The organism is Arthrobacter sp. JUb115 (assembly GCF_004365035.1).
Lineage (GTDB): Bacteria > Actinomycetota > Actinomycetes > Actinomycetales > Micrococcaceae > Glutamicibacter.
Window position 1 is genome coordinate 115,095 of the sequence record NZ_SOBS01000007.1, and the last position, 56,139, is coordinate 171,233.

Sequence of the window (56,139 nt, forward strand, 5' to 3'; positions counted from 1 at the left end):
CCGCCCAGGTCCAGGAAATTACCCAGGCCTTGGAGTCCGGCATTCCCGGGCAATTGCCGGTCTGGGTGGCCACCGATCAGGAAGGGGGCTTTGTCCGGGTGCTCCAGGGCCCCGGTTTCACCGAACTGCCGACTGCGTTGACGCAGGGAGGGTGGCCTGTATCGAAGCTGGAGCGTGAAGTGGGCGCCGCCGGGAAAGAACTGGCTGAAGCCGGCATCAACGTGAATTTGGCTCCGGTGGCGGACGTTGTTCCTGCCAGTATCGGCACCGGCAACGCACCCATCGGCTACTTTGGCCGCGAATACGCGCATGACGCCTCGGGGGTCTCCAAGGCCATTTCGACGGTGAACGAAGCGCTGCGCTCCGAAGGCGTGCAACCGGTAGTCAAGCACTTCCCTGGATTGGGCCGCGTCGCTGGGAACACCGATACCAGTACCAAAGTGACCGATACGAAGATCGATGCGGACTCCAGCGATCTGCAGCCATTCGAGCAGGCTATCGAGCAGGGCAAGTCCTGGGTCATGGTCTCCAACGCCCGCTACTCCCGGCTCGATGGAAAGAACGATGCACCGTTCTCTTCGAAGATCATCACCGGATTGCTGCGTGAGCAAATGGGGTATGGGGGAATCGTGATTTCCGATGATCTCTGTGAAGCCAAGCAGGTCGGCTACCTGCCGGTGGGCGAGCGCGCAGTGAAGTTCGTGGCCGCCGGCGGAACTGTTCCGCTATGCGTTAAATCGGCTCCGGCCATCACCATGGCGAAGGCCCTGGCCGCCGAGGCCAAGGCCGATGGGAAATTCGCGGCCAAGGTCAGAGAAGGCGCAGTACTGGTTCTCGAAGAGAAGCTGCGCATGCAATAAGCTGCACGGCTGGATCTTAAAGGTGTAGGCCCGGGGCTCTTCCTTACTCGCTAGGAAGTGCCCCGGGCCTGCTCTTGGGAGGTGGAAGGCCTACTTCTTGCCCTTCTTCTTTCCGTCAGTTACTTCCAGAACCTGTGCACGGTCATCATTGCCGTTGTGCAGGTGAAGCAACAGTGCCTTCGATGCCTTGGTGCTGTCTGCAACGGTCACCGGGATCTGGGTACCGGACAGATCGGTGAACAAGGTGCCTTCTGCACCGAAATCAACCTGTGGCGCTGCCACGTTGAAGTCGATCCAGTCGGTCTGGTCAACCGGGATCATCGAGCCGTTCTCATCGGTGTTGTACCAGGAGTAGCCCAGCACACGGTAGGAGATCTCCGACGAATCCTCATCGAGCCCCAGGGCTGACAGGGAGATCGGGAAGACCGCTGCATTGGTGTCGAAGGTGTTGGTATCGACATCGCCGAGCATGCCGTTCACCGGCTGCAGATCAACTTGCTCGCCGGTGGCGAGGTTGAAGGTTGCTGCCAGGTCAAGGTCAACTTCGTCGAATGCGGCGTTGAAGGTAACGAAGTCGGCTTCGCCGTCGCCATTGGTATCGATCTCGACATCCAGCTCGGTGCCGCCAGCCAGGTGGGCCCAGTTGGCCCAGGTGGAGATGCCGACGTTCAGCAGGCCGTCAGCCACACCGGTGCGGGCAGCGGTGCTCGATGCGCCAACGTGCTGCAGGTCCACGGAACGGGCCGCCGGGATGCTGTCCAGCGAATCGTCGCCGCGTTCACTCGAAGCACCCAGTTCGAAGGCGCCGAGCAGGGAGGTGACCGAAGTAGCGCCCTCGCCAGCAGTGATGTCCTTGCCCTTCAGGCTCAGGGTGGTGGTATCCGCGCCCTTCTTCATCTTCTTGAGCTTGCCCTCCATGTCAGCAGCCAGCTTGGGTGCTGCCTGGACTGGAATGCGCAGGGTCGGAGCATTGCTGGCAGTCAGCTCGACGCGACCGCTGGCATCGGCAACCCAGGCACGAGCCAGACCGGACTGGCTGGTAGCCATGGTTGGATCGATGGTCTTGGCCCACTGCTGCGGGTCAACGCTCAGGGTGACGTTCAGCTTGGCGCTGCCGCCGGCCGGCACGGTGACACTGCTGCGATCCAAGGTGAAGCTTGCGCCTGGGATCTCGGTAGCGGCCACGTAGTTGGCGTCGTAGCTCTGCGCCTTGCCGCTGGTGTTCTCAATGGTGATTTCGCGCTGCGCGCTGAACGGCTTCTTGCCTCCCAGCTCGATAACGCCGAAGACCACGCTGGTCAGATCCGCTGCCTCGGAATCGTAGGCGAAAGCAGGGCTCTGGAGTGCTGCATCGGCCATCACGCGACCGGAACCAACACGGTTCGGACCGTAGGCTTCGCCATTGGCGGCCTTGATGTCGGTGGCCGCGGTGTTCATGATGATGCTCTTGGCTTCATATGGGGTGTAGTCGCTGTCTTCCAGAACCAGCGCGGCGATACCAGCAACCAATGGAGTGGCCATCGAGGTACCGGTCATCACGGCGGTGCCGGTACCGGTGCCCACGCCAACCGAGCCGATCTGGGTACCTGGGGCAGCCACATCCGGCTTGACCACGCCGTTGGAACCGTGGACGCCACGCGATGAAGAGGAATTCAGCGTGTCTGCAACGCCGGACTCGCTGGAGGAACCGCCAACGAATTCGGGGGACAGGGTAACCTGCAGCGTGCCAGCTTCAGCTGCTGGGCGCAGCTTGTTCGACTCGTCCAAGGTGAACTGCGCACCTGGGATGGTCGCGTTGCCGGCGATGCCTGCATCGAACAGGTTGCTTTCTGCATCCAAGAGGACACCGGTGGCACCGGCGGCTTCAGCGTTGTTGAAGCGGGCGCCGGAACCGCAAGGGAACTCGCCGTTCTCGCTCCACTGCAGCCAAACCCACTTGCCTTCCAGTGAACCTTCTTCGAATGCGTCGCAACCGAATGCGTTATCGGCCGGAGCCATCACTGCTTCTCCGGACAGGGCGGCCGGATCAGCATTGGTGTAGTTGAAGTTCGCCGAGTACTGGCCCGAGGCCGAACCGGCGACATTGTCGGGACCATCGACCTGGATCTTGTCCAGGGTGACGTGCGAGCCAACGGAGTTGGCTACGGTCAGCGAGGAACGCGAGTTGCCCGGCGAACCGCCCACGTCGGTGACATCGCCGGCATTGCCGGAAGCGACAACCGAGAGGATGCCGGCTGCGCTCAGGGCGTCGACAATGTCATTTTCAGGGTCGTTGGCCGGGGAATGATCCGAACCAAGGGACATGTTGACCACGTCGGCGCGGTCCGAGAAGTCGCCGTCGCCGTTCGGATCAAGTACGTAGTCCAGTGCTTGGCCAACCACGGAGGAGGAGCCGCCGCAACCGAAGACGCGGATGCCGATGAGCTGTGCGTCAGGGGCCGAGCCCGGGCCGACCTTCATCTGCGCCAGCGCGTCGGCGTCCAGCGAGGAATAGTCCCCGGTGAAGGTCGAGCCATCGGCGTTGACGCCATAGCCTGCGGTGGTTCCGGCAACGTGGGAGCCGTGTCCGGCAGCTTGGCAGTCAAGCGGGTTAGGGTCCGGATGCGGAATTGGCTGGTAGGTGGGATCGTCGGAGTCGGCGTTGTAGTCATCGCCAACCAAGTCCCAACCGCCAATGAACTTGTTGGTGTCGATCAGGCCCGAATCTGCACCGGGCAGCTCATCGGAGGCCTGGGCTTCCTTGTAGCCTTCCAAGGTGCCCGGGCCGCCGAAGCTGGCATGGGTGTAGTCCACGCCGGTATCCAGTACAGCCACCTTGACGCCGTCACCGGTCTTGTCCAGGGACTTCCACGATTCCAGGGCGCCGGTGTCAACTACCGAGCTGCGGTTGGAGGGCTTCTTGGGAACGATGGAGCTGATCTTGGCAACGTCGCTACGCTGTGCAAGCTTGCGCAGATCAGCGGCATCACCGGTCAGTGCGACACCCTGCAGTGCGTTGTGCGTGGTGTAGATGACCTTCGAGTTGGCCTCGGCTGCCAGCTGCTTGCCCTTGGCCTTGACCTCCTTGCCGATCTTCTTGACCTTGGCAGTGTCCTTCTTCTTGCCGGACTTCTTCACCGTCTCGAAGGCGCCATCACCCTGGAACTGAACGAAAACAGACACTTCACCAGTTGATTTGGCAAGAGGTCCGGAGACTTTCAGGTTGGACAGCGCTGATGAACTGGTGATTGGCAGGGACGCGGCATTTTCGCCGTCGCCTGGTTGGGGGATTCCTGCTGCGCTTGCCGGTCCTGACAAGGTAACAGCCAGTGCAAGCGCAGTGGCTGATCCCAAAATCAGGCGCGGCACTCTCTGCGTGCGGCGAGTGACCATGATTCTCCTAGCTGGGCTGGATAGCGGTGCTGCTCCCGTCATGGGCGGGCGACATAAAAGCGGTGCGAGCCTTGATGATCGTCCGGGGTAAACGTCCGCTAGTGCGTATACCCATAGCTGGAATCTTAGGTGACGTAGCTCATATATCAAGGGGTTATTGAATAGTAACCTTTGGCTGGATATTGTGCTGGCTTGGGAATTTCACAATAAAATCCGCGAACCACTGCGACAAACCCGCCCAGCAAGGCCTGATGGGCCCGTCCATTTTTGAGAAAATTTGGACGCTTTGTTACTCATCAGTTCACTACTTGCTGGGCGGGCGGCGCCGGAATTGGCTTGAAGGCTGCGGTTGCCTAGAGGCGGTTCAGGAAGCTATGCACGCGCTCGTCGAGCAGCTGGATGCGCTCGGCAACGACAACCATTGGGTCCGGGTAGATCGGATTCTTCGGAGGCGGGATCCGCACATTGCGGGAGCACTCGAAGTTCAGGCAGATCAATGTCCCCAAGGTATTGCCGTCACGTCCAGCCTGGCCAGCGCGCTTGGTCGTCCACATGCCTACCGCGCAGGGGATGTTCACATCGCGGCACATCTCGCACATCGTGGCGTTGGTCGGCTTGCGGCCACCGTCGGTGGGGCGCAAGAGGATGCCGCGGGTCTGCCCCGCTTCATCGGTGTGGAGCAGGTAGCCGCGCTGCATCATTTTCGGGTCGCGCCAACCCAGGTACTCCAGCGAATCCCACTCGAGGGAGGCAAAGTTTTCGGGCAGGGTCAATTTCTTCGCTTCTTGGCGGCTGGCGTTGATGAAGGAAGAGCGGATGGTTTTTTCGGTCAATGGCTGCATGGGAAATCCTCAAATAGTCCGCACGCGCTTCATGGGCGCACGGAATCACGAATCGTCAAGGTGTTGAGGTCTGCAAGGGAACGAAAAATTGGGGGCACTGGAACATTGCCTAAGGCAGGAGCCTTAAGCGGAAAATGTGTTGCCAACCCCGTTCGATACGCAGACGAACGGGCAGAGCGTCAAAGTGGCTTGCATAGCCGACCGCTCCTTCCTGTGGTTCTCCACGCATTGATTCTGAGCACTTCCGGAATAACCATAACAAGTGCGGTTGGCTTAGGCCAATGACTGGGATCACGGTTAAAGCAGTTTGCTGGCCACCGCCGTGAACGGCAGTGGCCAGCAAACACTCCAGCAGCCAGGGCCTAGCGGCGGCCGCCCTGCCAGAGTGCGTCAAACGGGGTGTTGCCAGAAACGCGGTTGCGGATGCCTTCGGTGACAAACGCCTTGGCTGTGCGGGCTGCCTCCAGCGGGGTAGCGCCCTTGGCCAGCTCTGCAGTTACGGCTGCGGCCAGCGAGCAGCCCGCGCCGGAGACCGCAACTTCGCCGATCTTCTTCTCGCGCAAGACCTCGAGGGTCGTGCCATCGTAGAAAACGTCCACGGCGTCTTCGCCAGCGATGCGGACTCCACCCTTGGCCAGGACCGCCGCGCCGGAGACCTCGTGGATCTTCTTGGCAGCTTCGATCAGATCATCTTCGGTGGTGATCTTGATTCCCGAGAGCTGTTCAGCCTCGAAGTGGTTCGGGGTGACGAACGTAGCCAAGGGCAGCAAGGCAGCCTTGAGGGCTTCGTCGGTGTCCAGTGCGTGGCCTGGTTCCTGGCCCTTGCAAATCAGCACCGGGTCCAGCAGTACGTTGTCCCACTGCTGGGACTTCAACGCGGTGGCAACGGTGTTGATCGTTGCTGGCGAGCCCATCATGCCCAGCTTGACCGTGCTGAGCTTGTCCTCGTAGCAGGCCTGGATGGCTTCGAGCTGATCGGCAATTACCTGCTGGTCAACGGGAACGAAGCGGTGGTTCCAGGAGTCCTTGGGATCGAAGGAGACGATGCAGGTCAAAGCCACGATGCCGAAGGTTCCCAGTTCCTGGAAGGTCTTCAAATCGGCCTGGGCGCCTGCGCCGCCAGTGGCTTCGGAACCAGCGATGGTCAGGGTCATGGCTGGAGAGGCAGTGTTTGTATTAGTCATAGTCTCAATTGCGGGTAGTGCGGGTAGGGAATGGGATTAGCCGTGCTGCCAGAAGCTGAGCGTGGTCGCTTTGGACCAGCCCTCGGGAAGCTGCTGGGCGTGTTCTGCGGTGGCTACCAGCAGCAGCCAGGGCAGCCCGTGGCCGAAAGCTGCGCCTGCAAAGTTAGCCAGTACCGCGCGGCGAGCCGCATCGGGATCAGCGGGGGAGAAAAGGTCCGGGTCGGTAAGCAGGCCGTAGTTTTCGCCGTAGCGCATGCGTCCTCGGGCGACCGGACGGTCGAAGTCGGTCACCTCAACGACGTCATAGTTATCCATTGGAGCCTCGAAAAGCCCGGACGTATCGGCGAGCTTGACTACCTGCTCGACGTCGTCGGGCTTGCCGGCCAGCAGATGCATGGTCGTGCTTGGCTGCCAACCCGAAGTGGCGAGTTCTGCAGCGGTGCTGTCGTTGGGAGTGCCCAAGAGGATCAAGCGCTGCGCGTCCTTTGGCGCGGACCAGGAAGCATCAGGCCAGTAGCGGAGGATTTCCACGTCTTCACCGTCTTGATTCACCGAACGAATCTCGTGCTGGTTCGGGAAGGAAGCAATGCGATCACGCAGCGTGGCGTAGTCGTGGGTCCAGCTTGGCAGTGCTCGTGCCATTGCGCTCATAGTGCTGCATTCTCCTTTGGTTCGCTAGGGATCACCTATCGGCATGTTTGACTTTACGCCTTAAGACGCGGTGATACGGAACTCTGTGTCAGGGTGTTTGCCGACGCGCGCAATCCGCGGCTTTTCAGGAGGCTTTCGGCCGTCTCAGCGGTGAAGGATCTGCCATGGACACCTCGGCAATCCCTGCTGGCCCTGGATCCATCAGTGCCAGCACATCTTCAAAGAGCGAGCGCACCACAGGCAAGCGGCAGAGCACCGCGAACTTGGCGGCAACCGGTGCCATGTTCTTCATCAGAAGTCTGGATCGGCGCTGCTGCGCCGACTGGTCGAAAGCCCACGCCGAGAAGATCTGGCGGGAAACCAGCAGTAAGAACTTCGGCAGATCGCGTCGTATGCCCAATGGGGGCAACGGGCGGGATCCGGAAACGACCTTCTCCCATATCTCCAATTCAATGCTGGAAATCTCGTCGTTGCCCATATCGCGCGCGAGCATCAGACGCAGGAACGCAGGCCCGAAATCGTGATAGGGAGCCAACGCTTCGACGCCCGTGTCGAGTACTGCGCGGATGTTGGCTTCGAGGGTATTTCCCTCTGCGAGCATCCCCGCGCAAAGATCATATTGCTCCCTGCGCAGGTTCAGCAGGAGCTGGGCAACGATCTCCTCTTTGGACTTGAAGTAGTAGTACGCATGCGACAGGGAAACCCCTGCGTTCGAAGCAATGGCACGCATGCTCGAGGCTTTATATCCGTCCGTGGCAAAGCACTCCAAGGCAGTTGCCAAGAGCTTGGCTTGGGTCTGCTGGCCTTTTTCGGTGCGTGGTTGCGTTGTCATGGAGCCTTTGGATGGAAGTAGGTGGATCCGATTCTACCAATTATTTGAACGCGTTCAAAAAAGGAAAATTTTCATGCTGATGTACGGGAGGACGGTCACTGCACTATTTGTTTCCTCGAATTTATAGTTCGAAGACATTCAAGTGAGATATGAATTTTGGAATTCTTTGATTTCTGAAACATGGTTGGTCTTCGACAGGTGAGAACGTGGCCGCAGTTATGCATGGGATACTTGTTGCGTAAGTGCTAATACAGCGGGACAGCGCGCAGGCATGGAACCTTCACCCTTTTGATTCGTGGGCAGGGCCGTGCCTTTTAGCGATGTTCTGGCGAACCACTTTGACAAGGAAAATTTCATGGGCGATTCCAACGCCAGCAACAATCTGATTCGAACCAAGAACGCGGTTTTCGCTTCTTCGGGTTCTCCCTACTTCTCCACGGTGCTCACCTTGATGGGCGCGGTCGTGATTCTTTCGAATATCGGCGCCTCCAAAGGTGTCAGCTTCGGTCCGCTGGTCACCGATGGCGGTTTCTTCCTCTTCCCGCTGGCCTACATTCTGGGCGATGTCATTGCGGAAGTCTACGGATTGAAGGCGGCTCGCCGTTCAATCCTGGTGACTTTCGCCTTAGCCTTCTTCGCAGTGTTCTGCTTCTGGGTCATGATCCAATTGCCATCAGCCGAGTTCTACGACGGGCAAGACGCATTTGAGCGCACCCTTGGCCCGATCTGGCAGATCGTCGTTGCCTCCGCCTGCGGCTTCCTGGTGGGGCAGCTGGCCAACTCATGGGTGCTGGTCAAGCTCAAGGAACGCACCGGCGAGCGTGGGCTGATTCTCCGCTTGATCGGCTCCAGCGGTGTTGGGGAGTTCCTGGATACCCTGATCTTCTGTGCCATTGCAGCGCCAGTTATCGGCATCGCCGATGCGCCGACATTCATCAACTACGTGGTGGTGGGCTTCATCTACAAGACTGCCGTGGAGGTCCTGTTTGTTCCGGTGACCTCGATGGTCATCAAATGGTTCAAGAAGCGCGAACCTGGCTACAGCCAAGCGGCCGTCGCAAGCTAGTGATCCTGTGGGCATCATCCGTGAGGGCGATGCCCACAGCTGTATCCGGACACTAGAATCGATGGCATGCAGACAGGTCAAAGCACTGAAGTTCAGCTAGAAGCACGCGACTTGACCATTGGCTATCCCAATCGCGTGATCTGCGGGCCGATCAACCTGCAGCTGGCTCCCGGTGCTGGCTTAGGAATTATCGGTGCCAATGGCAGCGGAAAATCAACACTGATCCGCACGATCCTGGGACATCTCATTCCGGTGGAAGGCACCGTCGAGTTCCAAAGCCTTCCCGTGAATGAAAGCTCGGAGCATTTTCGCCGTACCGTCGCAGTACAGGTCACCGATGGCGCCTTCTTCGAAGAACTCACCGTGCGCGAACATCTGGAAATGGTCGCTCGTGGACACGGACTGGATGATTGGGTCCAGTTAGTCCAAGCAGAACTCGACTTCTTCGAAATCACTGCTGCTGCCGATCACCTTCCCGGCGAGCTGTCTTCTGGCCAACGCCGTAAGCTGCTGCTCGCCGCGGCCTTGATCCGTCCGGCAGAACTGCTGATTCTTGACGAACCGGAACAACGCCTGGACCTTCGTATCAGGCAGAAGCTGTACCAGCGGCTTGCCGGGGTACGCGCCAAGGGAACAACTTTGCTAGCGGTGACCCATGATCCGCTGATGCTGCGAAGCTGCGTGGACCAAGTGCTGCTTCTGGATGAAGACGAGGGCGAACTGCTTGATCCGCAGGCAGGGGCGCAGTGGCTTGAGCGCTAGCCGGGTTGCAAGCCATGCCGTTGATTTCAATCCTCGAGAAGTGGTCAATCGAGCGAAGAAGCGGCGGAATTTCTCCGAGAAATTCGACAGCTTTTCCGATGCCTATGTCTGGGTGCTGGCCGCGCTGGTGGCGTTGGCCTACCTCTTCAGCGCACTCTTTGGCATGCTGTTTGTGCTCTTGGGCGAGGGCGTAGCGCACCAAGAGCTGCCCAGCGCCGTCTGGCGCTTGCAGGACCTCTCTTTCGTGCTATTGGCCTTGGCCGGCTTGGCAACCTTTCGGCTCATGCTCTATCTGGGGCCTTGCGGGCTCAGTGCGGCCAAGGCCGACTGGTGGCTGCCGCTGCCGGTCAAGCTCCGGGCTATCCGTCAGCCGACGTGGCGAAATGCGGTGCTCATCGGTCTTTTCGCGAGCAGCTTTGCCGGTGCGCTGTGGCTGATCGTGATGCTGGGGCTGGCCGGATCGCTCCCGGTACCCGTTGCAGTCCTTGGGCTCGCCTGCTTCGCAGTGGCCGGTGTCGGGCTTGCCAACGCGGCCACGGCGATCCAGGGGAAGAACCAGCAAATAGCTGCGCGACGGATCTGCGACTGGGCGGGCCTCGGGCTGCTCATCGCCTTGGCCGTGTTGTGGATGCTCTTGATGTTCCAGATTCCTTGGGTCCAAAGCCTGGTTGGCGCTATGGCTGCGGCCACCTTGGAGCCGGCTGCCTGGGTGCTCGCCTTGCTCGTTGTCCTGGTACTTAGCGGCGCGAGTACGTACGGTGCGTTTCGCCATTTTGACCAGATTCCGGGCCAGGCGTTGCGTTTTGCCGGAGAGCACCAGCAATTCGCCGTGGGGGCTTTGATGCAGGGCGACTCGCGAGGCCTCTCGGCTCCGGCGACATCCGCTATTAGCCGCAGGCGCGCACGCGGTGGCAAGCTCACCGCCAAGTTGCCGGTGGCGTGGCGCATTCTCTGCCTCCGTTTGCTGAGGGGAGGCCGTTGGCATTCGGTGGCCGGGTTCCTGCTCCTGGCTTTCGCGTTGGCCGCCACGGTTCAGCGAATTGCCAACCCGCTGAGCGCAGCGGCCTTTTACCTGGTGCTCTGCCTGGTTCTCACCTTGAGCATTTCCGCGACCATTGCACCGCTCGTTTCCGAACGGCAGCTCACCCAGCTTCTAGGGATTTCGGAACAGCGCCTGATGCGGGCAGCAACGCTGTATGCGATGCTATTTTCAGCCACCGCCTTGCTGTTCTTGACCGGCGGGCTGGGAATGCTGGGCATGATCCAGCTGGATCGCATTTGGCTTTGGATCGCCGCAGGCCTGGTCGCCGCGTTGGGGTGTGCTGCGGCAAGCAGTGCCCACGCCAGCAGGGAAGAACGGGACTGGGATGCATTACTCGGGGGAGCCACCAGCGACTCGGCCGTGGCCACGTATCTTTTCCTGGAAACAGCGACTTTCCTTCGGGCAGCTGCCACGTTCTCGCCAATTTTCTTCTTGGTGCTCAGCCCCGGTACTCCCATTCCTCCGTTGCTGTGGATCGCGGCAATGCTCTTTGGTGCAAGTGCCCTGGTTCAAGTTTCCGGCAGGAAGCTGGGCGCGGGGGCGTAGGTAGTCTTGGAGGATGAACGATTTGATTTCCATCCACGAGCCCGATGGGCTTTCCGCAGAATTGCTCTACTCAATACTGAAACTGCGTGCCGAGGTATTCATCGTCGAGCAGCGATCGTGCTACCCGGACATCGATGGCCGCGATCTGGATGCCGGCACTGTGCATCTGGTGGCCACCGAGAACGGGAAAGCGCTGTGTACTGTGCGAATCATGGACAGCGCAAGCGGCACTCCGCGCATTGGGCGGGTTGCAACGGCCGCAGAAGCCCGAGGCCGGGGCCTGGCCGGGGAACTCATGCAGCGTGCCGTGGCGCTTTGCGCTCCGGAGGCGGAGATCCAGCTCAGCGCCCAGACCCAGCTGGAGGGCTGGTACGGAAAGTTCGGTTTCCTCCGCTCCGGAGAAGACTATGACGACGACGGGATCATGCATTTGCCGATGACACGCGCAGGGCAGAGGGCTTCGGCTTAGAAAAGCCAGAGGCATCGATTCTCCTTGCACTGCCCAGTGCGTGGAGAATCGATGCCTCGACTGCTTTGCGGCCCTTGGCTACAGGGCGGCCGGCTGGCCCTGCGGATCCGGTTCGCCAGCGTAGTAGCTGGAGAGCACCTTGTCCTTGAGCTCGAAGAAGGTTCCATCTTCGATCGCCTGGCGCGCGGATTCAACCAGCGAAACAGTGAACTGCTCGTTGTGGATGGAAATCAACGTGTGGCTGAGCAGTTCCTTGGCCTTGTACAGGTGGTGAATGTACGCACGGGTGAAGTTCTTGCAGGCATAGCACTCGCAGCCTTCCACCAGCGGAGTGAAATCCCGCTTGTAGCGTGCGCCGGAAAGATTGAAACGGCCCCAGGGGGTATAGAACGCCGAGTTGCGCGCAACGCGAGTGGGCGAGACGCAGTCGAAAGTATCGGCACCATTCTCAATCGCGGTGAAGACGTCATCCGGCTCGGAAATGCCCAGCAGGTGGCGCGGCTTGTTCTCTGGAAGCTCTTCGGCGCACCAGCCGACGATGGTTCCCAGATTTTCCTTCTCCAAGGCGCCGCCGATGCCGAAGCCATCGAAGGCCATGGCCCCCAGGTCCTGGCAGGCCTTGCGGCGCAGGTCCTCGTACTGGGCGCCCTGGATGACGCCGAACAAGGCTTGGTATTCCTTGCCTTCGCGGGAGTCGGTCAATGCAAAGTGCTCGGCAATGCAGCGCTCGGCCCAGCGCCGGGTGCGCTCCAGGGACTCGACCTGGTAGCCGCGGGAATTCTGCAAGGTGGTCAGCTCGTCGAAGGCGAACATGATGTCCGCGCCGATCCGGTGCTGCACGCCCATGGAGATCTCAGGGGAGAAGCGGTGCTTGGTGCCGTCGAGATGGGACTTGAACCAGACGCCGTCCTCGTCCACATTGGCCAGGCGTTCCTTGCCCGGGGCCACGGCGTCGTCCGGACCAGACTGGTCTACGGACTTCATGTCGATGACCTTCTTGAAGCCCGAGCCCAGGCTCATGACTTGGAATCCGCCGGAGTCGGTGAAGGTCGGCCCCTGCCAGCCCATGAACTTGCCTAGTCCGCCAGCTTCATCGAGGATATCCGCGCCCGGCTGAAGATACAGGTGGTAGGCGTTTGACAGCACAGCCTGCGCGCCAAGCTCCTGGACCTGCACCGGGGTGACTGCCTTGACGGTAGCTTTGGTGCCTACCGCAATGAACGCGGGCGTCTTGACGTCGCCGTGCGGGGTACGGATAACGCCGGTACGTCCCAACATCGGGGAACCGTCCGGAGCGGTCAGCCGGGTTCCGACTTCAAAGCCGAATTCATCCTGGCGGGCATGCGGGGCACTGGGGTCAAAGTTCTTTTCGGACACGTACCAAGTGTGCCGTATTAACCGCGCGGTGAGGAAAACGACAGGGGCAATGTGCGCCAAAACCTAACGCTTCACAAGGCAAAGCGCGAATAATGGAGCGTACGTGTTGTGTCCAACGCGACGGAAGGAAGATGTGGGTCTGGAGAATCTGAAGGAATCCGCCAAGGCGCTCATTACGCTGGGGCCTGCCCGCAAGGACCATTGGATCGGCCTGCGCACCGGCATCGGTGTTTTTGCGCCTCTGATCACGCTCTTCGCGATTGACCGGCTGGACCTTGTGGTCTTTGCCGTGTTCGGCGCCTTTACCGGCGTGTATGGGCGCGTGGACGGCTACTGGAACCGGTTGCGGATGCAGGTGCGTTCCGGGGCCTTGTTCTTCGCGGTAATCGCTCTGGCGCTGGCCGCTTCGCACTGGTGGATCGACCATTCGGACCCTGGAATCAAGCAGTGGCAAGTAGTTGGCGCGACGACTCTCGTGGCCGGTGCCTGCTCGGTGCTGGTGGGTTTCATGCGGCTGCGGCCCGGCGGTTCGCTGTTCCACATCTTCGCATTCGCGGCAATTGCCTCGATCCCCGTCCCCGCGCCAATCGGCGAAGCCCTGCTCGTGTCGGCCCTGACGATCTTGTTGTCGGTAGCCATCGGTGCGGCCGGTGCACTCGGGCAGTGGACCAGCTTGTGGAAGCGCACCCCGCTGCCGCCACTATCGGATAACGTCCGCAAGGCCATCTGGTGGGAAGGGCTGTTCTACATCCTGACAGCCGGCGTGGCCGGCGCCTTGGCCAATACCGTGGGCAGCAGCCTGGAAGCCGGGCACAACTACTGGGCGATGGTGGCCGCGGTGGTTCCCCTGGTCGGGCACACCACGACCTTGCGCATCCGGCGCGGCGTGCACCGAATGCTCGGCACCCTGGCAGGCATGGTCCTGATGGCGGTCTTGATCTTCCTGAACCCGCAGGTCTGGATCCTGCTCGGCTTCATCGCCATATGCCAATTCATGGCCGAGCTGCTGGTCATGCGCAACTATTTCCTGGCGCAGGTCTTCATTACCCCGATGGCGCTCGTGGGCGTCTCGCTGGTGACGGGCCTGAGCGGCTCGGTGATGTACGACCGCGTGGTCGAGACCCTGATCGGCTGCACCGTGGGCATGCTCGGGGTGCTCTTGGGAAGCTGGGTTGGATCAATCATCAAGCGCCGGCAGGGAATCATTCCAAATAGCGGGCAGCAGGGCTAGATATTCACTCCGACATGGGCTAATGCCTGACGGAGAATATTTTCTCGACCGCCAGCGAACTCGCCCTGGATGTCCGAGCTGAGCGCTTCGCTGGGCGAAAGCCAGGTCAGCTCCAACGCATCGGAGCGAGGGCTGGTCTCGCCGCGAACCGGCACGATGTAGCACATGGATACGGCATGCTGCCGATCATCGGTCAGACCGGTTTCGCTCGGCGCCGGGAAGTATTCTGCAACGGTGAAGGGCACCGGTGAAGCAGGAAGCTGCGGAAGCACCATGGTGCCCAGGTCCTTTTCGATGTGGCGGATCAACGCGGCGCGTATGGTCTCGCGGTACATCACTCGCCCCGAAACGAAGGTGCGCAGCATGCGCCCGTCATCATCGCCGGTGAGCAGCAGGCCCACCTCGTTGACGTAGCCCAGCGGGTCCAGGCGCACGGGAATGGCCTCGACGTAGAGCATGGGCAGGCGCTGCCGTGCCTCGTAGAGGTCTTCTTCGGAGAGCCATCCAGGGTATGGGTCAGGAGTGCGCACGTTCATGGTTCTATCTTCGTACACAAACCCTCGACATTCCGTGAAGCTGGATCTGTGTTGCCGAACTCACCTATAAGGTTTCCTGCACCCCTAGTGCACCGCAATCCCAAGCGATAAAATCGATAGAGCTATTTGAACTTTCTTGCCCGGCGAAGCAGCCGCAAGCGTCAGATAGCGTTTCCTTTTCCGAATCCTCGTGGAAGCAGATTCCTGCCGTGACGAACGCTCCAGAACGACTGAGCAAACAGAACTTCACCACGATTGCGGTGCTGATTGTTTCCAGCTTCGTGGTCATCCTGAACGAGACCATCATGAACGTGGCCCTGCCTGTTCTGATGGATGAATTCAATGTCACCGCTGACGCGATTCAGTGGCTGTCAACCATCTTCATGCTGACTATGGCCGTGGTCATTCCAATGACCGGCTTCCTGCTTCAGCGGATGAGCATCCGCAATGTCTTCGTCTTGGCCATGGGCCTGTTCACTCTGGGCACCCTGCTGGCTGCCCTCGCGCCGGGCCTGAGCGTCCTGCTGGTGGCCCGCGTGATCCAGGCCAGCGGCACCGCCATCATGATGCCGCTGCTGATGACCACCATCTTGCATCTGGTCCCGGCTGAGCGCCGCGGCGTGCTGATGGGCAATGTCTCCATCGTGATCTCCGTAGCCCCGGCCATCGGCCCGACGGTATCCGGACTGATCTTGCAGTACCTGTCGTGGCGATTCATGTTCATCGTGATCATCCCGATCGCGGTAGCGGCTCTGCTGATCGGCACCCCTCGACTGTCCAAGGACGTTGACGGCGCCTCGACGCCGCTGTCCATTCCTTCGCTGATTCTGGCCATCCCGGGTTTCGGCGGCCTGGTCTACGGCCTCAGCGGCTTGTCGGTTGGCGTCACCCCGCTGAACCTGGGCATCCTTGTTGGCGCGATTCTGTGCCTGCTCGCTTTCGTTTTCCTGCAGCTGAACCTGCAGAAGGAAGACAAGGCGCTGCTGGATCTGCGTCCGCTGAACTACAGGGCTTTCACCCTTTCGCTGGTGCTGATGATGTTCTCGATGATTTCGCTGTTCGGCGTGATCATCCTGCTGCCGATGTTCTTCACCAACGTGTTGGGCATTGAAACCCTGACCACCGGTTTGATCATGCTCCCGGGCGGTCTGCTGATGGGTGTCCTGGCGCCATTGGTCGGAAAGCTCTACGACAAGGTCGGCGCCCGTCCGCTGATCGTTCCCGGCGCCCTGGTGCTGCTGGTTTCGCTGCTGGGCTACGCGGTGGTCCTGGATGTGGACACTCCGATCTGGCTGCTGGTTGTCATGCACCTGGTGATGAGCTTGGGCCTGGCCTTCATCTTCACCCCGGCCTTCACCACTGCGCTGAACCCGCTGCCGCACAGCCTGCACTCGCACGGTTCGGCCCTGCTCTCGACCTTGCAGCAGTTGGCGGGCGCCATGGGCACCGCCCTGCTGGTTGGCGTTGTCGCCTCATCCACCGCCGCGAAGATCGCAGCTGGCGGCGATCCGCTGACCGCTTCGGTCGAAGGCTTCCAACCTGGCTTCCTGATCGGTGCCGGCTGCAGCGTCGGCATCGTGGTGATCGGTTTCCTGCTTGGCGGCAAGAAGAAATCGGCTGGAGTCGAAGCCGAGCCTGCGACGGTTCCGAGCCACTAGGCTGCAGGACAGTGCAAGAGCCGCTGGATCCCATCGCGGGGTCCAGCGGTTTTTCCATGCCCGCGGGCAAGAGTCTTCGCCTCCACGCAACTGGCCAGTAATGTAGATCACAAGACCACTGTCTACAAAGGGGTAAATATGCAGTTGCAGGATTCAGTCGCTCTGGTCACCGGCGGCCTATCGGGATTGGGACGCGCCACGGCGCAGAAGCTGGCCACCGCCGCCAGGCATGTGGTGGTACTCGACCTGCCGCGTGAGGATGGCGATGAAATCGCCGCCGAGATCGGCGCGAATGTCCGCTTCGTGCCAGCTGATGTCACTGACGCGCAGCAGGTGGCTGCCGGCATCGAACGTGCCAAGGAACTTGGCACCCTGCGGGTGCTGGTCAATTGCGCCGGTGTGGCAACACCAGGCAAGGTGCTGGGCCGCGACGGAGTACTGCCGCTGGAGCGCTTCGCCAAGGTGCTGGACATCAATGTCAACGGCACCTTCAACGTGATCCGTCTGGCCGCAGAAGCCATGGCGCATAGCGAAGCGCTGAGCGATGAGCAGGGAACCACCGAACGCGGGGTCATCATCAACACCGCGTCGGTGGCGGCCTTTGACGGCCAGATCGGGCAGCCGGCCTATGCGGCCTCCAAGGGAGCAGTAGCGGCCATGACCCTGCCGCTGGCTCGCGAGCTGGCGAACCACCAGATCCGCGTCATGACCATCGCACCGGGCATTTTCCACACGCCGATGATGGCCGGCCTGCCGCAGGCTGCCCAGGACTCGCTCGGAGCCCAGGTGCCGCATCCTTCGCGTCTTGGACGTCCGGAAGAATACGCGGCATTGGTGGAGCACATCGTGGCCAACCCGATGCTCAACGGCGAAACCATTCGCCTTGATGGAGCCATCCGCATGGCGCCACGCTAGGCACCCGTGGCGGGCGCGGCCAGTCCTAGAACTCTATGGGCTTGCCGCGCTGCGCACGGTGCTCGGCATGGCTGATCTGGAACCGGCGGTTCTCGGCCATCAGGAAGACCAGCAAGGCCATGAAGATCCAGACCGCGCAGACCCACAGCGGTGCGGACTCATTGAGCCAGCCCTGGATGGCAGCGGCGATCATGCAGATTCCGAAGCCGCTGGCAAAGGCGTGGCGGCCGCGCTCCGAGTGGGCGAAGGCGGCGGCAACCACTGAAATTCCGGCCGCCACCACCACAGCAGGAAGTCCCTGCCCGCCGTCATTCCATCCGGCGGCGGCAAACCAGAGTTGCAGGGCATAGACCAGGCTGGAACCGGCAAAGAAGCTTACCGGGGCATCCGTTGCCCAGCGCTCCAAGCGGTTTCGCGCAGTATTCCTGTTCAGCTGGAGCACGCCGTACAGGGACAGCAGCGAAGCGATGGTTGCCAGGATGGCAGCGCTGATGGCCAAGAACCCGGAGGCCAGGGTGATGGCGCAGGCCATCATCGCTGTGGCCGGGATCGAATAAACGGAAATGATTCGTTGGCGTCGCGCCGAAAGCTGATCGCGGCGCAGCGAAAACGCGGCGCTCAGGACCAGCGCGATGGCAGTTGCCGGCCACAACACCGAATGCACCAGGCTGGTATCCAGCAGGCTGGACGGCGCGCGTCCATGCAAGCCGGAAGGCAACGCCAACGAGGTCAGCAGCAGCAATAAGCCCGACGCGCCCAAGAGGTATCCGCGGACCGTGTCGAAAGGTTCCACTGCAGGGTTGGGGCGATGATCTGGCGCCGAGTAGGGCAACACGAAGGAGGACCGTTCTGCCGCCGAAGCAATGGCAGACTGGGCCGACTCCACCAGGGAATCGAGTTGCGGGGTCCGCTGGTGTTCGGCCATCTTGCCTTCATCCTTACGGGGCACGGGATAATAGGCACCAGCCTAGGGCAATTCTTCCCCCGTGAGAAGAGGTTATGGGACCGACGGCGCTTCCAGTAGCCGCTGTTGCGAGCTGAAGCTGCGCGCGTGGCCGGTCAGCGGATCGGTGAAGGAAATGGTGTGCGCCAGCAATTGCAGCGGGCGCCGGTAGTCATCCGGGGCCAGATCCCACAGCCGCGGATAGAACGCGTCATTGATGATGCCCAGGCCCAAGGAAGCCAGGTGCACTCGCAGCTGATGGGTCTTGCCCGATCGCGGTTCCAGATCCATCAAGGCGACCTCCAGCCCGGCATGGAAACCGGTGCTCGTTCCGATCGCCTCGAGCTTGACCAGGGTCTGGGCGTTCGGCTCGCCTTCTTCCACAATGGAACGCAGCTGGCCCTTGACCTTGGCCATCCGGTTCTCGAAGAGCAGCGGCATCCGCTGCAGCAGGCCACGCAGCTCGGATTCCGGTTTGACCTGCGAATGCTCCCCATTTGGATGCAGCACCCGTCCAGTTTCCAGGCCTTCGCCCGGCTGCAGGGCGACCACCGCCTTGTAGCGCTTGGCGATCTCGCGGCGTTCGAAGAGCATCTGGTAATCGCCGCGGGTCGCCGGATTCACCGCGAAAAGAATGACCCCGGCGGTGGCCCGGTCCAGCCGGTGCATCGGCACCAAATCATCGATGCCGGTCTGGTTGCGCAGGCGCACCAGCGCGGATTCCTGGATGAAGCGTCCGCCGGGTGTGGTGGGGAGGAAATGCGGCTTGTCCACGACCAGCAGATGCTCGTCTTGGTGCAGGATCCTGGCTTCAAAGGGAATGGGAGTTTCTACCGGCAGGGAACGGTAGTACCAAATGAATTCGTGCTCGCCCAGGGGCGTCTGGCGAGTGAGCGGAGTGCCGCCCAAGCCAACGATCTGCTGATCATCGAAGCGGCGCAGGATGCCCTCTGGATCCACATGGCCGAAGCGCTCAAGCAAGTAATCTGCGACAGTTGCCCACGAACCGGTCCGCGGGAGGCGAAGACGAGTTGCATTGACGCCGTTGCGCACGGGAAGCGGGGATTCCATAGCCATAGGGGCTATTCTCCCATCTTTGCCAGGACCGCGCAGGCCGCGGTCTGCTAGGTTGGTTCGATGGCCATGCGTAAATACAGCGAAGTCGACGTCTTTTCTCCCACTGCATATCTGGGCAACCCCTTGGCTGTGGTCCACGATGCAGAAGGCCTGGCCAGCGGGCAGATGCAAGGATTTGCCAAGTGGACCAATCTGGCCGAGACCACGTTCCTGATGCAACCGGAGGATCCGGCCGCCGACTACCGGGTGCGGATCTTCTCTGCCACCCAGGAATTCCCCTTCGCCGGCCACCCGACGCTGGGCTCGGCCTTTGCCTGGCTGAAGGCCGGCGGGGTTCCCAAGAAGAAGGGACGGGTCATCCAGGAATGCGCCGCCGGGCTGGTGGAGGTGCGCGTTGAGCCGCCACGGCTATGGTTCGCTGCACCGCCGCTGACCCGCTACGAACCGGTTGCCGAATTGCTGGTGCAGCGCATCGCCGAGGTACTGGCGATTCCCCGGGAGCAGATCCAGGATGCCTCATGGCTGGTCAACGGCCCGGAATGGATCGGGGTGAGGCTCTCCAGTGCGCAGCAGGTACTGGCCTTGGACCCGGATCCCAACGCCCTGGGGACGCTGGCCATCGGGGTTGCAGGTCCGCAGGAGCCAGGGGCCGGCACGCAGTTCGAAGTGCGTGCTTTCGTCGGCGGGGACCCAGTGTGGGAAGACCCGGCCACCGGCAGCCTCAATGCGGGCCTGGCCCGGTGGCTGGCCGATTCCGGGTTGGCTCCCGAACGCTACATCGCCGCCCAAGGCACCGCGATCGGGTACCAGGGCCGGGTGCATCTGCGCGTGGAGGACGGCGTGGTCTGGGTGGGAGGCGACGTGAACAGCTGCGTGCAGGGCGAAGTCGACCTCTAGGCTTGCAGCCGCGCCCCGCCGCCTAGGCCGCTGGCTGGCAGGAAGGGCACAGGTAGCAGTCCCGTTCAGCACCGGTGGAAGCCGAGGGAATGCGCAGCAGCCCGATGCGGGTTCCGCAGCGCAGGCAGGGCTTCGACGCCCGGCCGTAGACCCACAGCGGGTCGCGGGTGCGCGGCTGCCCGGTAGTGACCCGCCGCGACCGGTCCTTGTTCACCACCAGCAAGCGGTGAGCCAGTTCGATTAATGCCGGCAGGCCGGCCACCTCGCCCACCGCGGTGAGCGGATGCACGCGCCGCAGGAACAGGATCTCGCTGCGGTAGACATTTCCCACCCCGGCCATGATCCGCTGGTCCAGCAGCGCTTGGCCGATGCCCAGCTGCGGATCGGCGCGCAGGTTGTCCAGCGCCCGTTGCGCATCCCAGTCCGGCCCGAGCAGGTCGGGTCCCAGATGGCCGACCACCTCGGACTCCTGTTCGGTTGGCAGCAGTTTCACCTGGGCGATCTCGAAGCCCACGGCCTTGGCGTTTGCTGTTTCCAGCACCACCCGGGCGGTATGCGCCGGGCGCTTCCAGCGTTCGCCTGGCGCATAGAGATCCCAGCGCCCTTCCATGAGCAGATGCGAATGCAAGGTCAGCGCAGGCTGGGCGAAGGCCGGGTTCGCAGTAGCCGGCGGCTGCAGGCGCATCAGCAGGTGCTTGCCCCGGGGGATGACCTCGCGCACCGTGTACCCGGCGACGTCCACGGTGGCCAGGGCCGGGACGCGGAAATCGGAGGCCAGCAGGATTTCGCCGGCCAGCGCCTGGTGCAAGCGGGCGGTGGCGCGGTAGACGGTATCGCCTTCGGGCATGGGCAACGCTCCTTCGATAGCGGGTCAGCGGCGGAAGCGGATGCCTTGGGGCGTCGCATAGAAACCGGCGCCCAGCAGGGCGGCGCCGACCGGATGGTCCTGCACCGGCTGCCCGTCGACCGTGGCGATGGCGATCTTGTCGACCTGGGCGGTGCGCAGCGCGGCGACCATCGCCGTGGCGAGGATGCGCCAGGACGGTTCGGGCAGCTGCCCGAAGGTCAGCACCGTGCGCCCGCCGCGCTCCAGATAGAGGCTCAGGGCACCGTCGAGCAGCCCGACGATTGCGCCGGCCTTGCGCCCGGGGCGGTGCCCGGTTTCGGTCGCAGGCCAAGCCAGCGCCGCGCCATAGGGGTTCGCCGGATCGGTGGAAGCCAGCACCGTGGCCACCGGCTGGCGGCGCGGGTCATCGGCCAGCTGGAATCCGCGCAGCCGGTCAATGGTGGTAGAGGTGGAGAACTGGGCGGCGCCGAGCTTCTCGACGAAGTATCCGCGCCGGGCATGGCCAGCCTCTTCCAGCTTCGAGAGCACCCGGTAGAGCTGGCCGAAGCCCCCGGGCACCGACTCGGCGGCCACCGAGCCGCGGGTGAGCACCCCGTAGCGTTCCAGCATGATTTCCGCGGTGGCGTGGGCGCTGATCGTTGGGTCCGCTACCGGTGCGGGCAGCAGCGACCAGCGGGCCGCGCCGCGCGAGCCGCGCGCCGGCCCGCCGGCTTGCTCCCGGGCCAGCCGGTTCAGCCCGGAGAGCCGGTTCAATCGTGCGGCGCGGGCCCGCGGGGCGGGCTTGGCGATTTTGTGCGCGGTGCTTCCGCCGGCCAGGTAGCCGCGGATCGGCGCCATGGTATCCGGTGAAATGTACCCGGCCCAGAACAGCCTCCAGCAGGATTCGGCGACCTCGTGGCTGCTGGCCGCCGGCTCATCGCTGCGGTGGATGCGCCCGGCCAGCTCCTCGGCGAAGTAGGCGCCGGTGGACTCGAAGGCCTGGAGCACGCGCAGGTCCAGGGCTTGCAGCGCGCTGGCATCGGGCTGGGGAAGGCTCAGCGCTGCATGCTCGGCGGTGTGCAGCGACAGCCAGCCGTCCTTGCCGCCGGCGGCTCCGGCGCCGCAGATCAGGATATCCCCGGAGCTGCACAGCTCATCCAGCCAGGAATTCTGGTAGCCCCTCAGCCGGGCCGGGAACACGAAGGATTCCAGGGCGGAGGCGGGGACCTCGGCGCCGGCGAGCTGGGCAACGATTTCATAGGCGCCGTCGGCTCCCTGCAGCGAAGAACCGATCTGCTGCCAGGCCGGCAGGAAGCGCCCGTAGGTGTGCTGGTCCACCGGCTCCACCTCGGCGCGCAGCGCCGCCAGGGATCGGGTGCGGATGGTGCGCAGCACCGCCACGTCGCAGTATTCGTCGCCGGCCACGCCTTCGGGGACGAGCTCCAGCGGGCGGAAGGCCCCCAGCGACAAGCGGCCGGCGGCCACCAGCTGGTCGAGGACCGGGCGCAGCACCGCGACGCCCAGTCCCAGCTGCGCGGCCAGCTCCCCGAGGGTGAACGGGGCGTGGGTGCGGGCGAAGCGCGAGACCAGGTCCTGGATCGGAGCGGTGGCAGGCTCCAGGAAGGCCGCCGGGATGCCGGTGGGCAGCGGGGTGCCCAGCGCATCGCGCAGCTTGCCGGCATCCTCGATGGCCGCGTACACCAGCTGGCCGGAGCGGCGCAGGGTGAAAGCCCGGCGCGTGGAAACCAGGGCCTCGGCGTGGGCCCGGGCGCTGGCAGGATCCAGCGCCGCCTCGTCATCGGCCGGATCGCGCAGCCGGGCGGCCAGCTGCCCGGCGTCCAGCGGACCCAGCAGCCGCAGCAGGTCCGCGGCGCCTTCCATGCCCGCCAACCGGCGGTTGGCTGCCAGATGCTGCAGCTGCTCCTGCAAGGCCGAGATGACCTGCGGGTCCAGTACCTCGCGCACGTCGTTGCGCCCGAGCAATTCGCCCAGCAGCACCGGATCCAGGCTCAGGGCGGCGGCGCGGCGTTCGGCCAGCGGCGCGTCGGATTCGTAGAGGAACTGCGCCACGTAGCCGAAAAGCAGGGATTGGGCGAAGGGCGAAGGCAGCTCGGTGGTCACTTCCACCAGGCGGATGGCCCGCGAGGAGATGCTGGACAGGATCCTGGACAGCGCCGGCAGATCATAGACATCATTCAGGCATTCGCGCACGGTTTCCAGGATGATCGGGAAGTCCGGGTAGTTGCGGGCCACATCCAGCAGCTGGCTGGCACGCTGGCGCTGCTGCCACAGCGGGGTGCGCTTGGTCGGGTTGATCCGCGGCAGCAGCAGGGCGCGGGCGGCGCATTCGCGGAAGCGGGAGGCGAACAACGCGGAATTGGCCACCTGCGAGGTGACCACCTCGATGATCTCGTCGGCTTCGAAGGCGAAGAGGTCCGCCCCGGGCGGCTCATCGTCCATGGCGGGGATGCGCAGCACGATCCCGTCGTCGGCGGCCATCGCCGAGGCGTCCAGCCCCCAGCGTTCGCGGACCCGCGCGCCGACGGCCAGCGCCCACGGGGCGTGCACGGCCAAGCCGAACGGGGAGTGCAGGATGACCCTCCAGTCGCCCAGCTCGTCGTGGAAGCGCTCGATCACGAAATTCTGGTGGTTGGGCACCTGGCCGGTGGCCCGGCGCTGCTCGTCCAGGTAGTTGAGCAGATTGTTCGCGGCGAACGGATCCAGCCCGCTGCCGTGCAGCACTTCGGCCGCTTCGGTGCGTTCGCTGGCCAGCAGCTTCGTGGTGAATTCGCCCAGCGCCGCCCCGAGTTCCACCGGGCGTCCCAGCCCGTCGCCGTGCCAGAAGGGCAGCTTTCCGGGCTGGCCGAAGGCCGGGGTGACCAGCACCCGGTCGTGGGTGATGTCCTCGATGCGCCAGCTGGTCGCCCCGAGGGCGAAAATGTCTCCGACGCGCGATTCGTAGACCATTTCCTCGTCCAGCTCGCCCACGCGCTTGGGCGCCTTGTCATCCTCGGATCCGGCCAGGAAAACCCCGAACAGCCCGCGGTCCGGGATGGTGCCGCCGGAAATCACGGCCAGGCGCTGCGCCCCGGGCCGGGCGGTGAGGGTGCCGGCATCCCGGTCCCAGATCAGCCGCGGCTTAAGCGTGGCGAATTCATCCGAAGGGTACTTGCCCGAGAGCATGTCCAAGGTGGCCAGATAGGCGCTGCGCGGCAGCTGCTGGTAGGGGGCGGCGCGGCGCACGGTGTCGAACCATTGCTCTACGTCCAAGTCGTCCATGGCCACCGCGGCCAGGGTCTGCTGCGCCAGCACATCCAGCGGGTTGGCGGGGATCACCATCTTCTCGATGGCTCCTTGGCGCATGCGGGTGACCACCAGGGCGGTGGAGAGCAGGTCCGCCCGGTGCTTGGGGAAGAAAGCGCCCCGGGAGACCGAGCCGACCTGGTGCCCGGCACGGCCCACGCGCTGCAGCCCCGAGGAGACCGAGTTCGGGGATTCGACCTGGATCACCAGATCCACCAGCCCCATGTCGATGCCGAGTTCCAGGGAGCTGGTGGCCACCACGGCGCGCAGCTTGCCCAGCTTCAGGTCTTCCTCGATCTGGGCGCGCGAATCCTTGGACACCGAGCCGTGGTGGGCACGGGCCAATAACGGAGCTTCCGGGTGCGCGGCAGCGGTGGAGCCGGCCTGGGCCATCAGCGCTGCAGGGGTGGAGGTGGCTGCATCCTCGGCGCTGAATCCCTCGCGTTCGGCGTAGATTTCGTTCAGCCGCCCGGTCAGCCGCTCGGCCAGCCGGCGGGAGTTGGCGAAGATGATGGTCGAATGGTTGTCCAGCACCAGATCCACCAGCTGGTTCTCCACATGCGGCCAAATGCTCGCCGATGCCGCGGGGGAGGAACCCGGACCCAGATCATGCGCTCCGGCCGCGGAAGGCAGGTCGGTCATGTCTTCCACCGGGACGCGCACCGCCAACTCCCATTTCTTGGTGGACGGCGGGCGCACGATGTTCACCGGGGCGGATCCGGCCAGGAAGCGGGCCACTTCTTCGGGCGGCTCGACGGTGGCAGAGAGCCCGATGCGCTGGGCCGGGGCGGGCAGCAGCGCGTCGAGCCGTTCCAGTGACAGGGCCAAATGGGTTCCGCGCTTGGTATTGGCAATCGCGTGGACCTCATCGATGATGACGGTGTGCACCTCGGCAAGGGACTTGCGTGCTTGGCTGGTGAGCATCAGGTACAGCGACTCGGGCGTGGTGATCAGGATTTCGGGCGGGTCCTTGAGCAGCTTGCGCCGGTCGTTGGCCGGGGTGTCTCCCGAGCGCACTCCCACCGACACCGACGGCTGGGACAAGCCCATTTCGTGCGCGGTGGCGCGGATGCCAGCGAGCGGAGAACGCAGGTTGCGCTCCACGTCGACCCCGAGGGCCTTCAGCGGAGAAATGTAGAGCACCTTGGTGCCATTGCCTGCTGGATGATCGGCATCGGAGTCCATCCCCGGCAATGCTGGAGCGTCAAGTTCCGCGTGGTGCAGCCGGTCCAGCGCCCAGAGGAACGCGGCCAGGGTCTTGCCCGAGCCAGTAGGCGCGATGACCAGGGTGTGCTTCCCGTCCGAGATGGATTCCCAGGCGCCGCTCTGGGCAACCGTGGGCGCGGAGAAGACGTCGGTGAACCACTTGCGGGTGGCTGCGCCGAACCGGGACAGGACATCGCTCATGGAATCGATACTACGGTCTGCGAACGACAAGATCGGCCATTATCCGCCCGCCGTGATCTCCCGCAGGGCCGCCACATGGCTGGCATAGGCCCGGCGTCCGGATTTGGTCAGCGAAACGCGCATATGGCTGCGCCCCAGCTTGGTGAACCGCTCGATGCCGATATACCCGGCATCGGCGAGCTGCTTGAGGTGCTTGCTCAAGACGGAGTCGGCGACATCGAGGATGCCGCGAAGGTGCGCGAATTCTGCCCACTGCACCGGGGCGAGGCTGGCGCAAATGCGCAGCCGGATGGGTGCATGGATCAGCTCGTCGAATTGCGCATTGCTAGATGGCTTGTTCATTTCCATCCTTGATGCGGGATTTGATGGTTTCGCGGCGCATGATCCACAGGGAACCGGTGAAGACAGCGGCCAATGCGAGGAATTTGGGTATCGCGAACAGCCAAGTCTGGGGAATCCAGAAGGTGCACAATTGCAGGGTGAGCATCATGAACAGCATGACAGCGATGTATTTGCCCGAGTGCCTCAATGCAGGACGGGACTTGGGCCGCTGTCGCGACCAGTAGGCGTACCAGGCGATCAATGGCACAAAGAGCACCGGCGACCAGTACCAAAGGGCGATGTCGATGACTCCGTAGAGCGAAAAGATTGCCGCCGAGACGATACCCAAGACAATCATGAACGCCCTAGGAGCTTCGGTGGAGTGGACACTGTCGGCTGATGACCGCTCAGCCTGCGACAGTAGTTCTGCCGCCTCATCGGGCAGCGGATTCTGCGAATGGCTCACCTGCTACACCGCCATTTCCTGGGCATCTTGCACACGGTCTTTGTCCCATGCCGCTTGCGCGGAGGAAAGCAAATGCCATAAGGCGGTGCAGGAGACGACTAGTTTCGCACCGATGCTCCAAGGGTCCTCGGCGACCCAAAAGCGCAGGCACATCACGATCATTGACGCCAGGAACGCGTACCAGCCGTAGGTTGCCGAGCTGCTGAGCAAAGGGCGCATCTTGGCGCGGCTGCGCATAATCACGTAGTGCACGAGGGCTGCAACGACAGCCACCGCGAATAACGCCAGAGCCATCTTTGGCGAAAGGACATGTTCAAGACTCATCGCGGTGCTCCCGAGCACCACGTACACGAAGAGGGTGGCCCGGGAAGAAGTGCCGGCAGCGATCATCTTGTTCGAGGCCTGGTCCGCGGAGGCCAGGCGCTCCGCGGCGGTCAGCTTGTCGATTCGTTCTTGCCCCTCAGCCATGATTTCCCCACTTTCCGTTATGGAAAGTCTTGTCTTTCCAAGTTGGAAAGTCAAGGGAATGGCTTAAACGTGATGGTACTTCCCGCCTGCCAGGATGTCCTGCGCGCGGTACAGCTGCTCGGTGAGGATCAAGCGCACCAGCTGGTGCGGGAAGACCAGCTTCGAAAGCGACCAGGTGAAATTGGCCCGCGCATGCACGGATGCGTCCACTCCGTAGGCACCGCCGATGATGATCACGACATTGCGCGAAGCATCGATCGGCGTGCGCAGGGTGTTGGCCAGCGCAGGGGAGTCCACGTTCTTTCCGCGCTCATCGAGCAGAACCACGAAGTCGCGGTCATCGATTTTCGCCAAGATGCGGGCCGACTCCTCGGTGCGGGCCGCGTCGTTCTCGCGCGAGGAGTGGCTCAGCAGCTGCCAGGTGAGGTCGAAGGGCTTCTTCAGCCGCTTCCCGTAGCGGGAAATACCCTCGTCCACCCAGGATTCGTGTTTCTTGCCAACTGCCAGCACCTTGATCGTCATGCTTCCATTGTTCCGCATCGATCGAGTTCAGCGCTTCGCGCCCATCCCGATACGATGGAAGCCATGCGATCCTCATGGTATTTCCGGCAAGGCCAACGTTCCCGCGGCGCACAGGTGCTATGGATCATTTTCGGGCTGGTCGTCGCCATGTTCTACTTCACCCGCAGGGTGCTGGTCTCCCTGCACGCGGGCGGATGGGCCAAGGATCTGGACGCCCCAGCCTACCAATGGGCACTGGAGCACCAGTCGCCGTTCCTGTTTGCGGTCTCCGACTTCCTGTACTTCTGGGGATCCACACCGGGAATGACCATGATCATGCTGGTGATCACCTCATTGCTGTGCTGGAAAACCCGCAGCGCGTGGCCGTTGGCGGCCATCGCGTTCACTGCACTGGTCTCGGTCCTGCTGACCGTTATTCTCAAGACAAGCCTCCAGGTGCCGCGTCCCCAAGGCGTTCCCGGAGGCCCGGCGCCGCCGCAGACCTTTTCGTTCCCCAGCGGGCACACGCTGAACTCGGCCGCGCTGATCGGCATCGCCAGCTACCTGGCGATCATCTACGGGCTGCGCCGCTACGCGTACCTGATCTCCATCGTCGCGGCGCTATTCGTCCTGGCGATGGGAGCTTCGCGAATCTACATCGGGCACCACTGGGTCTCTGACGTGCTGGTGGGGTTGCTGATCGGGGCCGCATGGGCCGCCGTCGTGGCGATCCTGCACTACTACTTCGTGCCGCGGCCGCAGAAGCCCTAGTTTCACCGGTCCTGCCAATGCCGTGCCGCCAGAAGACGTCGACGCTCTATCGGACCTTGAAGTTCTTCTCCAGTATGGCAATGAAGGCGAGGGCAGCCGGGCTGGGATTGAATTCACTCCAGGCAAGGTATTCCGTGCGTGAGGGCCCGTCGGACAGCGGGATGGCAACAAGTCCGCGATTGGCCGGAACCAGCGCTTCGGACATCAAGGCAATCGCCAGGCCCTGAGCGGTGAGATCAAGCATCAGATCAACGTTCGTTGCTTCGAATGCGACGTGTCGGGACACTCCCACGGAGTCGAACGCTATGTCCGACTGCGCTCGCCCCGGTGAATCCGCAGGAAAATCCACGAAAAGCTCATCAGATAGGTCAACGAGACCCAGGCGCTGATGTTCTGCCAGTCGATGCCCGGCATCGAGCACGGCAACGAGTCGTTCACGAGCGAGAATCCGGGAAGCTACTTGTTTTGGAGCGGTGCTGCCGGGCAGGCCAAGCACGGCAACGTCCATGGAACCGGCCCGAATGGACTCGATGAACGCGTTGCTGTCCCCGGTGCTTAAGCTGACGTGGACTACGGGGTTGTCGCGGTGGAATTCCCCCAATGCAGCTGCCAGATCGATCCCGGTAACCGTAGGAATGATTCCGACGCTGAGCTTGCCGCGGATTTCGCCGGTGGTGGCCAGGGCCTCGGAGACAGCGCGCTCTGCTGCTTCCAAGCTTGCTCGCGCCGATGGCAGGAAGGCAACCCCGGCTTCGGTCAGTTCGACCTTCCGGCTAGTCCGAGCGAATAGTTGAGTCCCGATTTCGTGCTCCAATACCTTGATCTGGTGGCTCAAGGCCGATTGGACCACATGGCAGCTTTGGGCAGCGCGCGTGAAGTTCTTGTGTTCTGCGACGGCAAGTACATAGCGAAGTTGCTGCAATTCCATTCATCTATCGTGGCACACGATTGTTGACATGAAAACTATGTGTTGGACTGATTGATGAGTTCACCGTGATAGTTGAAGCATGATCACAACTACGGCTCCTTCACCTGCGCATATGACGAGCTCTCGTGCCGGCACTACCCTGCTGACGGCGTTGGCTCCGGCCGTTTGGGGCACAACATACTTGGTGACGACGGAACTGCTTCCCCCGGGGCACCCGATGTTCGCCGCGCTCGTTCGCTCGTTGCCGGCAGGGATCATCGGACTGCTTTTGGTACGGCAGCTCCCTCGCGGTGGCTGGTGGTGGAAAGCCGCCGTGCTCGGCTTCTTGAACGTCGGACTCTTCTTTCCACTTCTGTTCGTGGCCGCGAGCCGGCTTCCGGGAGGAGTGGCCGCCACCCTCGGGGCCGTGCAACCGCTTGTCGTTGCAATTCTCGCAGTGCTGATCCTGAGGCAAAGCCCCTCCGGATGGCAGTTGGCTTGGGCCGTCACCGGTGTTCTGGGCGTAGGGCTTGTAGTCCTCGGACCCGCCGCCAGGCTTGACCCAGTAGGAATTCTTGCTGGATTGGGCGGATGCCTCGCCATGGGCCTTGGCCTGGTCTTGGCCAAACGGTGGGGCCGGCCTGCAGGTCTCGGGGCAATGGGTTTCGCCAGTTGGCAACTGACTGCCGGTGGCCTCGTATTGCTGATGCCAACAATGCTGCTTGAAGGATTCCCCAACAGCGTGCCGGCTTCGGGCCTTGCCGGATATCTGTGGCTCGGGCTCGTAGGCGGACTGCTGGCCTACACCCTTTGGTTCCGTGGCCTGGGGCGTCTTCCGGTCACTTCCACGGCCCTTTTAGGGATGCTTTCCCCGCTGGTTGCAGCGGCGCTCGGGGTGGGCCTTGGCGGGGAATCGCTCAACGCCGGCCAGCTCCTTGGCTTCTCGCTGGCGGTGGCTGCACTGGCCGCGGGCCAATTCACTATCCGATTACCACGTTTCAGCAATCACTTCGCCCTTCAATCTCGGAATGATGCCCAATGACAACAACGTCACCGATCAGTTACCAGCCGTTCCAAGCGAGAGCCCGCCTTCCGTGGGGTGCACTCCTGGCCCTGTCCTCAGCGGGGTTCCTGGCAATATTTACAGAAACCATGCCGGCCGGGTTATTGCCGCAGTTGGCTTCAGGGCTCGGGACTTCACCTGCAGGCGCTGGCCAGCTGGTCACCCTATACGCAGTCGGTTCGCTCCTCGCTGCCATTCCGCTGATTTTTGCGACCCGCCGCATGGACCGGAAGAAGGTCCTGCTCTGCGCAGTACTGGGACTTGTACTTTTCAACACCGTAACAGCACTGGCTCCGTGGTATCCCCTGGTGCTCCTTGCCCGGTTTGCTGCTGGTGCGGCATCGGCTCTCATCTGGGGCGTCATGTCCGGGTACGCGAGAAGCCTCGTTATCGAATCATTGCAGGGACGTGCGCTGACCATCGCAGGGCTAGGCCAACCGATCGCCTTGGCGCTCGGGGTCCCATTGGGAGCTTGGGCTGGATCAATCGTTGACTGGCGATGGGTATTTCTGGGCATCTCGGTCGCGGCACTTGCCTTGTTTTTCTGGATCCTTGTTTCTTTGCCCCCAATTGCTGGGCGGCCAGAAACGCGCAAGCCGTCGCTAGGCAGCGTACTGCGGATTCGCGGAGTTCGCATGGTCCTGTTCGTGGCCCTGTTCTGGGTGCTGGCCCACAACGTGCTCTATACCTACATCGCGCCTGTGCTATCTCCCAGTGGCCTGAACCTCGACTTGGGCTTGCTGCTATTCGGGGTGGCATCCTTCGCCGGAATCACCATCACAGGACTCGTCATTGACCGCGCCATGAGGGTCCTGATTCTCGGTTACCTGTCTGTGATGGGAATTGCCGGTTTGGTGTTGGCGCATCCTGAACTGGGCAGCCTGGCGGCTGCCACCGCGATAATCCTATGGGGGATCGGATTCGGAGGAGCACCGGTGCTCTTGCAAACCTGCCTGGCAGATCGCGCCGGCAAAAATACCGACGTGGCCCAATCCTTGTTCGTGACCGTATTCAACCTCGCGGTGGCTGGCGGAGGATTGGCAGGCGGCGCCGTTCTTGCCCTCGGCGGATCCAGCGAAACACAGGCATGGACGGTGCTCGTCCTCATGGTGATCACTGCGGCAACGGTGGTGGTTGCCAAGCGGACGTTCGCTCCAGGCCGCCGCACCGAATAGGCGGGCCCGGCAGCCGTTCAGCAGTGTGCAGTGTCCCCGGGTACCTAGGCCAGCACCCGGATCGGTGCGCCGCTAGCCCACGCGCGGATGTCTTCCACCGCGTCGCGGTAGAACATCTCGAACTGCTCGATGGTCACATAGCCGATATGCGGGGTGGCAATCACGCCCCGGGTAGCGGCCAGCCGGTCCTTGGCCGGCAGCGGTTCCACGTCGAAGACATCCACCGCGGCCAGGTGCAACTGCCGGCTGTCCAGTGCGTCGATGAGCGCGTCGGTCTGCACGATCCTGCTGCGCGAGGTGTTGACCAGGATGGAATCGGGACGCATCCACGCCAGCTGCTTGGGTGCGATGACCCCGGTGCTGCGCTCCGAGAGCTTCAGGTGCACGGTCACGATGTCGCTGGTGGAGAACAGCTCGGCTTCGGAGACCAGCTCTACGCCCACTTCGGTGGCGCGGGCCTTGGTGAGATTCTGGCTGTAGGCGATGACCCGCATGCCGAAGGCCAATCCGACCTTCGCAACCTTCGCTCCCAGATTCCCCAGGCCGTAGACGCCCAGGGTCTTGCCGGACAGGCCCAGTCCGAAAGTGGTCTGCCAGCCCGAGCCAGCCGCCAGCGGGCGGTCCGCGGAGAACAGCTCCACGTCCAGTCGGCGCGCGGCGCTGAGGATCAGCGCCCAGGTGTGCTCGGCGGCATCGGTAGCCACGTAGCCGGTGTGGCTGACCACGATGCCCTGGTTCTTGGCAGCCTGCAGGTCGATGGATCCGTTGCGGCGGCCGGTGGTGACCAGCAGCTTCAGGTTGGGCAGCGCAGTCAGCCGGGCGGCCGGGAAAGGCGTGCGTTCGCGCATGGCGACGATGGCGTCGAAGGGCTGCAGCGCCTGGACGACGGTACTGTCCTCGTGGCCCAGGTGCTCGGTGAAGACCGTGACTTCGGCGTCCAGGGCGGCGGCGAGGCCGTCGAAATCGGCCAGCGAGCGGGCTACGTTGTGGTAATCATCCAGGATTGCAATGCGCATGGCTTCATCCTAGGCACCTGCAGCCGATGCTGTCCCACTGCGGGCGTAACAAAAAGCTGGTGCCTGCATCATGCAGGCACAAGATCGAAAGATGGCTCTACTGGATGACGGTGAAATCCAATTCCTCGGTGAAAGAACGCCCATGCACGTCGGTGGCAGTCACCGTGGCGGTGTGCGCCCCGACGGAGAGATCATCTGGCAGTTCCAAGCGCCACAGGTGGCTGGTCTTCTCGGCGAAGCCGCCACCATGGACGAATTGCTCGGCGATGGCCGCCGGATCCGAGTACTCGGCGCCTGACAGCGGGCGTTCGCCGGCCATTTTCTGCGTCCGCTCGGCCGCAACCGGGTCCTGGCCGTCGATGGAGACCTCGACAGCGGAGCCGGTGCTGCCCATCCAGAAGTTCGTGGTCAGCCAGGTGTCCTCGGCCAGTCCCTGCCGGCTCACCGCCAACGGGTCATCCAGGGCCGGAACCGTGCCGCGCTCCTTTTCCAGATTCTCCTCGTACCACTGCCGGTACGCCGGGGTGTTCAAGCCCAGGGACATCTGCTTGCTGGCATCCCCGCCGGTCACGGTGAAGCGCTCGGTGATACTGGTGTTCTTGATGTCCAAGGTGAGCACTCCCGGAGGGGTCCCGTCGCGCTGGATGGAAGTCGGGTAGCCATTCTCGGTAACCCGTCCGTCATACCACTGCCCGGAAATGGCCGGGACAGTCAGGTGCGTGAACGGCAGGCCTGCCTCGCCGACCTCGTCGCGCCAGCCATCCATCAGGTCCCCGGCGCGCAGGTTCTCTGACATGTGGGTGTGCCCGCCCAGGGAAACGACCTCGCGTCCTTCCAGCAGCTCGTAGATCTCCCGGACCTGCTTGGTGGAATGCTCGTCGCTGTAGAAGAACTCCAGCAGGGGGCTGTGCCCGGCCAGGACGATGGCCTTGTTCTTGGGTACCTCGGCCAGGTCCGCGCGCAGCCACTGCAGCTGGCGCTTGCCCAGATCGTAGGTGTAGTCGCTCTTCTTGGCCGGAACCGCAGTCGGGTAATCGATGGTGCTCAGGGCGATGACGTGAGTCTTGCCCGTGTCGTAGGAGTAGTACTCCGGACCGAACTGGGCGCGGAAGGAATCGTACTCGTGCTGCCCGTCCAGCGAGTCGTAGTCGATGTCGTGGTTGCCCGGCAGGAACCGGGCCGGACCGTTGAGCATGGAGGACAGTTCGCGGGTCTGGTGGAAGAAGTTCAGGTCATCGCCCACGAGGTCGCCGATGAACAAGGCGCCGCAGCCGGTGTAGTCGGTGCGGGCCGCCAGATCGGCGAAAGCGCCTTCCCTGGCGTACTCGACTTCCTGCTGGGTATAGGTCTGCACATCCGCACCGATGACGCAGCTCTGCTCGGGCGATTGCGTGGCGCTGCTGGCCACCAGCGGGAAGTTGACTGCCTCGGGCAGCGGCCCGGTCGGGGCGATGCCGTCGTACTTCAGGTCCGGGGAGCCTTCAGGCAGGTGGGTGTAGAAGAATTGGGCGACGTTGTCGTCGTCGACCGGAACCTGGAAGCCCCGGGGCTGGGTGACGAACGCGGTCATGTTGTTGTATGCCGGAAGTTCGTAGCGTCCCTGCCCATCGGTGGCCACGACGTCGCGGCCGTTGGAAACCGTGACGTTCGGTAGGCCAGGCTCGTTGGCATCCTGCGTGGAGTTCTTGTTGCGATCCTCGAAGACCACTCCGTCGAGCGTCTCTTGCGCGGTGCCGCTGCGGCCAGTTCCTGCCGGGATCACCTCGACTGACCCGCGGTAGGCCGAGGAGCTCCAGTCCGCGGCGGACTTGGCTGCCGGCACTGCCTCGAGTTCCGGGGTGGCGCCGATGAATGCGGTGGAAGCTGCAATGGCAACTAGGCTTCCGGCGGTGAGATGCAGTGGGGTGAGATGATTGGTTTTGCCGGGTCGAGCGAAGATTTTCACGAACGTTCCTCCGGGTGGGGACAATCTGCCGGCCCCTTGGCCGGCCGTCTTCCACGGTGCCAATGGCAGGTGAATTGCAACCCCTGCTCAGGTAATGTCTAATAATCGATCCCGTAAATAGTTATCGACTGTCTTGGCGGGATTTACTGTTTTCGAACCAGTGAAATGAAGTGGCGCGGATGGAACTAGTGCAGGCGCTCATGGCAGGCGCGCGCGGGCGCAGGATGCTGTGGGAGTTCGCCACTGCCAGCGAAGAGAAGCTGCTACCGGCGTTCGGGGAGCATCCGCTGCATGCGGCGATGTTCTACGCCGCGTATCACGTGGCGGTAGAACGCGGCGAAAGCGTTGGCCTGTTTGGCGCGGATGAATCCAGCATGCCCGAAACCAGTGTCCAGCAGATCGCCCGGCGCCTGGACGGCACCACTTTGGTTCCGGCCACCGCAGCGCTGCTGCAGCAAGCGCTGGTCCGCTCGGTCGACAGTGCCCGCTATTGGCAGGAACCGGATGGGGAAGACACCCTGCTGGCGTTGCCGGAACTGGCCGCGCCGCTTGAGCGCGTGGCCCGGCACCTGGCGGACAGCGGGCTCGCGGCCTGGTGGCTGGATCCCGTGGATCTGCGCAACCAATTCCAGGTCGAATTCGACCAGCATGACCCGCAGGGCAGGACGCAGGCTCCCGGCAGCAATGCCCTGGGCCTACTGCAGGAGTGGAGGGCCGGCATCCTGGCGACCGAAGCCCGCGATGCCGCCGAAATGAGCAGCACCCCGCTGGGCAGCTTCAGCGGGGAATGGTGGTCCAAGCCCAGCAGCCGCCTGCCCTCCACTACCGGTGTGTTCCCAGACCGGGAGCCAGTGGGCCTGAGCTGCGTGGAAGACGGTTTTGGATGGGAGCAAGCCAGCGTCAGGTTCACGAGCGTGCCTCCCGCAGCCAAGGTGCTGGAGATCGCCACGGCCGAGGACTGGATCCGGCTCTGCCGCGAGCACGGCATCGAGGTCACCGCGCACAAGCGCCACGACTGGTACCTGTCCACCGGGCGCGACGGCGCATGGAAGATCCCCGACTGGCTGGCCGTGGCGCGCGATTACGACGGGGTGCATCTGGGTATCGGCGCCTATCTGGCGCTCGCCGGGCAATGCCTCGACATCGATGATAAATACGCCAGCGTGATTGCCGGGTGGGACCCGGACCAGGCGTTCTGGTTCACCGATGAGCTGCGGTGCTACGGGCCTGCACAGGAATGGATCTGTCTGGACGCCAACAACGAGGATGCACGGTGGGTGCCTTCCGGCGATGGCCCAAGTTCATGAGCCGTCACGGGCGCAGTAGCCAGCCCGGGTTTCTGGTGCAATGGGTTCCATGAGTGAAACGACAAACGATGGACTGGCCGCGGCTACCGAAGTCATCTTGCAGCTGCGCTGGTCGGACCAGGATGCCCTGGGACATGTGAACAATGCGCGCATCGTGACCCTGATGGAAGAAGCCCGCATCCGCTGGACGCGCGAGGACGGGACAACAGGCCGATTCGAATTCGGCACCGTGGTGGCATCCATCCAGATCGACTACCTGCGCCCGCTGTACTACCAGCCCGAGATGCTCATCCGCATGGGCATCAGCCGGCTGGGCAACAAGTCCTTCACCGTGCGGGGCATCGGCTACCAGGACGGGCAGCCGGTATTCGACTCGACCACGGTCATGGTGCCGCTGGCAACCGATGGCGTCTCGTCGCGCCCGCTCAACGAGCTGGAGCACAGCTGGCTCGGCAAATCGCTGATCCCAGCACGCAGCTAGGCTTTGGGCACCGGTCCCTGGCCGTTGAGCAGCGCGGCCAGATCGCGCAGCTTCGCTTCGGAGTCCGAGCCCGGCTCGGTGGTGTAGATGAACAGGGTCTGGTCTGGTGCCCCGGTCACGTCCAAGGCCTCGTAGTTGACCTCCAGATAGCCCACCTGGGGATGGTTGAACCGCTTGATCCCGTCCCGCCGCTCGACCACCCGGTGATCGGCCCACCAGGTGCGGAATTCTTCGCTGTTCATGGACAGCTCTCCGACCAGCTGCGCGAGCAGCGGATCATGTGGATGGCGCCCGGCATCCAGGCGCAAGGTGCCGACCATCGAGGCGGCGATCTGCTCCCAGTCGGCGTAGCGCTGCCTGGCTTCGGGATCCAGGAAGGCCCAGCGGATCAGGCTGCGGTGGCGCACCGGCTTGGCGAGGAAGTCGGTGAGCAGGCTGGCGGCCAGCGCATTCATGCCCAGCACCTCGGTACGCCGTCCGCGGATGAAGGCCGGATGCCCGGTGAAGGAATCCAGCAGCTGATGCAATGAGGGGCGTACCCGCTGGATGCTGCTCGACGGGCTGTTGCGCCCGGAGCCGGACACCGAGCGGGCCAGGTTGAATAAATGCCCGGCGGCCGTCTCATCCAGTTCCAGGGCCTTGGCCAACGCGCCGAGCACGGATTCGGAGGGGCGCTTGTGCCGGCCCTGTTCCAGCCGGGTGTAGTAGTCGGTGCTCACGCCGGCCAGGACCGCGACCTCTTCGCGGCGCAGCCCAGGCACGCGCCGCCGGGGGCCGCCATCGCCTGCCGGGCTGACCAGGGCCCGCCGGGCCTTGAGGAATTCGCCGAGCTCGGTATTGGAATTCATCCCTGCATTCCTTTCATCCGCGGGCCGCATCGCCCCGGTCTTATCCTAGCCCTGCGTGCAGTGGCAGCCAGCAGCCAGAACTATCCTAGGAATGCCATACCCCGGATCAATGCGCCACGTCCCACGGCCCCTGGAGCCGTGCAATGGTGGTGGACTATTAATGCCACTGCCATCATCGCCCAGGAGCGCACATGCCCAAACCCGCCGATAACCTGCCCACCCGCGAATCGGCTCCAGCAGCTGCGCGGGCACCACGCGAACCGCTGCTGGAGCGGGCCGCGCAACGGCCTGCCGGAATCCGCGACCTGCTGCGCGACGTGGGCGGGGTATATGCCAGCAATGGCGTGATCGGGCTGGTGTTCTCCGCTTCGGGCCCCATCGCGGTCACCCTTGCGGTGGGTGCCGCTGGCGGGCTGTCCCAGGCCGAGATGGCTTCCTGGGTCTGCGGGATCTTCCTCTCCGCCGGGTTGGCGACCATCGTGATGTCCCTGCTCTACCGCCAGCCGCTGGGATTCGCCTGGTCCATCCCCGGCACGGTGCTGCTGGGCCCTGCGCTGCAGCACCTGTCCTTCCCCGAGGCGGTCGGGGCGTTCTTCGTCTCCGGGGTGCTGGTCCTGGCCTTGGGCGCTACCGGGGTGGTGCGCCGGATCATGGCGGCCATACCCATGCCGATTGTGATGGCCATGGTGGCCGCGGTCTTCTTGCGCTTCGGCACCGATATCGTCTCGTCCACCCAAGCCAACCCGGTGGTGGCCGGCCCCATGGTGCTGGTCTTCGTCCTGCTCGCTGCGGTGCCGGCGCTGGGCAGAAGAATTCCCCCGGTGCTGGGCACGCTGATCGCCGGGGTCATCGCGGTGGCCGCCAGTGGCCAGTTCGCGTTGGACGCAGCTGGCGGGCCCGTGCTGGCCACCCCGGTGTTCACCGCTCCGGAATTCACCTGGGCTGCGCAGCTGGAACTGGTGGTGCCGTTGGCCATCACCGTGCTGATCGTGCAGAATGGCCAGGGTGTCGCGGTGCTGCGCTCTGCCGGGCACCGGCCCCCGGTCAATGCCTTTGCGCTGGCCTCGGGCGGGTTCTCGATCCTCAATGCCTGCTTCGGCGCGGTGTCCGCCTGCGTTACCGGGCCAACCAACGCGTTGCTCACATCATCTGGCGAAAAGTACCGCCAGTACACCGCAGCGGTGGTCTATGGCTTCCTGTCCCTGCTCTTCGCCCTGTTCGCTCCAACGCTGACGCGCTTCATGCTGGCCACCCCGGAGGCTTTCGTGCTGGCCTTGGGAGGCATCGCCATGCTCAAGGCCCTGCAGCAGGCTTTTGTGACGGCCTTCGCCACCAAATTCACCCTGGGCGCCCTCGTGACGTTCGTGGTGACCATTTCCGGTCTGGACCTGTTCAACATCCATGCCGCCTTCTGGGGCATCCTCATCGGATATGGCGCCTCCCGGCTCATGGAACGCACGGACCATTCGACCGCTTCCCGGCACTAGCGGCAACGGCCCGCACCCTGGCCAGCTGGCAGTTCGTGCCGAGCCTGCGAGCTGGCCTAAGCTGGCGGTAGCTTACATCGATCTTTTCGGACAGGACGGGCATGGCCACGGGCAGCATGTATCGGGTGGGAATACTGGGCCACGGGGCGATCGGCTCCGTGGTGGCGGAGCAACTGGCAGCCGGGACGGTGCACGGTGCCCAGCTCGAAGGGGTGATCCTGCGCCGTCCGCAAACCGGGCTGGAGCATGAGCAGCTGAGCTGGGAGTCGGCCCTGGAGCGCTGCGACCTGGTGGTCGAATGCGCGGGCCAGCAAGCCCTGCGCGAGAATGCGGTGCGCATCCTGGCCTGTGGGGTTGACCTGCTGGCCAGTTCCATGGGAGCGCTGGCTGACCCGGAGTTCGCCGCGCAAGTGCAGGCCGCCGGACCTGGACGCTTTTCCAGCACTGCCGGGGCCATCGGCGGATTGGACCTGCTGGGCGCGGCTGCCCGGATGGGCGGCATCGACCAGGTGCTGGTGACGACGCGCAAGCTGCCGGCCACCTTGGTGCAGCCGTGGATGGATGCGCAGCGGCGCGGTGAATTGGAGCAGGCCGCCGGACCGGTAGAGGTATTTCGCGGTCCAGCCGCGGCAGCGGCCCAGGACTTCCCGAAGTCATTGAATGTGGCCGCGGCGGTGGCGTTGGCTGTGGGGGATTGGGATGCGGTGACAGCCAGATTGATCGCCGACCCGGAGGCAGGCCTGACCGAGCACCGAGTCGAGGCGCGCGGCCCAGCCGGCGAGTACAGCTTCTCGATCAAGAACCACCCCTCGCCACGCAACCCGCGCACCAGCGGCATCGTCCCGTGGGCTCTGCTGCACTCGATCCGGCAAGCCGCGGCGGCGCGCCGCTAGCGGCGCGGTGCCACCGCTAGTGGCCTTCGGCTGCCGCGTACTCCTCCAGCACCTTCTTGCCGACCTTGAACGCCACGTTCGCCGCCGGAACGGAACAGTAGATGGCGCACTGCAAGAAGACTTCCTTGATTTCTTCGGGAGCCATGCCATTGCGCAGGGCCGCGTGCACATGCATTTCCAGTTCTTCCCAGTAGCCGCCGGCGATCATTGCGGTCAGCGTGATGGCGCTGCGGGTAGTGCGCGGCAGGCCGTCGCGGGTCCAGATGGTGCCCCATGCGTAGCGGGTGATCATTTCCTGGAATTCGTCGGTGAACTCATTCGAGTTCCTGGTGGAACGCTCAACGTGCTCGTTGCCCAGCACCTGGCGGCGTACCTCCATGCCAGCATCATAGGTATCGCCGGGAAGGCGCGGTGAATCAGCCATTTCTGCAAGTCCTCGCTTCTAGTTGGCCAGCAAGAACTCGGCCAGCAAGGCCGCGGTCTCTTCGGGTGCTTCGGCCGGGGCCAGGTGGGCGGCCGAATCGATGACCGCCATGGTTCCGCGGGGTGCATTTTCGGCGATGAACTCCGCGTCTGCCGGAGGGCACACCTGGTCCTGTGCGCCGTTGATGGCAATGATCGGGTCGCTGGTTGAAGCCAGCTGCCCGCGCACGTCGAATCCTGCCAAGGCGCCGCAGGCGTGGGCGTAGGCGAAGCGGTCAGCGTTCTGCAGGCTGTGCAGCAGCTCGGTGCTGATCACCGGCTCCTTCTCGATGAATCCCGGTGCGAACCAGCGCTCGGCAGAACCGGCGACCATGGTCGGGGTGCCGGCCTTGGCGACCAGCTCGGCACGGTCGGTCCACCCGTCGGGGGTGCCGATCTTCGCCGCAGAGCAGATGGAGGACAACGCGTCGAAGAAGCCGGCGTGGTCCACGGCCAGCTGCAGGGCGGTGGCCCCGCCGACCGACACTCCGGCGTAGTACAGCTTGCTGCCCTCGGAGATGACGCCGTCGGCACGCAGCGCCTCGACGGCCTTGGTGACGCCGGTAGCCAGTTCGGCCAGCGAGAAGGCTTCGGTGGACGGCTTGCTTTCGCCGTGCCCCGGCAGGTCCCAGGCGATGACCTGGAACTTGTCCTTGAGGTAAGGCAAGGCCGGAGCCCACAGCGGCAGGGCCGCAGTGCCCAGCGAGGGGCCGACGATGAGGGTGGGAAGTGCCTTGTCGGTGTGCAGCAAGGAGGGGGTTAGTTGCGGGACTGCCATGATTCCTTCCGTGCCGAGTAATCGGCGAGTACGGTTTCGGTGAAGCGATCCGCGGCACCGAGGTAGCCAGCTGGATCAAATAATTCGTAGAGGTCCTGGTCGTTCAAGTCATGCACGGAGATTTCCAGGCGCAGCAGATCGCGCAGGGAAATGCCCTCGTCGAGGCTGCGGCGCACCAATGCCTGGATGGCCGGTTTTCCGCCGACCACCAGATCAGCCAGGGCGGCAGCGAGTCGTTCGGAGAGCACGGCATCTCCGCCCAGGGCGAGGTTCCGCTCGATGGCAGCGCGATCCACTCCCAGGCCGTTGGCCAGGAACGAAGCGTGGAATGCCGCCCCTGATGCCAGCCGGGCCAGTTCGCGCAGGGCACTCCATTCGGCTTGCCAGCCGCCATCGGGGCGTTCATCCACCGCGGTGCCGGCAGCAGTGAACAGGGTGGAGAGCAATCCGGGGGCGCTGAATGCCGCATTGCGCAGCAGTACCGAGCGCACCGGGTTCTGCTTCTGCGGCATGGCCGAGGAGCCGCCCTTGCCGGCCTCGCGAGGTTCGGACAGCTCGCCGATTTCCGGACGGGAGGCGGTGAGCACATCAGCGCCCAGGGTCCCCAGCGCGGCAATGGCCGCACCCAGTGCGGAGCCAAGCTGGAGAATCGGCATGCGGTTGGTGTGCCAGGGCGTTCCCGGATCCTGCAGGCCCAGCAGGGCCGCCAGATCCGAGGACAGCGACTGGCTTGTGGCCGTTGTCTCCGGCTGGCCGGAGAGCAGCTGCTCCAGGGAGGCGAGCGTGCCTACCGCACCGCCCCATTGCAAGCGCAGCTGCCGCGCCGCGGCATCCAGCTGCTGCTCGGCATCCAGCACGGCCGAGAGCCAGCTGGCCGCTTTCCAGCCCAAGGTGGTGGGCAGCGCATGCTGGGTCAGCGAGCGGGCAATGCACACGGTCCCGCGGTGGGCCTGCGCCAGGGCAGCCAACCCGCCAGCGGTGCTGCGCAGATCTGCCAGCGTGAGCGTGAACGTCTTGGACAGGACCAGCATCAGCGCTGTGTCGATGATGTCCTGGCTGGTTGCACCGCGGTGCAACGCGGTGCCCGCAGTTGCCGCGGCCCCGTCATGCTTGAGCAGGTCGCGCATCATGCCCAGCAGCGGGATGAGCGCATTGGCCCCATCCGGTGTCCTGGAGGCCAGCAAGGCCAGGTCGTAGCGGTCCACGCTGGCCACCTCGCGCACGGCCTGCGCATCCTGGACGCTGCACAGGCCGGCATCCGCCTGGACCTGCACCCATCCGGCTTCGGCATCCAGCATGGCTTGGACGAAAGACGCATCGCTGGCCAAGGCCGCGGCCGCAGTTCCTGCCCAGGCGGGGGCCAGCACGCCGTAGTCTGCGCCATCCATTCGGTGCCTCGATTCTTAGCTGTTGAGCGTATAAGCCGTCTATCTAGAACTGTAGTGCCCGGCAACGGGCAACACCCCGCCGGGCGCTCCAACGCCCGTAACAGTGCGGGCGCTGGGGCAATCCAGCGGGGTGTCGCGGTGGCAACTAGCTCTCGCGCGGGTAGGAGAGGAACACCGTTTCGTTCCCGCCTTGCAGGCGGATATCGAAGCACAGCGAGCCATCGTCTTCGCGAGCAGCAATCAGCGTTGCGCGTTCTGCTTCGCCCAGCGATGACAGCAACGGGTCGCTAGCCAGCGCTTCGGTGTCCTCCGGCAGGTAGATGCGGGTGAACAGGCGATTGAGCAGGCCGCGGGCGAAAACCGCGAGCATGATGAACGGGGCCTTGCCCTCTTCGGTAGCGCCCGGGTTCACGGTGGTGAAGGTGTAGTGCCCGGCGTTATCCACCGCCGCCCGTCCCCACCCGGTGAAGGTGTAGCCGTCGCGAACCAGCGAGCCATCGCGGGAAACGACATTGCCGTTCTCGTCGGCCTGCCAGATTTCCAGCAGGGCGTCCGGAATGGCCTCGCCGTTGCCGTCATAGACCATCCCGTGCAGGCGCACCGAGCGGGGATGGGCCTGGCTGATCAGCTCATTGCCCTTCTCATAGGGCAACGCGTAGCCGTAGAACGGGCCGATGGTCTGACCCGGTGTGGGGGCCAGCTTCAGTTCTGGTGCCTGAGCCATGCTAGTGGTCTCCCTCTTCATCTTCCATCCAGGTGCGGTTGGAGCCGGTGAGTACGATGTCCCAGTTGTAGCCGGTAGCCCATTCATGGGTCGTCAGCGAATGGTCGTAGCTGGCGACCAGGCGGTCGCGCGCTTCCTTGTCGGTGATCGCCTGGTAGATCGGGTCGAGGCTGAACAGCGGGTCACCCGGGAAGTACATCTGGGTGATCATGCGCTGGGTGAAGTCGGTGCCGAACAGCGAGAAGTGGATGTGCGCCGGGCGCCAGGCGTTGTGGTGGTTCTTCCACGGGTAGGGTGCCGGCTTGATGGTGGTGAAGGAGTATTCGCCGTTCGGGCCGGTGATGGCGCGTCCCACGCCGGTGAAGTTCGGATCGATCGGGGCCGGATGCTGGTCGCGCTTGTGGATGTAGCGTCCGGCGGCATTGGCCTGCCAGATTTCCACCAGCTGCCCGGCCACCGGGCGGCCGTCGCCATCGAGCACGCGGCCGGCGACCACGATGCGCTCGCCGATCGGCTCGCCGTTGTGCTGGATCGTCAGATCCGATTCCAGCGCGTGCACGTCGCGCTGGCCGAAGGCCGGGGAGTGCAGCTCAATGGTTTCCGGGTCCACGTGGCGCAGGTTCTTGGTCGGGTGGCGCAGCAGCGAGGAACGGTAGGGCGCGAAGTCGATGCGCGGCTGGGTCTCGGCTTTCTTGCCCTCGACCACCGACTGGCGGTAGGCCGCATGGATATCGGCGATTTCCTGGCTGATGGATTCTTGCGAGAGCGTCGTGGCTGCGGGGTCCAGCACGTGGGAATCGCTGAACGACTCGTTAGCTGTGGTTTCGGTGCTCACTGCGTGCTCCTTTCGAAGGGGGCGTACGGGCGTGGTGGAGGAAATGCTTGGCAAGGGCGAAGGCTAAGCGTGGGGCCAGCCGGTGTAGGACTCGGCCAGGTATTGCTGGCCGAAGCGCGAGGAGGTGACCGTTTCCAGTTCGCCCAGGGCGCGCTTGGCCATGAAAGGGTCCCCGCCTACCGGGGTGTGCAGCATGGAGGTCATCCAGTAGGAGAAGTTCTGCGCCTTCCAGACCCGCTTCAACGCCAGGTCCGAATAGCCGTCCAGCAGCTGCTCGCTGCCGGTGGAGAAGAAGGAATCCAGCGCCTCGAAGAGCACCTTCACATCGGCGAAGGCCAGGTTCAGGCCCTTGGCTCCGGTGGGCGGGACGGTGTGTCCGGCATCGCCGATCAGGAACATCCGCCCGTGGGAGAGGGGTTCGCGCACGAAGGAGCGGAAGCCCAGCACGGTCTTGTCGAAGATCTCGCCGGTTTTCAGCTGGAAATTATCCGGCCCGTCCACGCGCTTTTGCAGCTCGGCCCAGATGCGGTCATCGCTCCAGGCATTCACGTCTTCGTTCGGGTCGCATTGGAAGTACATGCGCTGCACCGTTTCGCTGCGCTGGGAGATCAGCGCGAAGCCGTGCGGGGAGTTCGCGTAGACCAGTTCAGGCGCGGACTTCGGCGCCTCGGTGAGGATGCCGAACCAGGCGAAGGGGTAGGCGACCTTGAAATCCTTGCGCAGCGTTTCGGGCATCTGGCGGCGGGCGAAGGAGCGCGAGCCGTCGGCGCCGACGATCACATCGGCGTGCACCTCGAAGAGGTTGCCCTGCTCATCGGTGAAGCGGAACTTCGGGGTGGAGGTCTCCATGTCCAGGATCTCGGTGACTTCGCAGGAGTAGCGCACGTCGCCCTGGTCGCGCTGGCGCGCCGCGGCCAGGTCAACGAAGACCTCGTTCTGCGCGTACAGGGTGACGGTGGCGTCGACCAGATCGCGGAAGTCCAGCGGGTGGGATTGGCCGTTGAAGCGCAGGTCGATGCCGGCGTGCTCGTCGCCGTGGGTGAGGACCCGTCCCTCCACGCCGGACTCGGTGAGCATCTTGACAGCCTGGGCTTCGAGGATGCCCGCGCGGTGGGTGTTGCGGATGGTCTCGTGGTCGCGCATTTCCACGACGATGTTCTCGATGCCGGATGCGGCCAGCAGGTGGGAGAGCATGAGCCCTGCTGGACCGCCGCCGATGATGCCGACCTTGGTCTTGAGAATGCGCGGATTCTGAGCCATGGGACCTGCCTCGCTAGCGTCTGGACCAGAAGCCGCACTGCCGGCTGCGTTGCCGGACCGATGCATCTGGTCTAAGGAAGTAATAAGAACTTCCCTCATGATGCGGGGCATGTGATCGGGCAGACAGCCGGGTTCTCAATGAATGAGAAAAATGGGGTGCTACTCCGCGTCAGCCAGCGCTACCCGGGATAGCAGATCGCGCAGCTGCAGCCGCTCCTGCGGGGTTAGCGCTTCCAAGGTCTCGTCCTCGTTTTGCCTGGTGATCTTGCGCGCCTGCGCGTAGAGCTTCCGGCCGGCCGCGGTGGCTACTATCACCTTGGAGCGGCGGTCGCTGGGATCTGGAATTCGGGAGACTAGTCCACTGGTTTCCAACCCGTCCACTAGTGGCACGATCTGGCTTGGATCGAGCGCGAGAAATTCAGCGAGATCGCGTTGGGTGGGGGTGATGTCGCTGCACGCCAAGGAAAGTACCGAGTAGGAACGCACCTTGAGGCCGAGTGGCTTCAGCGCATGGTTGGCCCGGGTCGAACCCAGGGAGCGCATGCGCGCCACTAGGAAGTTCAGCTCCTGAACGAGGTCGCATTTCATGAACAGTTCTTTCTTCGCTGATTTGGCCGTGATTTTGCTAGTCATCTCATTGTCCCCACTTTTCATGAAAAAATAAACCATTGACTTTCTCAAGGATTAAAGTTCTTATGTATGTAGTCAAGGTTCCCACTTTTCTTCCAAGTGGAGCAATTGAAACACCTCACCGAATTGGAGTTCTCATGTCCCTAGCAGGAAAAGTTGCCATCGTGACCGGAAGCGGACGCGGACTGGGCCTGAGCTATGCGCAAGAACTGGCGCGTCAGGGAGCCTCGGTGATTGTCAATGATGTCGATCCTGCGGCCGTGGATGCTGCGGTTGCTTCCATTACCGAAGCCGGTGGCACGGCGGCGGGAGTTGCGGCGGCGGTAGGTACGACCGAGGCCGCGAAGGCGCTGGTTGCCGGCGCTGTCGAGAACTTCGGTCGCCTGGATATTCTGGTCACCAATGCGGGTGTGCTGCGTGACAAGTCCCTGCTGAAGATGACCGACGAAGATTTTGATCTGGTGATCAACGTCCACTTGCGCGGCACTTTCACCTGCGTGCGTGAGGCCTACGGGTATTTCAAGGAAAACAATGTCTCCGGACGCATCATCGCAATTGGTTCGCCGACCGGCCAGCGCGGCAACTTCGGCCAGAGCAATTACGCGGCGGCAAAGGCCGGCATTGTCGGCATGGTGCGCACCTGGGCCCTGGAAATGAAACGAGCCGGGGTTACTGCCAACGCAGTGATCCCGGTGGCAGCCACCGAAATGACCAAAACCGTTCCATTCTTTGCAGCTGCCGTGGAAGCCGACGAGCGCGGCGAAGCGATGCCGGACTTCTTCCGCAAGGATCTGGGCTTTGGCACCGCAGATGATGTGGCCGGCCTGATCGCCTACCTGGCCTCGGACGCGGCTGCAGAGATCAACGGCCAGGCCATTGGAGTCGGCGGGGACCGCCTGCAGGTCTGGAGCCACCCTGAAGCTGTGGTCACCGAGCTGCACGACGGCGGATGGGACTATGAAACGCTGGCCAATGAATTCCCTGCGCGCTTCGGATCCCACCAGCAGTCCGTTGGGGAGAAGTTCCCGGAACTTCCGGAAGAACTGCGCCCGGAACCAGCCAAGTAGGGAACTGGGGGAATCATTATGACTTTGCGTTATGAACTGGGCATCGATTTCGCTTCGCTTGAAGCCATCGACATGCATGTGCACCTTGAAGTCGACGAATGCGGCCACAAGGCAATGCCGGAGGATCTTTTCGAAGCGTCGGCAGCGTATTTCAAATCATCGGAGCGTACACCCTCCATTGATCGCATTGCGCAGCTTTATCGCGAGTCGAACATGGCTGCCGTGGTGTTCACCGTTGATGCACGCACCGCGCTCGGGCATGATCCGAACTCCATTGAGGACTTGGTCCAGGGCTGCGCCCGAAATAATGACGTGCTTATTCCCTTTGGCTCGGTCGATCCCCGCCGAGGAGCCGAAGCCATCGGCGATGCGCAGTACCAGGCTGAACAGCTCGGAGTGTGCGGCTTCAAATTCCACCCCTCGCTCCAGGGATTCGATCCCAGCGATGAAGCGTTCTACCCGCTATGGGAAAAGCTCCAGGAGCTAGGCCTCCCATGCATTTTCCACACAGGGCAGAACGGCATGGGAGCAGGGCTGCCTGGCGGTCGGGGCATTAAGCTGCGTTACTCCAATCCGCTGCTGCTCGACGATGTGGCCGCGGACTTCCCGAACCTGGTCATCATCATGGCTCACCCCTCGGTTCCATGGCAGGATGAAGCGAACTCCATTGCCACGCACAAGGCCAATGTCTACATCGATTTATCCGGTTGGAGCCCCAAGTATTTCCCCAGCTCCTTGGTGAAGATGGGCAATAACGTGCTGTCGCGCAAGCTGTTGTTCGGCACGGACTTTCCCTTGATTACCCCGGAGAAGTGGCTGGGGGCCTTTGCAGAATTGGAGTTGAAGGACTCGGTGAGACCGGGAATCCTGAAGGGCAATGCACTGCGCGTGTTGGGGATAGAAGAATGATCCAACCGGCAGCAACTAGTGATTTCTATGGATTCAAGGACCTGCTCACCGACGCTGAGCGTGCGGCCCTGGACCGTTTGCGTTCCCTTTTGGCAGAACATGTGGGTCCGATAGTCGATGACTATTGGGAACGCGGAGAATTCCCGGAACAGATCGTGGCACCGCTGATCGATGCTGATCTGATGAACCCGGCCGAAGTGCTTGCCACGGGCCAGAAGCCTTCCGCGCTTTACTCGGGCTTCCGCAATTTCGAGCTGGGACGCATGGATGCCTCCGTAGCGACTTACTACAACGCGCAGTCCGGCCTATTCCGGACCACCGTCAACCTGGGTGGAAGTGCGGAGCAGGTAGCCGTGCTTGAGCCGCGGATCACATCTTTTGCCTGCAAGGGAGTGTTCGCCCTGACCGAGCCAGAACACGGTTCGGATATTGCCGGAGGGCTAGCCACCTCGGCCAAGCAGGAGCAACGCGATGGTGTGGCTGGCTGGGTGATCAATGGGCAGAAGCGCTGGATCGGGGGCGCGAGCCAAGCGGACGTGCTGGCAGTATTTGCCCGCGACGCAGCCGATTCGCAGATCAAATGCTTCTTGGTTCCAACGGACGCGCCGGGCATGGAAATCAGGAAAATTCCGGGAAAGACCAGCCTGCGCATTATGCAGAACGCCGACATCGAGCTGGGGAATGTCTGGGTGCCAGCCAGCGGGCGACTGGCCAAGATCAACTCCTTTGCCGACGTAGCGGCCTGCCTGCGCAACATGCGCTCAGACGTCGCCTGGATTGCCACAGGCGTTTGCTTCGGCGCGTACGAATCGGCTCGCGACTACGTTGCCAGCCGTAGCCAATTCGGCAAGCCGCTGGGTTCATTCCAGCTGATCCAGGAAAAGCTGGCGCATATGCTCTCCAACGCCACCGCGAGCCTGGCTTTGGTGGTGCGGCTGACCCAGCAGCAGGAAGCGGGCATCTACCGCGATGAAAACTCGGCCATGGCCAAGATGTTCACCGCACGCATGCTACGGGAAACGGCAGCCCTCGCCCGAGAGGTCTGCGGCGGCAATGGCATCTTGCTGGAGAACAACGTAGCGCGCCACCATGCCGACGCCGAAGCGATCTACTCGTATGAAGGCACACACGAGATCAATTCACTGATTATCGGACGCGCGATTACCGGCGTCAGCGCATTCCGCTAAAGCGGCATTCGCGAACTCGAGCAACCAAAGAACCCATCTAGAGGAGAAATATCATGGCACCAACCGTTTTGGATTACGCAGACCTCGCCAGCGCCCAGGGCAAGGACCTGGGCTACAGCGAATACCGCGTGGTCACACAGGAACAAATCAACACCTTCGCTGACGCCACTGATGATCACCAGTGGATCCACACCGATCCGCAGAAGGCCAAGGAGGGCCCTTTCGGTGGCCCGATTGCCCACGGCTACCTTACCTTGAGCCTGCAGATTGCGTTCTGGACCGAGCTTTTCGATGTCACCGGCGTGAAGACCAAGGTGAACTACGGCCTGGAAAAAGTTCGATTCCCTTCGCCCGTACCGGTGGGTTCCAAGATCCGCATGAAGGCGGTTATCGCCGAGGTGGAAGAGGTCAAGGGCGGATACCAGATTGCAGTGGACCAGGTCATCGAAGTCGAAGGCGGCACGAAGCCGGCCGTGGTCTCCCGGGGCCTCTACCGCTTCTACGCCTAGGTAAAGAGCCAGCTGAGCTAGAGCCGCAACGGCAACGTACGACCTAATGAAAAGAGTGGCAGATGTTGAATAAGGGGTTTGGCAACTGGATTCACCGGCGTCGGATGAAATCCGCGCAGCAGGTTGCGGTGATTCATGCGGGAGTCGGCTTGAGCTACGCGCAGCTGGCAGAACGCATCGACAAGCTCAGCAGTGCCTTGGCGGCCAGCGGAGTCGCCCGCGGTAGCCGTGTAGCGTTCCTTGGCGCCAACCATGCTGCGTACCTGGAAACCATGTTCGCCGTTACCCAGCTTGGGGCGTTGTTCGTTCCGCTCAATGTGCGTCTGGCGCCGCGGGAACTGAACTTTGCGCTGCGCGATTCAGGCAGCGAGGTGCTGATCTATGTCGAGAACTTCGCCAGCGAAGCGCATGCATCCATCGAAGGCAGCCCGGTCAGTACCGCCTGGGAAGTCGCTTCGGTTCCGTGCGCGGACTCATCCTATGAACGGGCCCTTCAGGCAGGGCGCAGCGGTCACGACGATATCGCCGTCGAGTTAGAGGATCCAGCCATCATCCTCTATACGTCGGGCACTACCGGAACGCCGAAGGGCGCGGTGCTCACGCATGCCAACATGACGTGGAATTCCTACAATGTCATCGTTGACTACGATGTCACCAGCAGATCTGTTGTTTTGCTCATTGCACCGCTCTTCCATGTAGCGGCGCTGGGCATGGGCGCCTTGCCGATGCTGCTCAAGGGAGGAACAGTGGTCCTCCAGGAGCGTTTTGATCCCGCTGCCGTGCTGGATGCGGTGGAGCGCTACCAGGTCACCCAGCTCTCGGGCGTCCCAACGACCTTCCAATTGCTAGCCGAGCATGAAAAATGGGAGGAAACGGATTTGTCTTCATTGGAGATGCTCACCTGCGGAGGCTCCGCTGTGCCGCTACGTGTCCTTGAAGCCTATGAAGCGCGTGGGCTCGGATTCAGTGGCGGCTATGGCTTGACCGAAACTGCGCCCGGCGCCACCATGCTCCAGGCAATGTACTCCCGACCGAAAATGGGTTCGGCCGGCCTGCCCCATTTCTTCACCGACATTCGCATCGCGGACTCGCTGGGCAATGAGGTGCCAGCCGGCGAGGTTGGCGAGATCCTGATCAGCGGCCCCAACGTGATCAAGGAGTATTGGGGCCGTCCCGAGGCTACCTCAGGGGCGTTCCATGAATCTGGCTGGTTCCGTTCCGGGGATATCGGCCACGTGGATGAAGAAGGCTTCCTGTTCATCTCGGACAGGCTTAAGGACATGATCATTTCCGGCGGGGAGAACATCTATCCTGCCGAAGTCGAGCAAGCCATTATGGGACTACCTGAAATTGAATCGGTGGCAGTGATTGGCGTCCCTGACGAGAAGTGGGGCGAAGTCCCGCGTGCAGTCATTGTGCTGAAGTCCGGTAGATCTCTGGGCGAAGAGGATGTTGTGGCGTATCTCGACGGACGCTTGGCGCGCTACAAGATACCGCGCACCTCGGTCTTCCTGGATGAGTTGCCGCGCACCGCAAGCGGCAAGATACGCAAAGCCGACTTGCGCAAGCAGTTCAGCTGAGCGCTCCACGGCTTCGTGGCGGATTCCGTGGCCTCACGTTTGCATAAGTGCAAGATACCGCCCATACGCAGAGAATAAATCATCATAAAATCAACCATTGACATTCTCAATAGTTGGCTTAGTCTTGAATTGTGGTTCAAATCACACACTTTCTTCGACCCGCCACTCGGGGTTGCGGCAATGGCTTTCTAGGGGGAAATATGAAAAAGCGCTGGTCTACACTGCTTGCAGGCGCAGCGGTCCTGTCACTCGGCCTGGTGGGCTGTGGCGGAGGTTCGCTGTCCGGCTCGACAGAATCAGAGGGAAGCACATCCGCCGCCGCCGAGGATGGCTCGCTCACCAAAATCACCGTAGGCATTCTGCCAATCGCACCGTCGGTTGCAGTGCAGCAGGGTATCGACGCCGGGACCTTTGAAAAGCATGGCCTGGATGTAGAACTGAGCACTTCCAACGCCGGTGCCGCGATGCTCCCAGCGGTATCCACCGGAGAATTGGCCATTGCCGTGGGCAATCCGCTATCGGTGATGACCGCTGCGGACAAAGGCCTGGACATGAAGATCGTCACCGGCTATTCCGCTTCCAAGGCTGATGGGGAGGATGTCAATGGAGTAGTTGTGCGCAAGGACTCGGGCATCGGCGGCTGGGAAGATCTGGCTGGAAAAACCACATCGGTCAACGCGTTGCGTACCCAGGGCGACCTGACGATTATGGAATCCGCAGAAATGGCTGGAGCCAATCCGAAAGACCTGAAGTTCAGCGAAATGCCTTTCCCGGACATGGAGGCGCAGCTGGATCGCGGCAACGTTGACGCCGTCTGGCTTCCAGAGCCGTTCCTCTCGCGTGCTTTGGGCGATAAGGACAACGAACTGCTTGGCTATCCAAACCAAGAAGCAATTCCGGGGCTGCCAACCATGGTGACGTTCACCAGCGGCCAGTTCGCTGAAGAGAATCCGGAAGTCATTTCCAAGTGGAAGGCAGCTATGGCGGAAGTACTGCCGGCCTCCGATAGTGATCCGGATGCCGCCAGGGCCATGTTGCCAGACTTCATCAATATGGATGCCAAGGTAGCCGAAGGCTTGCTCATGGAAACCTGGGAAGCGGAAACCCCAATTGAGGAACTGGCAAAGCTCGGAGATCTGGCCGCCAAGTTCGAATTCCTGGAGAAGGCCCCAGACATGAACAACCTCATCGCCAAGTAATTCCACAACTTCACGCTATTGCTGCTGCGGTTCCAGATTCCGGACGCCGCAGCAGCAATGACACTCAATTGGGGGTAGTTGCCATGAAACACTCGCTCAAGCTCGCACTCGCTTCGCTATCAGTCCTCGCGCTTGCTGCCTGCAGCTCCGGTTCGCCTAGCGGCGGCTCGGCCGGGGAAGATGCTGCAGGATCAGATGGCTCGCTGGAAAAAATCACCGTCGGGGTAATCCCCATCGTCGATACCGCACCAATCTGGCTGGGAGAATCCAAGGGCTTCTTCGCCGAAGAAGGCCTGGACTTGGAAATCGAAACCGCAACTGGCGGTTCGGCTATCGTCCCGGGCATCCAATCCGGGAGCTATGACTTCGCCTTCTCCAATCTGATCTCGGTAATGGTCGCCAACGACAAGGGACTGGACATGAAGTTCGTCGCCAATGGCATCTCCACCACAGGTGATGTGAAATCCGACGTCGGGTCCGTGCTGGTCAAAAATGATTCCAAGATTTCTTCGCCCAAGGACTTGGCCGGCAAGAAGGTCTCGGTCAATAACCTGTCGAACATCGGCGATACCACCATCAAGTCAATTGTCGAAGAAGACGGGGGAGACCCGGCAAGCATCGAGTTCGTCGAGGTTCCTTTCCCCGATGCTCCTGCTGCACTGGAAAACGGCATCGTCGATGCCGCCTGGATCCTGGAGCCGTTCCAGAGTTCGGCCTTGGACGCCGGAGCGAAAATGCTCTCTGCGAACTTCGCCGAATTCGATCCGGAGCTGGATGTTGCCGGCTACTTCACTTCTGCGCAGTACGCCCAGGAAAATCCCGAGGTGACCGAGAAGTTCACCAAGGCGATGGACAAGTCGCTTCAGTATGCGCAGGAGAACCCTGACGAGGTCCGCGAAGTTGTCGGAACCTACACCAAGATCAGCGAGGAGGTCCGCGCCGATATGGTGCTGCCGCGCTTCCGCCCTGACTTCAACCGCGAGGCCGTGCAAGAACTCGGCGATGCGGCACTGAGCTATGGCACCCTGTCCAAGCCAGTCGACCTGGAGAAGCTCCTGCCATGAGTGCCATCACTAGCACAGCGCCGGCTGAGGCGCGCCAAGCCAAGCGCAGGAAATCGGGCTCGAAATTCCCCAATGGCTTTTGGGGATTGATTGGCATCGTGACCTTCCTGGGGATCTGGGAACTGGTCCCGGCTCTTGGAATTGTCGAGGCGGCTTACCTGCCGCCCGCCTCCGAAGTGCTGATGACGCTGTTCGCTGATCTTGCCTTGACCGCCTTCTGGGTCGCGGTGGGGGAAACCATGCTGGCATGGTTCATCGGCCTGGCCGCAGCGGTGCTGCTGGCGCTGGTACTGGGCTTGGTAATCGGCATGTCGAGCTTCCTGCGTCGTGCGACCAACTCCACCATCGAGTTCCTGCGTCCAATTCCGTCGGTGGCATTGATCCCGCTCGCGGTGCTTTTGTTCGGCACGAAAATCGAATCCTCGCTGATGCTGATCATCTATGCCTGCTTCTGGCAGGTGCTGATCCAGGTGCTCTATGGAGTTGCAGACGTGGATAATGTGGCGATGCAGACCGCGAGATCCTATGGATTCTCCCGGATCCAGCGCATCCGCGACGTCATCTTCCCGACCATGCTCCCTTACCTGATGACTGGCATCCGGCTGGGCGCTGCCGTGGCACTGATCCTGGCGATTACTGCGGAACTGATCATCGGCGCACCGGGTCTGGGCAAGGAAATCCAGCTGGCGCAGTCAGGCGGCGCAATCGCCGGAATGTACGCGCTGATTGTTGCCACCGGCCTGCTGGGCGTGGCAATCAACCTGTGCATGCGCATCATCGAAAAGCGCGTGCTTTCCTGGCACGCCTCAGTCCGGGGAGAGAACGCCGCATGAAACTCCTGAAGTCGATTTCCTTCATTCTGGCATTGCCGGTTCTGCTCATCCTCTGGTGGGTCGCGGCAACCCTTGGTGGAGCGAGCTTCTTCGTTCCTACCCCGGCAGACTTGGGCAAGACCTTCATCGAGACCTGGGTTGGCGAACGCATGTTCACCGACGTCCTGCCAAGCGTCCAGCGCCTGGTTCTCGGCGTGCTCGGGGCCATTGTGCTCGGTGTGCTGCTCGGGTTGCTCGTCGGCATGAACCGCACCGCCCGGGCGATTACCGAACCGGTGTTCGAGTTCTTCCGTGCTTTGCCGCCGCCGGTGCTGATTCCGGTGCTGATGCTCTTGGTTGGCATTAACGACGGCATGAAGATCGCGGTGATCATCTCCGGCGCGATTTGGCCGGTGCTGCTGAACACCATTGAGGGCGTTCGCGCCATCGATCCGGTGCAGAACGAAACCAGCCGCTCCTATGGCATCAGCGGTTTAGCCCGGATTCGCTACCAGGTGCTGCCAAGCGCCACCCCGACCATCATGGCTGGCATCCGCCAGTGCTTGTCGATCGGGCTGATCCTTATGGTCATCTCCGAGATGTTCGCATCCTCCTCCGGGCTGGGCTTCGCGATCGTCCAGTTCCAGCGTTCCTTCGCCGTACCGGAAATGTGGTCCGGCATCGTGGTGCTGGGCCTGATCGGGGTCATCATGTCATTTATATTCCAGTGGATCGAACGCCGCGTCCTGCGCTGGTACAACGGTCTGAAAGAGGTTGAAAATGCTGTCTAGCCAGAATGGAACCGCCGGCGGGCGCACCCTGCCAGAAGGCGAAGCGCTGCTCTCGGTCCGGGGGCTGAAGAAGGTCTACCACACCGACGGCGGCGATATCGAAGCGGTCCGGGACCTCACCTTTGACCTGGGGCATGGCGAGCTGGTGTGCCTGGTCGGTCCTTCCGGTTCGGGCAAGACCACATTGCTCAAGTGCATTGCCGGCTTGCTGGGCGCCACCAGCGGCGAGGTGCTGCTGGACGGGCAGAAAGTCACCGGACCGCCGAAGAAAATGGCCGTGGTCTTCCAAGAATACGGCCGGTCGCTGTTCCCGTGGCTGCGCGTGGCGGACAATGTCGAACTGCCGCTGAAGAACGCCGGCGTCCCGAAGGCCGAACGCAAGAAATTGGTGGACGATGCGCTGGAAGCCGTGGGGCTGAGCCATGTGCCCAAGTCCTACCCGTGGCAGCTCTCCGGCGGCATGCAGCAGCGCGTGGCGATCGCCCGCGCGGTGGCCTACCAGCCAGAGGTATTGCTGATGGATGAGCCATTCGCGGCCGTTGATGCGCAGACCCGCGCAGACCTCGAGGACCTGATCCGCAATGTCTGGAAGAAGCTGGGGGTCACCGTGCTGTTCGTAACCCACGACATCGACGAGTCGATCTACCTGGGCCAGCGCGTGATCATCTTGTCTTCTTCGCCAACCGTGGTGCAGGAGGATATCCTGATCGATCTGCCGGCGGAGCGCGACCAGCTGGAAACCCGGTCGTTGCCGCGATTCACCGAGCTTCGCCACCATGTCTACGCGGAAATCCAGAAGGCCAAGCAAGGGCATCGCCCCGAAGAGGCCAAGACGAAGTTCTTGACGAATCCCAAGTAGCGCTCTGAGCCGCCGATCCGTGCCGGGTCGGCGGCTTTATTGCGCCGGCCGGCAGCCTAGGGGTTCAGCAGGTCGATGAGTTCCAGCCCGCGCGTAGCCCACTGGATTTCAGCTTCTGCCCGGGCGATCAGGCCTTCATAGGTGAATCGTTTGTAGGCAACAGTGGCTTCCCACTCCTCGCGCGGCGTGTTCTTCAAGCGCTTGGTGAGCATGGAGTTGCTGCCTTGCTCCAATTCCGCGATGCGTTCTTGCCATTGGTTGAGCAATGACCGGTGATGAGCGATATGCCCGCGCATCTGCTCGCGCGCGGCCTCGGGTTCCGCCCATTCCAGGTAGGCAGCCTTGAGATGCGCGGGATCGCGGGTGCGTGCGTACTCCAGGGGCGTGTTCATCCAATCCTTGAATTGGGTGACGCCATCCCGGGTGATGGTGTATTGCCGTTTCTTTCCGCGTGGACCCCAAGGCACATCCTGCCCTGCAATGAGACCTTCGGATTCCATGCGTTTCAGCTCGGGGTAGATCTGCGAATCCGGGGCGTGCCAGACGTGCCCGACCGACGATTCGAAGACTTTGTACAGGTCATAGCCGGTCATTGGTTCAACCGTCAGCAGTGAAAGCAGCGCGTTGCGAAGACTCAAAA

General features: G+C 62.8%; 53 protein-coding genes (1 of these 53 cut by a window edge). 26 read left to right on the forward strand and 27 right to left on the reverse strand.

Annotation, left to right across the window (positions count from 1 at the left end):
* A protein-coding gene (locus tag EDF61_RS13210) for a glycoside hydrolase family 3 N-terminal domain-containing protein (protein WP_133834362.1) crosses the window boundary here: on the forward strand, positions 1-860 show its 3' portion. It extends 406 nt beyond the left edge of the window; only the last 860 of its 1,266 coding nucleotides appear in the window; the start codon falls outside the window, past its left edge; the stop codon is at positions 858-860.
* A 90-nt stretch (positions 861-950) separates the two neighbouring features.
* Here the strand turns inward: EDF61_RS13210 and EDF61_RS13215 are convergent, their stop codons facing one another.
* The 5 genes from EDF61_RS13215 to EDF61_RS13235 all read right to left on the reverse strand — a co-directional run bounded on the left by EDF61_RS13215 (position 951) and on the right by EDF61_RS13235 (position 7,741).
* The gene (locus tag EDF61_RS13215) at positions 951-4,022 is read right to left on the reverse strand and encodes a S8 family peptidase (protein WP_286172251.1); all 3,072 of its coding nucleotides are present in this window, start codon (positions 4,020-4,022) and stop codon (positions 951-953) included.
* A gap of 563 nt (positions 4,023-4,585) precedes the next feature.
* The gene (locus EDF61_RS13220; RefSeq protein ID WP_105658599.1) at positions 4,586-5,074 is read right to left on the reverse strand and encodes an FBP domain-containing protein; all 489 of its coding nucleotides are present in this window, start codon (positions 5,072-5,074) and stop codon (positions 4,586-4,588) included.
* Positions 5,075-5,436: 362 nt separating this feature from the next.
* Positions 5,437-6,258, reverse strand: coding sequence for a hydroxymethylpyrimidine/phosphomethylpyrimidine kinase (locus EDF61_RS13225; protein ID WP_105662427.1), 822 nt, complete (start codon positions 6,256-6,258; stop codon positions 5,437-5,439).
* A 36-nt stretch (positions 6,259-6,294) separates the two neighbouring features.
* A complete protein-coding gene (locus tag EDF61_RS13230) occupies positions 6,295-6,909 on the reverse strand; it encodes a hypothetical protein (protein ID WP_133834364.1) in 615 nt (204 codons plus the stop codon).
* Between the two features lie 124 nt (positions 6,910-7,033).
* Positions 7,034-7,741, reverse strand: a complete 708-nt coding sequence (locus EDF61_RS13235) for a TetR/AcrR family transcriptional regulator (RefSeq protein WP_133834365.1) — start codon at positions 7,739-7,741, stop codon at positions 7,034-7,036.
* Positions 7,742-8,096: 355 nt separating this feature from the next.
* Here EDF61_RS13235 and EDF61_RS13240 point away from each other — a divergent pair, with 355 nt between their 5' ends.
* The 4 genes from EDF61_RS13240 (at position 8,097) to EDF61_RS13255 (ending at position 11,626) form a co-directional block, all read left to right on the forward strand.
* Complete coding sequence (locus tag EDF61_RS13240; protein ID WP_105662429.1) at positions 8,097-8,807, forward strand: queuosine precursor transporter; 711 nt, start codon at positions 8,097-8,099, stop codon at positions 8,805-8,807.
* A 66-nt stretch (positions 8,808-8,873) separates the two neighbouring features.
* A complete protein-coding gene (locus tag EDF61_RS13245; protein WP_133834366.1) occupies positions 8,874-9,569 on the forward strand; it encodes an ABC transporter ATP-binding protein in 696 nt (231 codons plus the stop codon).
* Positions 9,570-9,609: 40 nt separating this feature from the next.
* On the forward strand, positions 9,610-11,157 hold the full coding sequence (locus EDF61_RS13250; RefSeq protein WP_133834367.1) for a DUF6297 family protein: 1,548 nt from the start codon (positions 9,610-9,612) through the stop codon (positions 11,155-11,157).
* Positions 11,158-11,170: 13 nt separating this feature from the next.
* Positions 11,171-11,626, forward strand: coding sequence for a GNAT family N-acetyltransferase (locus EDF61_RS13255; protein WP_133834368.1), 456 nt, complete (start codon positions 11,171-11,173; stop codon positions 11,624-11,626).
* 78 nt (positions 11,627-11,704) lie between these two features.
* Here EDF61_RS13255 and tgt read toward each other — a convergent pair whose 3' ends face one another.
* Positions 11,705-13,003, reverse strand: a complete 1,299-nt coding sequence (tgt, locus tag EDF61_RS13260) for a tRNA guanosine(34) transglycosylase Tgt (RefSeq protein WP_105658591.1) — start codon at positions 13,001-13,003, stop codon at positions 11,705-11,707.
* Between the two features lie 133 nt (positions 13,004-13,136).
* On the opposite strand from tgt, the gene EDF61_RS13265 reads away from it, so the two are divergent.
* Positions 13,137-14,234, forward strand: coding sequence for an FUSC family protein (locus EDF61_RS13265; RefSeq protein ID WP_286172253.1), 1,098 nt, complete (start codon positions 13,137-13,139; stop codon positions 14,232-14,234).
* On the opposite strand, the gene EDF61_RS13270 is transcribed toward EDF61_RS13265, so the two are convergent.
* Positions 14,231-14,770, reverse strand: coding sequence for an NUDIX hydrolase family protein (locus tag EDF61_RS13270; protein ID WP_105658590.1), 540 nt, complete (start codon positions 14,768-14,770; stop codon positions 14,231-14,233). The genes EDF61_RS13265 and EDF61_RS13270 overlap by 4 nt on opposite strands.
* A 209-nt stretch (positions 14,771-14,979) precedes the next feature.
* On the opposite strand from EDF61_RS13270, the gene EDF61_RS13275 reads away from it, so the two are divergent.
* On the forward strand, positions 14,980-16,428 hold the full coding sequence (locus EDF61_RS13275) for an MDR family MFS transporter (protein WP_133834369.1): 1,449 nt from the start codon (positions 14,980-14,982) through the stop codon (positions 16,426-16,428).
* A 138-nt stretch (positions 16,429-16,566) separates the two neighbouring features.
* On the forward strand, positions 16,567-17,343 hold the full coding sequence (locus tag EDF61_RS13280; RefSeq protein WP_105658588.1) for an SDR family NAD(P)-dependent oxidoreductase: 777 nt from the start codon (positions 16,567-16,569) through the stop codon (positions 17,341-17,343).
* A 25-nt stretch (positions 17,344-17,368) separates the two neighbouring features.
* On the opposite strand, the gene EDF61_RS13285 is transcribed toward EDF61_RS13280, so the two are convergent.
* Entirely contained in the window at positions 17,369-18,268 is a 900-nt protein-coding gene (locus EDF61_RS13285) for a hypothetical protein (RefSeq protein WP_105658587.1), read from the reverse strand.
* Positions 18,269-18,340: 72 nt separating this feature from the next.
* The gene (locus EDF61_RS13290) at positions 18,341-19,363 is read right to left on the reverse strand and encodes a pseudouridine synthase (RefSeq protein ID WP_105658586.1); all 1,023 of its coding nucleotides are present in this window, start codon (positions 19,361-19,363) and stop codon (positions 18,341-18,343) included.
* Between the two features lie 60 nt (positions 19,364-19,423).
* Between EDF61_RS13290 and EDF61_RS13295 the strand changes: the two genes are divergently transcribed.
* Positions 19,424-20,260 carry a PhzF family phenazine biosynthesis protein gene (locus tag EDF61_RS13295; protein ID WP_133834370.1) on the forward strand — a complete coding sequence of 279 codons (837 nt, stop codon included), beginning with the start codon at positions 19,424-19,426 and terminating at the stop codon, positions 20,258-20,260.
* 22 nt (positions 20,261-20,282) lie between these two features.
* Here the strand turns inward: EDF61_RS13295 and EDF61_RS13300 are convergent, their stop codons facing one another.
* From EDF61_RS13300 to EDF61_RS13325, 6 genes are all read right to left on the reverse strand, one after another.
* Positions 20,283-21,107 (reverse strand): DNA-formamidopyrimidine glycosylase family protein, encoded by an 825-nt coding sequence (locus EDF61_RS13300; RefSeq protein ID WP_105658584.1) that lies wholly within the window; start codon positions 21,105-21,107, stop codon positions 20,283-20,285.
* Positions 21,108-21,131: 24 nt separating this feature from the next.
* The gene (locus EDF61_RS13305) at positions 21,132-25,796 is read right to left on the reverse strand and encodes an ATP-dependent helicase (RefSeq protein WP_133834371.1); all 4,665 of its coding nucleotides are present in this window, start codon (positions 25,794-25,796) and stop codon (positions 21,132-21,134) included.
* 39 nt (positions 25,797-25,835) lie between these two features.
* Positions 25,836-26,138 carry a transcriptional regulator gene (locus EDF61_RS13310; protein ID WP_133834372.1) on the reverse strand — a complete coding sequence of 101 codons (303 nt, stop codon included), beginning with the start codon at positions 26,136-26,138 and terminating at the stop codon, positions 25,836-25,838.
* Positions 26,122-26,583 (reverse strand): hypothetical protein, encoded by a 462-nt coding sequence (locus EDF61_RS13315; RefSeq protein WP_133834373.1) that lies wholly within the window; start codon positions 26,581-26,583, stop codon positions 26,122-26,124. Before EDF61_RS13315 ends, EDF61_RS13310 begins: the two co-directional genes overlap by 17 nt.
* 3 nt (positions 26,584-26,586) lie before the next feature.
* Complete coding sequence (locus EDF61_RS13320; protein ID WP_133834374.1) at positions 26,587-27,051, reverse strand: hypothetical protein; 465 nt, start codon at positions 27,049-27,051, stop codon at positions 26,587-26,589.
* Positions 27,052-27,114: 63 nt separating this feature from the next.
* Positions 27,115-27,573 (reverse strand): 23S rRNA (pseudouridine(1915)-N(3))-methyltransferase RlmH, encoded by a 459-nt coding sequence (locus EDF61_RS13325; RefSeq protein WP_208294271.1) that lies wholly within the window; start codon positions 27,571-27,573, stop codon positions 27,115-27,117.
* A gap of 63 nt (positions 27,574-27,636) precedes the next feature.
* Between EDF61_RS13325 and EDF61_RS13330 the strand changes: the two genes are divergently transcribed.
* Complete coding sequence (locus EDF61_RS13330; RefSeq protein WP_166650806.1) at positions 27,637-28,323, forward strand: phosphatase PAP2 family protein; 687 nt, start codon at positions 27,637-27,639, stop codon at positions 28,321-28,323.
* 46 nt (positions 28,324-28,369) lie between these two features.
* On the opposite strand, the gene EDF61_RS13335 is transcribed toward EDF61_RS13330, so the two are convergent.
* Positions 28,370-29,251, reverse strand: a complete 882-nt coding sequence (locus tag EDF61_RS13335) for a LysR family transcriptional regulator (RefSeq protein WP_133834376.1) — start codon at positions 29,249-29,251, stop codon at positions 28,370-28,372.
* Between the two features lie 79 nt (positions 29,252-29,330).
* Here EDF61_RS13335 and EDF61_RS13340 point away from each other — a divergent pair, with 79 nt between their 5' ends.
* Together EDF61_RS13340 and EDF61_RS13345 are read left to right on the forward strand one after the other, a co-directional pair.
* Positions 29,331-30,272, forward strand: coding sequence for an EamA family transporter (locus EDF61_RS13340; protein ID WP_208294272.1), 942 nt, complete (start codon positions 29,331-29,333; stop codon positions 30,270-30,272).
* Positions 30,269-31,468: an MFS transporter gene (locus EDF61_RS13345; RefSeq protein ID WP_133834377.1), complete on the forward strand. Its 1,200-nt coding sequence runs from the start codon at positions 30,269-30,271 to the stop codon at positions 31,466-31,468. Before EDF61_RS13340 ends, EDF61_RS13345 begins: the two co-directional genes overlap by 4 nt.
* Before the next feature lie 44 nt (positions 31,469-31,512).
* Here EDF61_RS13345 and EDF61_RS13350 read toward each other — a convergent pair whose 3' ends face one another.
* Both EDF61_RS13350 and EDF61_RS13355 read right to left on the reverse strand, forming a co-directional pair.
* The gene (locus EDF61_RS13350; protein ID WP_133834378.1) at positions 31,513-32,484 is read right to left on the reverse strand and encodes a D-2-hydroxyacid dehydrogenase family protein; all 972 of its coding nucleotides are present in this window, start codon (positions 32,482-32,484) and stop codon (positions 31,513-31,515) included.
* A gap of 97 nt (positions 32,485-32,581) precedes the next feature.
* Positions 32,582-34,429 carry a calcineurin-like phosphoesterase C-terminal domain-containing protein gene (locus tag EDF61_RS13355; RefSeq protein WP_133834379.1) on the reverse strand — a complete coding sequence of 616 codons (1,848 nt, stop codon included), beginning with the start codon at positions 34,427-34,429 and terminating at the stop codon, positions 32,582-32,584.
* Positions 34,430-34,608: 179 nt separating this feature from the next.
* Here EDF61_RS13355 and EDF61_RS13360 point away from each other — a divergent pair, with 179 nt between their 5' ends.
* Positions 34,609-35,736 carry a hypothetical protein gene (locus EDF61_RS13360; RefSeq protein WP_133834380.1) on the forward strand — a complete coding sequence of 376 codons (1,128 nt, stop codon included), beginning with the start codon at positions 34,609-34,611 and terminating at the stop codon, positions 35,734-35,736.
* Between the two features lie 49 nt (positions 35,737-35,785).
* Positions 35,786-36,217 (forward strand): acyl-CoA thioesterase, encoded by a 432-nt coding sequence (locus tag EDF61_RS13365; protein WP_133834381.1) that lies wholly within the window; start codon positions 35,786-35,788, stop codon positions 36,215-36,217.
* Here EDF61_RS13365 and EDF61_RS13370 read toward each other — a convergent pair.
* Positions 36,214-37,065 carry a helix-turn-helix transcriptional regulator gene (locus tag EDF61_RS13370; RefSeq protein WP_133834382.1) on the reverse strand — a complete coding sequence of 284 codons (852 nt, stop codon included), beginning with the start codon at positions 37,063-37,065 and terminating at the stop codon, positions 36,214-36,216. The genes EDF61_RS13365 and EDF61_RS13370 overlap by 4 nt on opposite strands.
* Before the next feature lie 191 nt (positions 37,066-37,256).
* On the opposite strand from EDF61_RS13370, the gene EDF61_RS13375 reads away from it, so the two are divergent.
* Positions 37,257-38,552 (forward strand): benzoate/H(+) symporter BenE family transporter, encoded by a 1,296-nt coding sequence (locus EDF61_RS13375; protein WP_133834383.1) that lies wholly within the window; start codon positions 37,257-37,259, stop codon positions 38,550-38,552.
* 101 nt (positions 38,553-38,653) lie between these two features.
* Entirely contained in the window at positions 38,654-39,445 is a 792-nt protein-coding gene (locus tag EDF61_RS13380) for an aspartate dehydrogenase domain-containing protein (RefSeq protein WP_105658572.1), read from the forward strand.
* A 16-nt stretch (positions 39,446-39,461) separates the two neighbouring features.
* Here EDF61_RS13380 and pcaC read toward each other — a convergent pair whose 3' ends face one another.
* The 7 genes from pcaC to EDF61_RS13415 form a co-directional block, all read right to left on the reverse strand.
* Positions 39,462-39,869: a 4-carboxymuconolactone decarboxylase gene (pcaC, locus tag EDF61_RS13385; protein ID WP_105658571.1), complete on the reverse strand. Its 408-nt coding sequence runs from the start codon at positions 39,867-39,869 to the stop codon at positions 39,462-39,464.
* 18 nt (positions 39,870-39,887) lie between these two features.
* A complete protein-coding gene (locus tag EDF61_RS13390) occupies positions 39,888-40,685 on the reverse strand; it encodes an alpha/beta fold hydrolase (protein WP_166650807.1) in 798 nt (265 codons plus the stop codon).
* Positions 40,667-42,073, reverse strand: a complete 1,407-nt coding sequence (locus EDF61_RS13395; RefSeq protein ID WP_133834384.1) for a lyase family protein — start codon at positions 42,071-42,073, stop codon at positions 40,667-40,669. Before EDF61_RS13395 ends, EDF61_RS13390 begins: the two co-directional genes overlap by 19 nt.
* A 145-nt stretch (positions 42,074-42,218) precedes the next feature.
* Positions 42,219-42,797 carry a protocatechuate 3,4-dioxygenase subunit alpha gene (gene pcaG, locus EDF61_RS13400; protein ID WP_133834385.1) on the reverse strand — a complete coding sequence of 193 codons (579 nt, stop codon included), beginning with the start codon at positions 42,795-42,797 and terminating at the stop codon, positions 42,219-42,221.
* Between the two features lies 1 nt (position 42,798).
* Complete coding sequence (gene pcaH / locus EDF61_RS13405; protein WP_133834386.1) at positions 42,799-43,632, reverse strand: protocatechuate 3,4-dioxygenase subunit beta; 834 nt, start codon at positions 43,630-43,632, stop codon at positions 42,799-42,801.
* Between the two features lie 63 nt (positions 43,633-43,695).
* Positions 43,696-44,892, reverse strand: a complete 1,197-nt coding sequence (locus EDF61_RS13410; protein WP_133834387.1) for a 4-hydroxybenzoate 3-monooxygenase — start codon at positions 44,890-44,892, stop codon at positions 43,696-43,698.
* Between the two features lie 159 nt (positions 44,893-45,051).
* Positions 45,052-45,525 carry a MarR family winged helix-turn-helix transcriptional regulator gene (locus tag EDF61_RS13415; protein WP_133834388.1) on the reverse strand — a complete coding sequence of 158 codons (474 nt, stop codon included), beginning with the start codon at positions 45,523-45,525 and terminating at the stop codon, positions 45,052-45,054.
* A gap of 134 nt (positions 45,526-45,659) precedes the next feature.
* Between EDF61_RS13415 and EDF61_RS13420 the strand changes: the two genes are divergently transcribed.
* The 10 genes from EDF61_RS13420 (at position 45,660) to EDF61_RS13465 (ending at position 55,499) form a co-directional block, all read left to right on the forward strand.
* Positions 45,660-46,589 carry an SDR family NAD(P)-dependent oxidoreductase gene (locus EDF61_RS13420; RefSeq protein ID WP_133834389.1) on the forward strand — a complete coding sequence of 310 codons (930 nt, stop codon included), beginning with the start codon at positions 45,660-45,662 and terminating at the stop codon, positions 46,587-46,589.
* Between the two features lie 18 nt (positions 46,590-46,607).
* On the forward strand, positions 46,608-47,498 hold the full coding sequence (locus tag EDF61_RS13425) for an amidohydrolase family protein (protein WP_133834390.1): 891 nt from the start codon (positions 46,608-46,610) through the stop codon (positions 47,496-47,498).
* The gene (locus tag EDF61_RS13430; protein ID WP_133834391.1) at positions 47,495-48,685 is read left to right on the forward strand and encodes an acyl-CoA dehydrogenase family protein; all 1,191 of its coding nucleotides are present in this window, start codon (positions 47,495-47,497) and stop codon (positions 48,683-48,685) included. The genes EDF61_RS13425 and EDF61_RS13430 overlap by 4 nt, the downstream gene beginning before the upstream one ends.
* 53 nt (positions 48,686-48,738) lie before the next feature.
* On the forward strand, positions 48,739-49,194 hold the full coding sequence (locus tag EDF61_RS13435) for a MaoC family dehydratase (RefSeq protein WP_105662444.1): 456 nt from the start codon (positions 48,739-48,741) through the stop codon (positions 49,192-49,194).
* A gap of 62 nt (positions 49,195-49,256) precedes the next feature.
* Complete coding sequence (locus EDF61_RS13440) at positions 49,257-50,774, forward strand: acyl-CoA synthetase (RefSeq protein WP_133834392.1); 1,518 nt, start codon at positions 49,257-49,259, stop codon at positions 50,772-50,774.
* Between the two features lie 200 nt (positions 50,775-50,974).
* Positions 50,975-51,973: an ABC transporter substrate-binding protein gene (locus tag EDF61_RS13445; protein WP_105662446.1), complete on the forward strand. Its 999-nt coding sequence runs from the start codon at positions 50,975-50,977 to the stop codon at positions 51,971-51,973.
* A gap of 83 nt (positions 51,974-52,056) precedes the next feature.
* Positions 52,057-53,037 (forward strand): ABC transporter substrate-binding protein, encoded by a 981-nt coding sequence (locus EDF61_RS13450; protein ID WP_133834393.1) that lies wholly within the window; start codon positions 52,057-52,059, stop codon positions 53,035-53,037.
* A complete protein-coding gene (locus EDF61_RS13455) occupies positions 53,034-53,870 on the forward strand; it encodes an ABC transporter permease (RefSeq protein ID WP_133834394.1) in 837 nt (278 codons plus the stop codon). Before EDF61_RS13450 ends, EDF61_RS13455 begins: the two co-directional genes overlap by 4 nt.
* 47 nt (positions 53,871-53,917) lie before the next feature.
* Positions 53,918-54,640, forward strand: a complete 723-nt coding sequence (locus EDF61_RS13460; RefSeq protein ID WP_402697430.1) for an ABC transporter permease — start codon at positions 53,918-53,920, stop codon at positions 54,638-54,640.
* A complete protein-coding gene (locus EDF61_RS13465; protein WP_102598621.1) occupies positions 54,630-55,499 on the forward strand; it encodes an ABC transporter ATP-binding protein in 870 nt (289 codons plus the stop codon). The genes EDF61_RS13460 and EDF61_RS13465 overlap by 11 nt, the downstream gene beginning before the upstream one ends.
* Positions 55,500-55,555: 56 nt before the next feature.
* Here EDF61_RS13465 and EDF61_RS13470 read toward each other — a convergent pair whose 3' ends face one another.
* Entirely contained in the window at positions 55,556-56,137 is a 582-nt protein-coding gene (locus tag EDF61_RS13470; protein WP_102598620.1) for a PadR family transcriptional regulator, read from the reverse strand.
* Positions 56,138-56,139 lie beyond the last annotated feature (2 nt).

What these genes read in the sequence shown, in the direction of transcription:
- EDF61_RS13220 (WP_105658599.1), bottom strand. Translation starts at nt 5,074, where the DNA reads ATGCAGCCATTGACCGAAAAAACCATCCGCTCTTCCTTCATCAACGCC.
- EDF61_RS13225 (WP_105662427.1), bottom strand. Translation starts at nt 6,258, where the DNA reads ATGACTAATACAAACACTGCCTCTCCAGCCATGACCCTGACCATCGCT.
- EDF61_RS13230 (WP_133834364.1), bottom strand. Translation starts at nt 6,909, where the DNA reads ATGAGCGCAATGGCACGAGCACTGCCAAGCTGGACCCACGACTACGCC.
- EDF61_RS13235 (WP_133834365.1), bottom strand. Translation starts at nt 7,741, where the DNA reads ATGACAACGCAACCACGCACCGAAAAAGGCCAGCAGACCCAAGCCAAG.
- EDF61_RS13240 (WP_105662429.1), top strand. Translation starts at nt 8,097, where the DNA reads ATGGGCGATTCCAACGCCAGCAACAATCTGATTCGAACCAAGAACGCG.
- EDF61_RS13245 (WP_133834366.1), top strand. Translation starts at nt 8,874, where the DNA reads ATGCAGACAGGTCAAAGCACTGAAGTTCAGCTAGAAGCACGCGACTTG.
- EDF61_RS13255 (WP_133834368.1), top strand. Translation starts at nt 11,171, where the DNA reads ATGAACGATTTGATTTCCATCCACGAGCCCGATGGGCTTTCCGCAGAA.
- EDF61_RS13270 (WP_105658590.1), bottom strand. Translation starts at nt 14,770, where the DNA reads ATGAACGTGCGCACTCCTGACCCATACCCTGGATGGCTCTCCGAAGAA.
- EDF61_RS13280 (WP_105658588.1), top strand. Translation starts at nt 16,567, where the DNA reads ATGCAGTTGCAGGATTCAGTCGCTCTGGTCACCGGCGGCCTATCGGGA.
- EDF61_RS13285 (WP_105658587.1), bottom strand. Translation starts at nt 18,268, where the DNA reads ATGGCCGAACACCAGCGGACCCCGCAACTCGATTCCCTGGTGGAGTCG.
- EDF61_RS13290 (WP_105658586.1), bottom strand. Translation starts at nt 19,363, where the DNA reads ATGGCTATGGAATCCCCGCTTCCCGTGCGCAACGGCGTCAATGCAACT.
- EDF61_RS13295 (WP_133834370.1), top strand. Translation starts at nt 19,424, where the DNA reads ATGGCCATGCGTAAATACAGCGAAGTCGACGTCTTTTCTCCCACTGCA.
- EDF61_RS13300 (WP_105658584.1), bottom strand. Translation starts at nt 21,107, where the DNA reads ATGCCCGAAGGCGATACCGTCTACCGCGCCACCGCCCGCTTGCACCAG.
- EDF61_RS13305 (WP_133834371.1), bottom strand. Translation starts at nt 25,796, where the DNA reads ATGAGCGATGTCCTGTCCCGGTTCGGCGCAGCCACCCGCAAGTGGTTC.
- EDF61_RS13310 (WP_133834372.1), bottom strand. Translation starts at nt 26,138, where the DNA reads ATGAACAAGCCATCTAGCAATGCGCAATTCGACGAGCTGATCCATGCA.
- EDF61_RS13320 (WP_133834374.1), bottom strand. Translation starts at nt 27,051, where the DNA reads ATGGCTGAGGGGCAAGAACGAATCGACAAGCTGACCGCCGCGGAGCGC.
- EDF61_RS13325 (WP_208294271.1), bottom strand. Translation starts at nt 27,573, where the DNA reads ATGACGATCAAGGTGCTGGCAGTTGGCAAGAAACACGAATCCTGGGTG.
- EDF61_RS13330 (WP_166650806.1), top strand. Translation starts at nt 27,637, where the DNA reads ATGCGATCCTCATGGTATTTCCGGCAAGGCCAACGTTCCCGCGGCGCA.
- EDF61_RS13335 (WP_133834376.1), bottom strand. Translation starts at nt 29,251, where the DNA reads ATGGAATTGCAGCAACTTCGCTATGTACTTGCCGTCGCAGAACACAAG.
- EDF61_RS13340 (WP_208294272.1), top strand. Translation starts at nt 29,331, where the DNA reads ATGATCACAACTACGGCTCCTTCACCTGCGCATATGACGAGCTCTCGT.
- EDF61_RS13345 (WP_133834377.1), top strand. Translation starts at nt 30,269, where the DNA reads ATGACAACAACGTCACCGATCAGTTACCAGCCGTTCCAAGCGAGAGCC.
- EDF61_RS13350 (WP_133834378.1), bottom strand. Translation starts at nt 32,484, where the DNA reads ATGCGCATTGCAATCCTGGATGATTACCACAACGTAGCCCGCTCGCTG.
- EDF61_RS13360 (WP_133834380.1), top strand. Translation starts at nt 34,609, where the DNA reads ATGGAACTAGTGCAGGCGCTCATGGCAGGCGCGCGCGGGCGCAGGATG.
- EDF61_RS13365 (WP_133834381.1), top strand. Translation starts at nt 35,786, where the DNA reads ATGAGTGAAACGACAAACGATGGACTGGCCGCGGCTACCGAAGTCATC.
- EDF61_RS13370 (WP_133834382.1), bottom strand. Translation starts at nt 37,065, where the DNA reads ATGAATTCCAATACCGAGCTCGGCGAATTCCTCAAGGCCCGGCGGGCC.
- EDF61_RS13375 (WP_133834383.1), top strand. Translation starts at nt 37,257, where the DNA reads ATGCCCAAACCCGCCGATAACCTGCCCACCCGCGAATCGGCTCCAGCA.
- EDF61_RS13380 (WP_105658572.1), top strand. Translation starts at nt 38,654, where the DNA reads ATGGCCACGGGCAGCATGTATCGGGTGGGAATACTGGGCCACGGGGCG.
- pcaC (WP_105658571.1), bottom strand. Translation starts at nt 39,869, where the DNA reads ATGGCTGATTCACCGCGCCTTCCCGGCGATACCTATGATGCTGGCATG.
- EDF61_RS13390 (WP_166650807.1), bottom strand. Translation starts at nt 40,685, where the DNA reads ATGGCAGTCCCGCAACTAACCCCCTCCTTGCTGCACACCGACAAGGCA.
- EDF61_RS13395 (WP_133834384.1), bottom strand. Translation starts at nt 42,073, where the DNA reads ATGGATGGCGCAGACTACGGCGTGCTGGCCCCCGCCTGGGCAGGAACT.
- pcaG (WP_133834385.1), bottom strand. Translation starts at nt 42,797, where the DNA reads ATGGCTCAGGCACCAGAACTGAAGCTGGCCCCCACACCGGGTCAGACC.
- EDF61_RS13410 (WP_133834387.1), bottom strand. Translation starts at nt 44,892, where the DNA reads ATGGCTCAGAATCCGCGCATTCTCAAGACCAAGGTCGGCATCATCGGC.
- EDF61_RS13415 (WP_133834388.1), bottom strand. Translation starts at nt 45,525, where the DNA reads ATGACTAGCAAAATCACGGCCAAATCAGCGAAGAAAGAACTGTTCATG.
- EDF61_RS13420 (WP_133834389.1), top strand. Translation starts at nt 45,660, where the DNA reads ATGTCCCTAGCAGGAAAAGTTGCCATCGTGACCGGAAGCGGACGCGGA.
- EDF61_RS13425 (WP_133834390.1), top strand. Translation starts at nt 46,608, where the DNA reads ATGACTTTGCGTTATGAACTGGGCATCGATTTCGCTTCGCTTGAAGCC.
- EDF61_RS13430 (WP_133834391.1), top strand. Translation starts at nt 47,495, where the DNA reads ATGATCCAACCGGCAGCAACTAGTGATTTCTATGGATTCAAGGACCTG.
- EDF61_RS13435 (WP_105662444.1), top strand. Translation starts at nt 48,739, where the DNA reads ATGGCACCAACCGTTTTGGATTACGCAGACCTCGCCAGCGCCCAGGGC.
- EDF61_RS13440 (WP_133834392.1), top strand. Translation starts at nt 49,257, where the DNA reads ATGTTGAATAAGGGGTTTGGCAACTGGATTCACCGGCGTCGGATGAAA.
- EDF61_RS13445 (WP_105662446.1), top strand. Translation starts at nt 50,975, where the DNA reads ATGAAAAAGCGCTGGTCTACACTGCTTGCAGGCGCAGCGGTCCTGTCA.
- EDF61_RS13450 (WP_133834393.1), top strand. Translation starts at nt 52,057, where the DNA reads ATGAAACACTCGCTCAAGCTCGCACTCGCTTCGCTATCAGTCCTCGCG.
- EDF61_RS13455 (WP_133834394.1), top strand. Translation starts at nt 53,034, where the DNA reads ATGAGTGCCATCACTAGCACAGCGCCGGCTGAGGCGCGCCAAGCCAAG.
- EDF61_RS13465 (WP_102598621.1), top strand. Translation starts at nt 54,630, where the DNA reads ATGCTGTCTAGCCAGAATGGAACCGCCGGCGGGCGCACCCTGCCAGAA.